Source organism: Halogranum amylolyticum (assembly GCF_900110465.1).
GTDB classification, from domain to species: Archaea; Halobacteriota; Halobacteria; order Halobacteriales; family Haloferacaceae; genus Halogranum; species Halogranum amylolyticum.
Genome location: NZ_FODV01000005.1, coordinates 161,823 through 216,958, shown reverse-complemented (window position 1 = coordinate 216,958; position 55,136 = coordinate 161,823). Strand labels below are relative to the sequence as shown.

Below are 55,136 nucleotides of genomic sequence, written 5' to 3'. Positions count from 1 at the left end.
GCGCACATCCACCACGGCAGTCTCGACGTCGTCGCCAACCAGATCGTCGGCTGCGTGATGGACCACGGCGAAGTGAGCGCCCGCGAGACGTACGACCTGCTCACCGACGCCTACCCGTTCCGCGACCTCTCGGAGGAACAGTTCCGTGAGGTCGTCCGTGAACTCCACGGCAATCGTCTCCTGTGGCTCGACGAGGAGAAAGACCTGCTGGAGAAGTCCGGCGGCACGTGGCAGTACTTCTACGCCAACCTCTCGATGATCCCCGACGAGGAGACCTACGAGGTCTACGACATCTCCTCACGCCAGCAGATCGGCACGCTCGACGAGAAGTTCGTCGTCAACTTCGCGGAACCAGGCGAGGTGTTCATTCAACGTGGCGAGATGTGGCGCATCAACGACATCGACGAGGAGGAGGGGCAGGTGAACGTCGCACCCATCGAGGACCCCGCGGGCGAGGTCCCCTCGTGGGTCGGGTCGGAGATACCCGTCCCGAAAGCGGTCGCTCAGGAGGTCGGCGAGATGCGGGCCGTCGCGGGGCCGCAGTTCGACCGCGGCGCGCCGCGGCAGTCGGTCGCCCGCGAGTTCGTCCGGCGCTATCCGACCGACGAGTACACCGCCAGCGAGGCACTGGAACTGCTCGAACGCCAGGCGGAGACGGGGACGCCGATGCCGACACACGACCGCGTCGTGATCGAGGGGCAGGGTCGGACCGTCGTCGTCAACGCCTGTTTCGGTCACAAAGTCAACGAGACGCTCGGACGACTGCTCTCGGCGCTCGTCGCCCAGCGCACCGGGTCGTCGGTCGGGATGGAGACCGACCCCTACCGAATCGAGTTCGAGGTGCCGCCCAAAGTCGGGCCCAACACGTTCGTCGAGGTGCTCGAGACGACCGACCCCGCACACGTCGAGGGGCTGCTCGAACTCGCCCTGAAGAACGCCGACTCGCTGAAGTTCACCCTCGCGCAGATCGCCGCGAAGTTCGGGTCGCTGAAGCGGTATCAGGGGCGGAAACGGTTCGGCGGCGACCGACTGCTCGCGGCGCTGCAGGACACGCCCGTCTACGACGAAGCGGTCAGAGAGGTGTTTCACACCGACCTCGCGGTCGCGGAGACCGTCGAGGTGCTCGAAGCGATGCGGTCGGGCGAGATCGACCTCGTCGTCGCCCGCGAGCGCACGCCCGTCGGCACCGCCGGCTCCTCCAGCGGACGGGACTTCCTCGTCCCCGAGAACGCCGACGCGAGCGTCATCGAGACGGTTCGCGAGCGTATCCGGAACGACCGCGTCATCCTGGTCTGTCTGCACTGTGGGGAGTGGTCGCGGAAGACGAAGGTGCGGCGCGTCCCCGACCAGCCGAGATGTCCCGAGTGCGAGTCGACGCGTATCGCGGCGCTGAACCCGTGGGACGACGACACCGTCCAGGCGGTGCAGTCGCAGGCCCGCGACGAGGAACAGGCGGAACTCGTCCAGCGAGCCTCGCGGTCGGCGAACCTCGTCCAGAGCCACGGCAAACAGGCGGTCGTCGCGCTGGCCGCTCGCGGTGTCGGCCCGCACAACGCCGCACGCATCATCGCGAAGCTACGGGAGGACGAGGACGACTTCTACCGGGACATCCTCGCACAGGAGCGGCAGTTCGCGCGGACCAAGTCGTTCTGGGACTGACTCGCCCGTCTCGACACGCACACTCTTTTGCACCCCGCCCGAACAGCCGCCGATGCTCAGACGGCTCCGAGAGACCGGGCCGGTCGTGCTCGTTCCACTGGCGTGGACGTTCGCGACCGCGGCCCACCTCCGACTGCTCGAACCGCGCACGGTGCTCGTCGCACATCTCGTGATGGACGTCCTCCTCTTCGCCTTCGCCGCGCTCTCGTGGGGAGATATGCGCGAACATCCCGTCTTGCGGGCGTGGCTAGCCGTCATCGTGGCCGGGCTGGGCATCACGCTCGTCGGGACGTACGCCCTCGTCACGAACGGCAGCGAGACACTGTTGCGGGCGACGGTGTTCGGATGGATGCTCGTCCCTGCCGTCGCGCTCGTCTACACCGGCCGGCTGCTCCCGCCCGACGAGTCGCCGGGCGTCTACACCGGCGGCGGCGTGCTCTCGGCGCTCGGTGCAGTGGTGTTTCTGGACGCGACACTCGCCGGACCGGTCTCGGCGCTCCTCGCCGGCACGGACCCGACGCTCCTCGCGCTCGCGCTCGTCGGCGTCGGTCAGACCGCGGGCATCGTCAACGCGGTCGTCCAGTACTGAAATCGGCGACTCTCAGGTCCGCCACTCGACGCCCGACACCTCGTACCGTACCGTCCCGTCGGCGTCGGTGGTGAGGGTCCAGCCGTGGACCTCGGCGATCCGCGAGGCGACCGCGACGTTCGACTCGACGCAGTCGGCGGTCGAGCGGCCGTCGACCGTGGTCGACACCGCCTGCTCGCGATCGAACTCGACGTGGAGCCCGTCGCCGTTCGTGCCGACAGAGACGTGGACGTCGGTCCCGCCGAGGACGAGCGCGCACTCGAACAGATGTTGGAACAGGCGGCCGAGCAACCCGACGTCGGCGGCGAGGACCCCGGTGGCGTCGACGGTGAGCGTCGCATCGAGCGTGTCGACCTTGCGCCAGGCGGCCTTCGCGCTGGCTTCGAGGTCGACCGAGACGAGGTCGACGTCTTCACCCGTGAGCAGGGCGAGCGCGTCGGTGAGTAGCGCGTTCACGCGGTGTAACGAGCCTTCGAGGTCGATACTCCGTGCAGTGCCGAGTTCGCGGTTGAGCAGCACCGCCCGCCCCAGCGCCGTCGACAGCTCCCGCTGGACGTCCTCCGAGAGGAGCGTCGCGATGCCCTCCAACTGTGTCGTCCGCTCTCTGACGTCCAGTTCGGCGAGTTTCCGTTCCGTGACGTTCAGATGGGAGACGAGGACGTAGCGTCCGCCGTCGACGGTGAACGGGACCGCCCGCATGAGAAACCAGCGTCGCTCGTCGGGGCTGTGACAGGGATACTCGAAGTCGAACCCGTCGCGTCTCCCGGCGAACACCGCACGAAGTCCCGTCGCTGCCACCGCCGCGTCGCCGTCTGCAGCGGCAGCGGCGTCACAGACGTCGAGATAGTTCACGCCGACCATCTCGACGTCGCCGCGGTAGCCGTTCGCCTCTGCGAACGCTCGCCACGCCAGGTTCGTCGAGACGATCTCGCCGTCGACGTCGAGGATCGCGACCTCGGCGGGGAACCGCTGTAGCGCGGCCGCGGCGAGCCGACATTCGTCGCCCGGCTCTCTCGTGCTCATACCATTCTCTAGGCGCGCAAACTACTTGGAAAAGACGTCTCTCGTGACGGACTGTCTCCGTTACTCGGCGACCGCCCACTCGTCGAGCACTTCCTCGACTGCCTTCGACAGCGCCTCGAAGTCCTGCATCGTGATCCCGTCGGTCGTGATGAACACGCCCGAGTCCTCGATGGTGATGCGGACGAGATAGCCGTTCTCGAAGACGCGGATCGTGTAGCGGTAGTCCCCGAGTTCGGATCCACGGTAGGCGTCCTGTGTCATCTTGAAGTCGTGCCACTCGTTGCCGATGAAGGAGTTGAGGTCGGCGTCGCGTTCGAGGTCGCCGCGGAGATACACCTGTTCGTAGTCGAAGCGGTTGATGTAGGTAAGCGACCGCAGACTGTCGCCGACGGCGGTCCGGCAGGTTCGCGTGAGACGATCTTTGGCCTTCTCGGGAAGCAACTGGTTCTCCATTGGCTGGCAAACTGTGACGCATCCTCATATATCCGGCGACGAGTGCAACATCCCGGACGTGAGGGGTGTGATGTGGTGTCGACTAGCGTCGTGACAGATTTATGTGGTGTGAGGAAAGATCTCACACCATGTCGACAGACGTGGATACGGACGCGGACGCGCTCGGAGTGGCGATGCGCGACTACCAGCGCGGCGGTCTCCGAGGTGAGTGTCGCTACGTCGACGGCGCGGAGACGGTCGACGCCCACGTTCGCGAGAACTACTTCGGCGACCCGGAGCAGTGGAGAGGGGCGACGAGACGGCTCCTCGACTCGCTGGCGGGGCCGGTCGTCGACGTCGGCTGTGGCGCGGGCAACCACGCGCTGTACCTGCAGGAGCGCGTCGACGACGTCGTCGCCTTCGACGTGAGTCCCGGAGCCGTCGAGGCCGCCCGCGAGCGCGGCGTCAAGGACGCCGTCGTCGCCGACATGTTCGAGATGGCGTTCCCGCGCGACCGGTTCCGATCCGCGTGGATGTACGGGACGCAACTCGGTCTCGCGGGGTCGCTCGCGGGCGTCTCGTCGCTGCTCTCGAAGCTCGGGTACGTCACCGACGAGGCGGCCGTCGCCGTCGTCGACAGCTACGACCCCCGGCACGTCGACGCCGCCGAGATGATCGGTTACCGGCCGGACCCCCGCGACGGCGTCGCGCGCCGGGCGTTCCACTTCGAGTACGACCGCGACGGCGAACGACTCGTCGGGCGGACGCTCTCGTTCGTGCTGTTCGGTCCGGAGCGACTGCGGGATGCGACCGTCGGGACGCCGTGGTCGGTCGGCGAAGTCCACGAGAGACCGACGGGCGGTCACTACCGAGCGGTGTTAGAGAAGGAGTGAGACGCTCGACGTGAGCGTCGCCCGGTCTCAGACCGCGCCGAGCGACGGCCGTACCGACTCGACGGCGGCGTCGAAGTGGTCCCGTCGAATCAGCACCTCGTCGCGGTGTTCGTTCGCCTCCTCGGGTGTCTCGTAGGCGTCTGCTACCTCCCGGATCGCGGACATCGCCGCTTCTCGACAGATAGCCGTCAGATCAGCCCCCGAATACCCTTCTAACTGCCCGGCGAGCTCGTCGAGGTCGACGTCGTCGGCGAGCGGTTTGTCGCGGGTGTGGACGCCCAGGATAGCCCGCCGCGCGGCGTGGTCCGGGGCGGGAACCTCGACGTGTGACTCCAGCCGGCCGGGTCGGAGGAGTGCGGGGTCGAGTGCGTCGCGGCGGTTGGTGGCCGCGAGCACGACGAGGTTGGGGTTGTCGGTCAGGCGGTCGAGTTCGGTGAGGAGCTGCGAGACGACGCGTTCGCCGACGCCGGAGTCGCTCCCCATGCTGTCGCGGCTGGTGGCGACGGCGTCGATCTCGTCGAAGAAGACGATCGCCGGCGCGGCCTGTCGCGCACGCTCGAACACCTCTCTCACCGCTTTCTCGGACTCGCCGACGTAGCGGTCCAAGAGCTCCGGGCCGGCGACGTGGATGAAGTTGACGCCGCTCTCGCCGGCGATGGCGCGGGCCAGCAGCGTCTTCCCCGTCCCCGGCGGGCCGTAGAGCAGGACGCCGGAGGGGGGTTCGGTGTTGGCAGACTCGAACAGCGGCGCGTAGGTCAGCGGCCACGTGACGGCGCGTTCGAGCGTGTCTTTCGCGTCTTGCAGGCCGCCGACGTTCTCGAACGTCGTCGTCGGCGTCTCGGCGACGTACTCGCGCATCGCGCTCGGTTCGACGGAAGCCATCGCGGCCTCGAAGTCCGAGCGGGTGACCTCGAGTTCGTCGAGCGGGACGCGCTCGCCGTCCCGCCGGACGCGCCGGAGTGCGGTCATCGCGGCCTCCTTCGCCAGTGACTCGAGGTCGGCACCGACGAACCCGTGGGTTCGCGAGGCGATGCGGTCGACGTCGACGTCCTCGGCCAGCGGCATCCGGCGGATGTGGACGTCGAGGATCTCGCGGCGACCCGTCTCGCCGGGGACGCCGATCTCGATCTCGCGGTCGAAGCGGCCGCCGCGGCGGAGTGCGGGGTCCAGCGAGTCGACGCGGTTCGTCGCGCCGATGACGATGAGGTCGCCGCGGGCGTCCAACCCGTCCATGAGGGTGAGCAGTTGGCCGACGACGCGGTTCTCGACGTCGCCGCCGTCGTCGCGCTTGCCCGCGATGGAGTCGATCTCGTCGAAGAAGACGATCGCCGGCGAGTTGGCCTCGGCCTCCTCGAACTTCTCCCGCAACTTTTCCTCGGACTCCCCCTTGTACTTCGACATGATCTCGGGGCCCGAGACGGTGATGAAGGTGGCGTCGACCTCGTTGGCGACGGCCTTCGCGATGAGCGTCTTGCCGGTCCCTGGCGGGCCGTGCAGCAGCACGCCTTTCGGCGGTTCGATGCCGAGGCGAGCGAACACCTCCGGCTCGGAGAGGGGGAGTTCGATCATCTCGCGGACGAGGTCGAGCTCCTCGTCGAGCCCGCCGATGTCCTCGTAGGTGACGCCGGTGCGGTCCTCGGTCTCCGAGGTCGACCCGCCGCCCGTGACGCTGTCGACCGCCTTGCTGACGGTCTCGGAGGCCTTCGACTTACGAGTCACCGTCACGTTCGTGTCGTCGGTGACGCGGACCGTCCCGTCGGGGACGGTCTTCGTGACGACGAACGCGCTTCCGCCCAACCGCTCGATGCGGACGCGTTCGCCCTGGTGGAGCGGCCGGTCCTGCAGGTCGCGCTTGACGCTCTGGCGGACGAGGTCGGCGTCGTCGTAACCGAGGTCGTCGGGGGCCGCGAGGGTGACTGCGACCGCCTCGTCGACGGCCTGTTGTCGGACGCGAACCGTCTCGCTGATCTTCACCCCGGCGTTCGTCCGGGTGTCGGCGTCGATCTGGATGCTCCCCTCTCCCGCACCGCCGCGGGCGGGCCACACCTTCGCGACCGTCTCGCGTTCCCCCTCGATGACGACCGTGTCGCCACTGAGCACGCCGAGTCGCTGACGTGCCCCCTCGGGCAGTCTGGCGATCCCCCTGCCCGCGTCTCGTTTCTCGGCGCCTCGAACGGTGAGTTCGAGCGCCGTCTCGTCGCTCATGTCACCCGGTTGGCGTGGCCGGGACTTTACGCTTCCCCAGCGCGTCTGTCCGGCGTCCGTCACGCCTCCGACCGCACCGGCCGGCCCCTCGCTCTGTCACCCGAACTGGATAACAGCTATACCTCGTGCCAACCCATCTCACACCATGGTCGCCACGACAGAACTCGACCGGATGACGTGGTACCGCTGCGAGAAATGCGGGCTCCTCGTCGACTCCGAGATGGACGCGGAGCAGCACGAGGAGTGCTGTGACGGCGACTCCGGCTCACCGTCGTACTGGTGGTGACGGCGGGTCGCTCGGAGCTACCGGTGTTCGTCGGCGAGTCGCTCGGCGTGCTCGCGCGACGTCGCCTCCGCCCACCGGACCTTCTCCGCACTGCTGTAACCGAGGGCGTCCTTCAGCGCGTCGCGGAGGACGCCGACGCCGCTGTCGACGACGGCGCCGTCCGAGTCGCCGAGTTCGTAGTAACCGAAGCGGTCGGGCGCGCTCCCGACCGTCGAGCGGTCCAGCGCACGCCACCGTTTGCGGAGCGCCACGGTCAGTCCTCGGCGACGAACTCGTAGCTCTGCTCGCCCCAGTCGTCCTCGACGAAGACGAACACGCGGCCGCGGGCGACCTCGGGGTCGGCGGCGACCTCGTTGCGCATCCCGCCCGTCCGGTGGACGGTGACGCCGGGGAACAGCTCCTCCTCCTCGTCGGGGTTCAGGATGACTCGTCCGACGCCGCTCTGTTCGAGGATGTCGTCGTGAGTCTTGAGGTCGTTGACATACATCAACACGCCCTCGGTCTCCGTCGGGTCGGTGACGAGAATGTGCGTCTCCTTGCCGGGGCCGGTTCTCAGCGTGTCGGTGACCTTCTGTGGGACCCCGCGGTAGAGCGTCGTCCGACCGTCGAGATACTCGACGACGACACCCTCCTCGCGGAGTTCGACCCCGAGCGTGCTCGGTGCCACGTCGTTGCGTGCGCTCATGTCCGACGCTACCGGGGGAGTGCGGAAAAGCGTCGCGTCTCGACGGTGTGTACTCGCTGGCGTCCGGTGCGGACTGGCGGACGGGAACCCGACGACCGGGGGCGAATACGGCAGGGACCGCCACACCTATTGCGGTGCTTGGCAGTCTCTGGGTATGAACGGCCGAGCGGCCGCCCTCGGGGCAGCCACCGTGTTGAACGCCCTCGCGACCGGTGTCGGGTCGGCTTTCGCGATCGACGCCGAGACGCGGGCGACCGTCGAACTGGACGGAAGCGGCGAGGTGACCGGCGAGATCGACGGCGCACCCGACGCCGACACGCGACTGATCGAGCGCTGCGTCGAACTCGTCGTCGCCGAGTACGGCGACGGAGAGGGCGGCCACGTCCGCACGGAGAGCGATCTCCCGATGGCCGCCGGACTCAAGAGTTCCAGCGCGGCCGCGAACGCGACGGTGCTGGCGACGCTCTCGGCGCTCGACGCCGAGGACGCACTCGACCGGGCGGACGCCTGTCGACTCGGCGTACAGGCCGCTCGCGACGCCGGCGTCACCGCCACCGGCGCGTTCGACGACGCCTCGGCGAGCATGCTCGGCGGCGTCACGGTGACGGACAACTCCACCGATGATCTGCTCTCCCGCGAGCAGATCGACTGGGACGTCCTCGTCTGGACGCCGCCGGAGCGGGCGTTCTCCGCCGACGCCGACGTCGACCGCTGTAAACAGGTCGCGCCGATGGCCCACCTCGTCGCGGACCTCGCACTCGACGGTCGGTACGGCGAGGCGATGACCGTCAACGGGCTGGCGTTCTCGGCCGCACTCGACTTCCCGACGGACACCGCCGTCGAGGCGATGCCCCACGTCGACGGTGTCTCGTTGTCGGGAACCGGCCCGAGCGTCGTCGCCGTCGGCGAACGAGCGAACCTGGAGGACCTCGAAGACCGGTGGAGTGAACGCGACGGTGCGACCCGACTGACTACGACGCGAAACGACGGAGCACGGATCCTATGACACAGCCACGACCCGAAGATATGAACCTGGACGAACTGCGAGAAGAGATCGAAGACATCGACCGCGAGATCGTCGAACTCATCGCACGGCGCACCTACGTCGCCGATACTGTCGCACAAGTAAAAGAAGAGCAGGACTTGCCGACGACCGACGAGTCACAGGAGGACCGTGTGATGGAACGTGCCGGCGAGAACGCCGAACGGTTCGAGGTCGACGCGAATCTCGTGAAGGCGATCTTCCGGTTGCTCATCGAGTTGAACAAGGTCGAACAAAGAAGCAAGCGGTAGTCGAATTCGGGCGTTTCAGGGACTCTATCGACCACTAGTAGCGAAATATTCTTCGGGTAGCTGCGCTTGCTTTTCTCGCTCGATTAGTAAGGGTGCAAATCGAAAACCCTCCATTTCACTCTTACATGGGAGAGAGCCAAACAATGAAGATGAATTCCAGGACGACGACGCCGACGTTCGCAGCGAGTCCGAGGTGGTGCTGAACGACGAGTTCCCGTACGCCACGTCGCACTGATCCGATATCTGCGTCGCTCGACGTGTTTTTCACTCGGTTTACTGCTCCGACGATATCTCCGAACACGAGGGAGTAGCCTGAAATGCCCCAGTAGTATGAAATAATCACCACCGAGGTCCGATCCCATCCGCGTTCGAATCCCTGATAGAGGAGAGCGAGCGTTCCGAATAGCATCACGAAACCGTACGACGGAGGGAGGATGGGGATGAGGTGCTTCAGTACTCGATGGACGAACCGCACGTCGTCATCCTCGACTGTGTCCGTCTCCTCGTCGAACGCCAACGCCAACACGAACCGCTCGATTCGGGAGAGGATGTAGAAGATCGCGGTCCCGAACGTGAACAGTGAGAGGATTACCCCGGATACGAGTTCGAGCGCCATAGCTACCTCAGATCGACCTCGCGGTCGTCGTCACCCACGTGGAGACGATTGGAAAGATACGCCGTGAGGGAAGCGGCGTGTGGCGGCTGGCTCCGGAATCCCACGTAGTCGTCGGGTCGAACCAGATAGAGGGTCGGAACGTGGGCATCGTACTGCGAGTGGAGCTGGCCATCTTCGTCGACCAGTACGGAGACGACTGGGCTCTCTGAAACATCCCTTTCATCGTCCGAGATGACTACGTACTGGTGAAGTTCGAGACCGCCGAAATCGGTCAGTTCCTCGGCGAGGTGAACCATCGAGTCGACTTCGGCAGTTCCGTCGCCTGCAAACAACAGGAGTACGAAGCCTGTTTGTTCGTGAATCTCGTCGTACAACGATGTCTCGGTCCCGTTCAGATAGCGGCAAGATCCATCGAGAACGCGTTCGCCAGCCTTCGGCGCACGCCACGAATCTTCGAGAAGATCGCGTACCTCTCGTTCTACCGTCGAATTCAGGAGACCCGCGAGCGGTGAGTCGACGTGAACGGCAGCAAGCGAACTCCCTCGGTAAGTGTCGTCGAGTTGGGTCATCGCTCGTAGGATTCGCGCCTGTATCCTACTGGACCGGAGCACACGAGGGAGAGCCGTGTTCCGAATCGTCTTCACGAGCGGGTTCGCGGTGACGAGTACCGAGCCGGACGCACCCGTCTTATCGAGTACTGTCTTCGCAATGGGTTTTCGCTCCTCCTCGTAGGTGTCGAGTAGCGCGTCCGAGGCGTCTCCTCCGCAGACGAGGGCGAGCTTCCACCCAAGATTGTACGCATCTTGGATGCCCAGATTCATCCCCAATCCTCCGAGCGGGTTGTGGATGTGTGCGGAGTCCCCCGCCAGGAACACTCGACCACTGCGGTAGCGTGACACCATGCGCTGATTGGCGACGAAGTTGGATGTCCACGGAGCATCCTGAAGTGTGACGTTCCGGTGGATCGTCCGCTCCCGGAGCAATCGCTGGAGAACGTCGATAGTCGCATCCGGTCGCTCCGCCTGTGGGATGGGTGTCACGTCGATGAACAACCGCCAGAGGTCCTCGCCCGGCATCGGTAGGACGGCCACGACACCCTCTTCGTGGAACCAGATGGACGCTTCGGTGTTAGGGAGCTTCCAATCGGCCTTCGCATCGGCGACTAGGACTTCCTGTTCTGTCGTCACACCCTCAAGTTCGAGACCGAGCGTCTCCCGAACGTGACTGTGCGCACCGTCGCTTCCTATAAGCCAGTTCGCTGTGATCTCCTCGGTCTGCTCTTTGCCGTCCTCGCGGTGTCGGACAGTCGCGGCGACCCTGTCGTCCCATTGACCGAACCCGACGAGTTCGCGATCGAATTCGATTTCACCGCCCAATTCGTTGAGTCGATGACCGAGGATTTGCTCGGTGTGGTTCTGCGGAAGGAACCAGATGAACGGATACGGAGACGGAGGCCGAACATTGTCCATGTCGAGATGGAACAACGATTCGTCGTCATCGTAGGCGGTTGCGTCGGTGACGCGAACTCCCTCCTCCAATACTTCGTCCAAGACACCCATGTCCTCGAACGCTTGAAGCGTTCTGGGCTGAATCGCCAGCGCCCGTGAAGTTTCTACGGAGCTGTCTTCCTTCTCGATGAGTCGGCAGTCGACGCCGTGCCGACGAAGTTCAATGGCCGTGGTCAATCCGGTGGGACCCGAACCCACGATCAGTACCTCCGTCTCGCTCGTGACGGAATCAGTCACGGCGTCCCTCCCGATTCCACTCCTCCTTTACTCGCTCCCAGGCCCGTCCGGTCGCTAGCAATCCTCCGATCAACAACGCGGCTGGCCGAAGAGGATTTGACGACGAGTCGGGTGCACGGACGAGTTCTGTATAAACCGCACCCACCATCGTACCGACGGTAAGTCCGCCGCCCACGACGCCGAATACTGGTCGTCCCCGACCAGCTAACAGTCCAAGACCACCGACCGCTTCGACGGTTCCGGTAACCAGCCGGAACCACTGCGGATACCCCCAGTGTTCGAAACTCTGGACTTGACGGTCCACACCGGCGAGTTTGGAGCCACCGCTGAGTAGCATCACTACTCCTAGTAGCGATGAGACGGTATCCAGGAGTCGTTCACCGAGGCCGAGTGGTTCTAGTCCGGCATCATAACGCTCGTTGTCTTCGGTTCGAGTTCCCTTCTTTGTACTCATAGATGGCCATACGGCGGATACGAATATTCAAATGCTGCCGAGCATTATCGGGAGTTAATATACGGAGCAGCGATCGAAAGTGAGTCTATGCGTTCGGAGAACGACGAACGGGAAAACGGACAACGCATGAGGGCACTCACCTTTACCCTCGGGCAACGAAACGAACCCCACATCGCGTATCGGATGTTTGGTACGGATTCCGAGTTCGAAAGAGAACGTGTCTATCACCTCAACGTGCTGGAAGACGGAACCGTCGTCCTGTTCGGTAAATTACGGGGGGACCTAGAGCGAGCGAGAACATTGTTGGAAGAGGACGCAGACGTGCTCGGCTATAGCATCTCCGGCCAGGGAAGCCGAAGCGGACTCGTATTCGTACATGCTCGACCGCCACCGGAAATAAAACGATTTTTGGAACTGCCGCGCACTCACGGGGTGTTCTTCGATTTCCCCATCAAGGGCGCCGAACATGGAGGTCTCCGAGTGACGATGATCGGTGAGACGAACGGCGCATTACAGAAAGCCCTCGCCGACGTTCCGGCGGAACTCGACGTCACTGTAGAACGCATTGGTGCCTATCCGGAGGTCGGGGGTAACGTCGTGTCGTTGTTGACTGACCGTCAGCGAGAGGTGTTGGACGTCGCTCTCGACCTTGGCTACTACGACGTTCCGCGAAAAGCGACCCACCGCGATATCGCCGACCAGATGGGTCTCTCGGTCGGGACCGTCGGCGAACATCTCCAGAAAATCGAGGCTCGCGTGTTGAAAGGAATCGTCTCCTGAAGCACCAATAACAGTGGGGCTTTCTTCTCCACGAGTCATTTGTTTATATACAGCGATCCATGAGGCGCTGTTTCGACCGTTTTCTTCGGATCTGAGACGGAGCGACCGATTAATTTCGGCTGAAAGTGTTACGGATTTCAGCCACCTGAACAAGGTCGAACAGCGCGAGAGCAGGTAGACGAATTCAGGCGTTCCAGAGGTTCTCTTGCCAGACGGTTGATTGATTATCTTTCCAGCTGTTGCTCTTTCGTTCTACGACCGGGAACGAGAACACGGTTCTATAGTCGTCTGGGGCACTGAATCGAAGAGTGACCTTGCGGCGATTGCCGAACTATTCGCGGGCATCCATTCGCGGACCTGTCTATTGCGTGATTCGCTATCCAATCGATGCGTCACGAGAATTCGTGCCCATTATCCCCCACGACGTCTACTGGTTCGGTTCGCTACCGACGGCACTCGACCACTCGAGGACTCTTTAGATGCTTTTAGTAAATGGAACGAGATGCAGAGATATGGACGCACTACAATCGAACGGCAGTACTTTTCGGAAGCACCGATGGTAAACGTCGTTATCTCGGCGGCACAACTCGTCGCTGCACTGATTCTCGTGGTTCTGAACGGGTTTTTCGTCGCTGCTGAGTTCGCTTTCGTTCGGATACGGGGAACGTCGGTCGAACAGCTCGTCGAGGAGGGGCGACCTGGCGCGGGGACGCTCCAGGAAGTGATGGCAAACCTCGACGACTATCTCGCGACGACGCAGCTCGGCATCACCATCGCTTCTCTGGGACTGGGATGGGTCGGCGAACCCGCCGTGGCGTCGCTCATCGAACCCGTTTTGGAACCGATTCTCCCGGCGAATCTCATCCATCTCGTCGCCTTCGCGGTCGGCTTCAGTCTCATCACGTTCCTCCACGTCGTCTTCGGTGAGCTCGCGCCGAAGACGCTTGCAATCGCCAAGACCGAGCGACTCTCGCTGTTCCTGGCCCCGCCGATGAAGATCTTCTATTACATCCTCTATCCCGGGATCGTCGTCTTCAACGGGACGGCCAACGCGTTCACGCGGTCGATCGGCGTGCCGCCCGCCTCCGAAACGGACGAGACGCTCGGCGAACGGGAGCTCCTTCGAGTGCTTTCCCGATCCGGCGAGGAAGGAGACATCGACGTGGCAGAAGTGACGATGATCGAGCGGGTCTTCGATCTCGACGACACCGTGGTGCGAGAGGTCATGGTCCCCCGACCGGACGTGGTGAGCGTTCCGGCGGATGCCACGCTATCCGAACTTCAGTCGACCGTCTTCGAGGCCGGTCACACGCGCTATCCGGTTCTCGATGCCAACGACGGCGACCAAGTGGTCGGATTCGTGGACGTCAAGGACGTGCTGCGAGCAGAGATAGACGACGGGGATGCAGAGAGAGTCGGTGACATCGCCCGCGAGATCCTCATCGTTCCGGAGACGATGACGATCAGCGATCTCCTGATACAGTTCAGAGAGGATCGCCAGCAGATAGCCGGCGTCATCGACGAGTGGGGAGCGTTCGAGGGGATTGCAACGGTCGAAGACATCGTCGAGGCCCTCGTCGGAGACCTTCGAGACGGGTTCGACCTCGACGAGCGCGAACCCTCGATACGCCGGCGCGACGACGGAATGTACGACATCGACGGGGGAGTCTCGTTGTCGAACGTTAACGACACCCTCGATGTGGACTTCGAAAGCGAAGAGGTCGAAACGATCGGCGGATTAGTGCTCGGACAGCTCAACCGCGCGCCAGAACTCGGCGACCGCGTCGAGATCGACGATCACGTGGTTGAGGTAACGAGCGTCGAGGGGACCCGTATTTCGACGGTACGAGTCCACCAAAGAGATATCGATGACGCAGCGGTGGACTGATAGGGATTATCGTCGCCAACCGTGGCTCTTCGTCTGGATTAGCAATCCACGAGAAACGGTTGCCGGATGAGTAAGCGATGAACTCCTCCGATAATCTCTATGAGTAAGAGCGGCAGACGTCTATTCTCGTGGCGTATCCGAGGAGATGCTCGGAACCGTGCTTAGGACCACCGACCGCCACCCGCTGTCGCCTGTATTCGGCGTCGTCTTCTCACCCTCGCCCTGCGTTTTTCGGCGTTTCAAGCGCAAAAACGGCTTCGTTTCTCTCGTTTACGTTGCGGATTTCAGCCGCCTGAGCAAAGTCGAGTGGCGCGAGAGCAGGTAGCGTCTAACAGATCTGGATCTCCATACTGATGCAGGGCGATACATTTACAGAGACGACTTCAGCTCGAATCCGAGTCGATGACCGCACTTGCGAGGTCGTTTCGGGCGTCGGGTCGAGCTGCCTTATCGTCGTGTCGGAGGAGCCAGATGCCCATCGCGCCGACCAGCACCGTAAGTCCGAGGAGGCTAGCGACGTACGCCGTCGGCATACTGGCGGCGTGTAGGGACGTACTATCGACAGCGAAGTGCCACACGACGAGCGGCCACAGGCTCTCCAGCCGGAACGTGACTGCCGCGAGACCGATTCCCGTCGGAATTATCAGGAACATGGTGACGAGCCACTCCATGACGGGTGCGCCAAGGACAATCTGCGAAACGTGGGTCAGACCGAACACTGTTGCCGTCACAACGCCGGCATACAGGCGACCACGGGGTTCGAGGGCACGAAGTAGCACACCACGGTAGAGCAGTTCCTCGGAGATGGCGGCCCCCAGCGCAACACCAACGACGATGAGGACGATGGTTGCCCAAGCGGGAAGCGTCTCTCCCTCGATTAGCGCGACCTCGGGAACGGCCATCCCGAAGACGATCGGTAGGAACACTATCGCTGCGAACGGAAGCAGATAGACGAGCGCACGGCGGTTGGCGGGTGCGGTGAGCCGAACCTTGTCCCACCACCCGAGCCACGAGACGAGGCCGATACTGAACGCGACAAAAATCCAATTCAGCAAAAGGCCGATACCTTCACGCGTAAGCTGAGGAAGCAACGGTGCAAGCACGAGGCGACTGACGACTGCCAGCGCGATGATTCCTACTCCGATTCCGAGGGTGAATATCAATGGGCGACGCTCGACGATTGTATCCATGAGCAGGCTACGCTCGCCAAGTATTTATAAAACTATTAACACTATGTCGCACTGGCTGGAGAGTACGGATCGGAGATTCGAGTCGCAAACTAGTCCCATCTGTCCGAACCAACGAAACTCCGCATGGTCGTCTGTACCCTACTCGGTCATCGAACCGGGGTACACGGAACTCTCACTCGCGGCTCACTGGGTCGGGAGACCAGACGAGAACGACGAACACGAACGAGTGACTCACGACACTACAGCGGCGCGGTCGGGTCGGCTGTCGCTCCGACCGGCAATCGAGGTCTCGATAAGACAACGTCTTTGCGAGTCGGTCATCAGTTTGATGTATGAAATACAACATCTCGAGAGGGGAGTTCGTTCGGCTGTCGAGTCTCGGGGTCACAGCGGGGTTGGCGGGTTGTGGGGAACAGCGATCAGACGACTCGGCGACCACGCCGTCGGGAACCGAGACGGCGACGTCGTCCCGACTGGGACCGTCGGTCGTGGAGGGACGCGTGTTGCGGACGACCGGCGACCCGCTCGACGGAGCGACCGTGAGTGCGACCGTTCGCGGTTCGGAGACGATCGCACAGACCACGACGAACGAGCGAGGAGCGTTCACGCTCGAGACGGGCGGGGAGCGCGTCTGGGTACAGGTGAGCGAGTCGGCCCACGTCGGTCGGACCGTCGCTGCCGCACCCGATACGCCGCTTCGCGTCGAACTGACGCCTCGCGAGGGAACCGTCTCGATGAGCTTCGGCGGCGACGTGATGTTCGGACGGCGCTTCTACGAGGAGAACGACGACTCGCTCAGCCAGCGGTTCAGAATCGACTCCTTGGAGCGCCGCGCCGATCACAAGGAGATACTGAGCTACGTCCGGCCGCTCCTGCAACAGGCCGACGTCACCTCGGTGAACCTCGAGACCGCACTCACGACGACCGAGTGGCGACATCCGAACAAGAAGTACTCGTTCGTCTCGGATCCGGCCGCCGCACCCGCGCTCGTGGACGCGGGCGTCGACTACGTCGCACTCGGCAACAACCACGTCTTCGACGCGCTGACGCCCGGGTTCACGGAGACGGAACAGACACTGGACTCGGCTGACCTCGCCTACTCCGGGGCTGGTCAGAGTAGCGAACAGGCATGGAAACCGGCCTATCTGGAACGTGAGGGGTTGACGGTCGGCATGCTCTCGTGTACGACGGTGACCGGAAGTCAGTACACCGTCGACTGGTCGGCCGACAGCGATCGGTCGATCGAACACTCGCTCTCTCGGTCGACCGACGACGGAGCGACGGAGACACTGCAGTTCTCGGGTGACGTCGGCGCGGCCGAGGCGACCGCCGACCGTCTCGAAACGGCCGTCCGGGAGACCGCACGGAACGCCGACGTCACCGTCGTCCAGATACACGGCGGGAGCGAGTACCAGCGGACGCCGACCGAGACGGTCCGAGATCTGACCGAGACGGCGAGTGCGGCGGGGGCGGATCTTGTCGTCAACCATCACCCACACGTCACGGGCGGTCTCGAGTTCTACGACTCGACACTCGTCGCGTGGTCGCTCGGCAACCTCGTGTTCGATCAGAACTTGTGGGAGACGTTTCAGTCGTACCTGCTGACGGTCCACGTCACGGAGAGCGGCGTCCGGAGAGCGTACCTCGACCCGCTGCTCGTCGAGGGCTACGTCCCGAAGGGTGTCGTCGCGGAACCCGGACTAGCCCAGCTCCGTCGGACGGCCGCCCTCTCCTCCGATGAGTTCGATCTCGGCCGCTCGACGTTCCAGTATCGACGAGACGCCGAGCACGACCGGCGAACCGACCAGAGGACGGTCGAGGGCGACGGGACGATACTCGCCCGGGAGTCGGGGTGGGCTCGGTCGGTCGTCGACGGTGCCGACGAGATCGAACTCGGCGTCGACCTGTTGCCGACCGGTGACTTCGACGACCCCGACGTGGACGAGCGCCGGTACGAGGGGCCGCTGTGGCGGTTCGGACGCGGCGACGACGCGAGTGGTCGCGGAGTCGGACGAGACGGCTCCGGGGGAGTCCGACTGACACGCGAGGCGGGTGACGAACAGCGCGCGATCCTTTCGCCGATCGACCGGATTCCCATAGACGGCCCGCTCACGCTGACCGGACAGTACCAGTATGGATCCTCGGAGGGGCTGGAACTGCTGTGGCGGTGGTACGAGTCGACGGCGGCGACGCACTGCGTGAACGGAGCTTCGACCTCGACGGGACGGGCGACGAGTGGGGACGTCTCCACCGGGAGTTCGAACCTCCGGTCGACGCCGAGTACGTCGACTTCTACCTTCGACTGTCCCCGCCGGAGGACGGCGACAGCACCGTGCGGTTCGACGAGTTGCGACTCGTCGAGTGGAGCGACAGCGACGGCGGGCAACGGTACGACCACCTCCGAGTGGACGGCGAGGCGACCGTCGAACTCGTGGCGCCCGCCGGGGAAGAACAGAGTGCGATCGAGTGGATTCGTCTGGAGTAGGCGACGCTTCACGAGCAACTGCGACCGCGACTGCGACGACGCTCAGTACTCCCAGAGGCGCTCGATCCGCGAGTCGACCTCGGGGTTGTCGTCCCGCAGCGTCTCGACGTCCGTCTCGCCGTCGACGTTGATCACGTGAACTTCGCCGCGACGGCCCGAGTACACGTCCTGGAAGTCGTAAACGACGCCGACGACCTCGACGTCGTCGGGGACGTCGTCGCTCTCGCGGAGGAACTCGACCTGCCGGTCGACGTTGTACTCGACGAGGCGGTTGATCGACCCCGCCCGGTCGACGTCGTCGGGGAGCAGTTCGAGACCCGGTTCGAGCTGCGGTTTCAGCAGGTCGAGACAGTGTTCGATGCCCGCCAGTTCGGAGACGCCGTCGGTGAGTGCGTCGTACGTCGCCGTCACCGCGCCACATCCCGTGTGGCCGACGACGACGGCGACGTTCGTCCCGGTGTGTTCGATCGGGTAGAGCACGTCGCCGGAGACGACCGTGCCGGACTCGGTCTGCTGGACGACACGGTTACCGATGTTCCCACAGGTGAAGATCCGTCCCGGTTCGTCGTTCTCCCACATCCGGTCTTGGAGGACCCGCGAGTCCGAACAGCAGACGGTGACGACCTCGGGACGCTGGCTGTCCTGTACGTCGTCGAACTTCGACTGGAACTCGTCGGCGTGTCGTGCGTTGGCCTGTAGCAACTCGACGAATGGCTGCTGCATAGTTGTGGAAACACGTTCGCCCGGATATATTCCTTGGTACTGGCGTAATTAGTGGACCGTCCGCTTACCGGTTCGACGTGCGTTCCCCGAGTTCCGTCTACGTCCGGTACGTCTCCGCCAGCGCGTCCAGCGACTCGTGGTGTTCGGTGGTGTGGGGTGCGGTCAGCGGCGAAACGCTAACCTTCCCGTCGACGATGGCGCGACGGTCAGTCCCCTCGGGGTCCGGAAGGTCGTCGTCGCGCATCCGGTCCCAGATGCGGTCGACCAGCCGGACGGTCGCGTTCTCGTGTTCGGCCGTCATGTCGTACAGCGTCGACGGTGCGGTGATCGCCATCTCCGCCGGGTCGTCGCCCGGCATCGGCGCGTTGACGTTCAGATAGTCCGCCTGCTCGAAGACGCCCGCGTCGACGGCGTGTTCTGCGAGGAAGACCGCGGCGTCGGTCGCCTCCCGGTAGTCTCCGGGGTCGGTCGCCTTCTCGTGCCACTCGCCGGTCCCGCCCGGAACGTAGAGCGAGACCGCCATCGCGGGGACGTCGAAGAAGGCCGCCTCGACGGCGGCGCTGACCGTCCCCGACCGCCCGAGCACGTACGCACCGAGGTTCGCACCCTTGTTGCAGCCGGCGACGACCAGATCGGTGTCGGGACAGAGCGCCTCGAGTCCCGCGACGGTGCAGTCGGCGGGCGTCCCGTGGATGGCGTACCCGAGTTCGTGTTCTTCGACGGCGGCCTCGTGGGACATCGCCCGGCCGACGGCGCTCTTGTCGTCTGCGGGCGCGACGGCCGTCACGTCGGCGACCTCGTCGAGGACGTCGTAGAGTGCGCGGAAGCCAACGCTCTCGATACCGTCGTCGTTGGTCAGCAAGATGCGGGTTCTGCCCATGGCGAAACGTGCGATGGGGAGCGCAAAAGCGCACCGGTGATGCGCTCTTTCGCCGCTACCGCGTGTTCACACAGCGGTTCGGCCCCGGTACAGCGTTCGAGCGTCGTCTCGTCCGCGTCGGCGCCGGTAGACTCGCGGGCCCGGAAGTCGCCGTAGAACACCCTGCGGAAGCCCGCTCTGAACTCACGTTCGAGAGCGGTCACCAACTCGCCCAGCCTTCTGACAGATGTTGTACGTGTCGAAGTGAGCGACAATCAACGATTCAGATGTCTCAGTCGATATCTCCGGAGACGGCGCAGTTGGGCCACGGACGAGTGAGCGGCGGCTCTGTTCACCGAGGTGACGTTTATTCCCCTCCGGGCCGTATCACGTACCTATGGAGTCCCCTACGAACGAGAGTCGTCGTCGTGCATCCGCCACCGCCTCCGGAACGACCCGCCGTGCGTTCCTCCGAGGCGTGACAGGAGGGGCCGCTGCCGCGGCGACGGTGGCCGGCAGCGCAGGATCCGCCGCCGCACAGGAGGACGGCGGGGGAACGACTCACACCGTCGATATGACCGACGGCCTCGTGTTCGACCCCGACGAGTTGACCATCGCCCCCGGAGACACGGTCCGGTGGGTGAACGTCGGCACGGTCGGTCACAGCGTCACCGCGTACGAGGACGAGATCCCAGAGGACGCCGAGTTCTTCGCCAGCGGTGACTTCGACGGCGAGTCGGCCGCTCGGGGCGGCTACCCCCAGCGGGGGGACGTCGCCGGCGGCGAGGAGTACAGCCACACCTTCGAGGTCGAGGGCGACTACGGCTACTTCTGTATCCCCCACGAGTCGGTCGGGATGATCGCCGAACTCTCGGTCGTCGCGGGTGGCGCACAGCCGGAACCCGCCGTCGACCTCCCGTCGGTGCCCGACTCCGCGAGGTCGCTCGCCGTCGCGACGACGACGGCGTTCGTCTCGGTGGTCGCGCTCGCTTACTTTTTCCTGAAGTACGGCGGCGACTACGGCGAACAGGAGACTGGCGAGGAGTCGCAGTCACGTCGCTGACGTGGTCGGCCGGAAAGCCGGAACGCACACAAGGGAGCACGTGTACGTTCGCCTATGGGACTCGGAAGCACGGCGAAGAAGGTCCAGCGAATCGCGGACATGGCGGAGGAACTCTACAAGCGACTCAACGAGCTCCGCGATCAGATCAAAGAGATGCAGGAGACGGTCAGTGGGACCAGAGACCGCGTCGAGGCGCTCGAAGCCGAGAGCGCCGAGCAGCGCGCGATCCTGGAGGCGCTCGCCAAAGAGCAGGGTATCGACCTCGACTCCGTGACGGCAGAAGCCCACATCGCCGAGGCCGAAGACGACTCGCTGGCTGGCGACAGCGCCGACGCCGCTACTGCTGCCGAAGACGGCAGCGAGACCGACCAGTCGGCCGATTCGACGGAGACGCCGTCCACGTCGGACGGTCAGTAGTCCGCCCCATCGACCCGCGACGCTCTCCCGTGAGCGACGCGAGACGAGGATAACAACGTTAAGGGGACGGGGCAACATTTGCCACCGTAATGACGACCCATCGGGAACCGCTCGCGTCCGTCTTAGAGACTATCGGTGAGACGCCGCTCGTCTCCCTCCACGCCGCCCCCGACGACGTTCCGGTCTACGCGAAACTGGAGTCGTTCAACCCCGGTGCCAGCATCAAAGACCGGATCGGGAAGTACATGCTCGAACAGATGCTCGCCGAGGGGACGCTCTCGCCCGGTGGGACGGTGATCGAACCGACGGCGGGCAACACCGGCATCGGCATCGCCGTCGCCGCCGGTCGACTCGACCTCGAGGCGGTGTTCGTCGTCCCCGAACGCTTCAGCGTCGAGAAACAGCAACTGATGCGCGCGCTCGGTGCGACCGTCGTCAACACGCCCTCCGAGGACGGGATGGGTGGTGCCATCGACCGCGCACACGAACTCGCCGAGGAACTCGACGACGCCGTCGTCCCCCAGCAGTTCAAGAACCCGCTCAACGTCGAGGCGCACTACGAGACGACCGCACCCGAGATCTACGACGCACTCGACGGCGAGGTCGGTGCGCTCGTCGCCGGCTGTGGCACCGCGGGGACGCTGATGGGGATGGCGCGCTACGGTCGCGAACTCCACGCGGACACCTACGTCGTCGCCGTCGAACCCGAAGGCTCGCTCTACTCGACGCTGCAGGGCCGCGACGTCGAAGAAGGCGAGTACAAGACGGAGGGGATCGGTACCCACGATCCGGCGACCAACGAACTGTTCGACGCCGACCTCGTCGACGACGTCGTGCAGGTGGCCGACCGGGACACGCACGCGGAGATGCAGCGGCTCGCCCGCGAGGAGGGACAGCTGGTCGCGTCGAGCGCCGCGGCCAACAGCGTCGTCGCCCAGCAGGTCGCTTGGGAGATCCGCGACGACGAGATCGACGCCCCGTTCGACACGGTCGCGACGGTCTTCCCCGACTCCAGCGAGCGATATCTCTCGAAGGGCGTCTACGACGACTACGAGCAGTGGGAGGGGTAGGTCGCCGGCCGTCGCCCTCGCCGTCGGCATCTCGGACGCTCGACGACGACCGTCTCAGTCGGGGGTCTCTCGCGACCGGCCGGACGCGGGTCGCTCCTGCTCTGTCAACGTCGGCCGTTCGATCCGTCCGTCGGTCTGCGGGTCGAGACCGACGTAGCGAGCGTAGCGACGAGCGGATGTTCGCCAGCGTAGCTGTCGACGACGTCGCCGGGTCCGACCGCCGTGAGTCGGCGGTTCGTCCGCAGGAAGTACGCGACGGTGGCGAGCGTGTACTCCTGATCCGGAGCGACGGGGTCGCCGCCGACGGAGAGTTCGCAGAGCGTCGAACGGTCGTCGTCCCACACGACGTGCATCCCGCTGACGTGTCCGAAACAGGCCTCGGGGGCGTCCGCACAGACGTCGGCGAGCGAGAGGTCGTGGACGGCAGCACGGAGGTCCGCGCCCGTGCAGCTGACGACGCGGAACTCGTCGTCGAACGGCGCCACTCGTCGGAGATCGAACGCCGTCACCTCCCCGAACAGGGCGGGTCCGGTGCGGAACCCGCCGGCGGGGACGACGGCGGCGTCGGCGTCGGCGCCCAACGGATCGCGTCGGCGACGGCGTTACCGAGGGGGCTCTCCGCGCAGTTGACCGTGACGTCGGTCCGCTCGATAGGGTCGTCGAGGCGGGTGACCACCTCGTCGAGTCCGGTGACCGCGATGCGAGTCGCGAGCGCCTGTTCGAGACTCTCGTCGGGCGTGACGGACGCCTCGCCGACGATGTGTGGCTCGACGATCGGCGCTTCGTCGGCCGTGAGTTGCACCTCGGTCAGCCGCTCCCCGCCGGCCCCGGTCCGAACGTAACAGGTGTCGCCGTGTCGAGAGACGACCGGGTCGTGACGGTGACCGTCGAGGACGACGTCGGCGTCGACGGCGTCTGCGAGTCGTTCGTCGCCGACGTGAGCGAGGACGACGACGAACGCCACCGCCGGCTCCGACGCCCGGAGGTCGGCGATCGCCTCGGTCGCGGCGTCGACGGGGTCGGTGATGGTGAGCGACGTCGCTCTGGGGTCCGACAGCGGCGTCTCCGCGGTCGTCACGCCGACGAGGCCGACGCGAGTGCCTTCGACGTCGGCGACGGTCCACGGGGCGGTGTGGGGGTGGCCGAACCGCCGTCCGTCGTCCTCGAAGATGTTTGCCGTGAGCCACTCGTTGGGTGCGCCGCGGACCAACGCGCGCGCGGCGTCGAGTCCGTGGTCGAACTCGTGGTTGCCGAACGTCTCGAAGTCGGTGCCGACCGCGTTGAAGAAGTCCAGCGCCTGCCGTCCGTCGCTCTCGACGCCGAGGACGCTCGGGGCGGTGTTGTCGCCCGTTCCGAGGACGAGCGTTCCCGGACAGCGTCGCTCGCCGACGACGGCGGCGACGCGTGCGGCGTGTTTCGGGTCGTCGAACGCGCGTTCGAGATCCGAGTAGTGGAGGAGTCGGACGGCCACGTGTGAAACTCTCCGACCACAGTGAGAAAACGCTGACGTTCACTCCAGCAGCCGCTGGTGTTCCACCTTCATACATCTGTCCTGCACGACGCGGAGCCCCGCTTCCTCGGCGCGAGCGACCGCCTCGTCGTGTGTGATGCCGAGTTGGAGCCAGAGCGCCTGTACGTCGGCGTGTTCCTCGTGACGTGCGAGGACGTCGTCGACGACGCCGGGCACCGCCTCGCTCGGTCGAAACACGTTCACCAGGTCGACCGAGCGTTCGACCTCGTCCAGCGAGTCGTACGCCCGCTTGCCGAGGACCTCGTCGGCGAAGGGGTTGACGGGGACGATCTCGTATCCGTGACGTTGGAGGTACGCCGGGATCTCGTGTGCGGCCTTGCCGGGCGTCGTCGAACAGCCGACGACGGCGATCGTCTCGAGATCGAACAGCGAGCGGAGTTCCTCGTCACTCGTGAGCGGCATACCGTCGCAAAGGGCGAGTGGAGACAAAAAGGGTTCGCGCGCTCACGAGACAGCGTCGACTATCGCTGCCATTCGACGTCGTCATCGCTGCCATTCGACGTCGTCATCGCCGCCACTCGACTTCAGTCGCTGGCGAGTCGGATCGACGGCGGTTCGTCTTCGGCCGTCGTGACGATGCCGTCGAACAGCTGTTTGAGCGTGTTCATCGTCTGTTCGTCGTGAGCGCTCGCGTCGATACAGAACAGTCCGAGCCCGTTCACGCTCTGGACCCGACCCGTGAACACGTGGAGGAAGCGGAACACCGTCTGGAGGTTCGAGTACATCAGGAGCGTCGACAGCGAGTGGACCAGGATGCGGTTGCGTTCGATCCGCTGTTCCTGATAGAACGCCTGGAGGAACTCCGAGAGTTTGATCCCGATTCCGGTCATGTCGACCGGCGACGAGGCGTACTTGATCCGGTCGTCGTCGCGGAGGTCGCCGACGCCCTGCTGGCGGGAGACGCAGTCGACGACGGCCACCGGCTTCCCCTCGTGGGGAGTCCGTTTCGCGTAGTCGCCGAGGAGACGCTCGCCGCTGTCTTTCGTCGTGACGACGATCGCCCCCTCGTCCGCGCGCGTCCCCGCCGCGAGGACGTCGAGTGCGAGCGACCGCTTTCCCGTCAACGGCGGGCCAGTGACGAGGACGTTCGTTCCCGGCTCGACCTCGGCGTCGAACGTCGGACGGAGGTCATACATCGGCAGTCACCGCCGAACCACCCGCTCGTCGCGGACCGACTACACACCGCTCCGCATCGGCGGGAGTCATCAACTGATAAGAAAATACGGTGAGTCGGTAATATTCTTTTTGATAGAGCTATCGGTACACACTACTGGCTCCCGACGTCGGACCGGAGTGTCTCGCCGCCGGAGGACGTCCCGGAGGCGACTCGGTGTCGACGACGCCGTCGGAACGGTCAAATCTCGGGCCCTTTACTCGCTCGTCGGTAGCGCTGCCAACCGGTCGAGCGACTGCTGTCGGATGAACTCGATCGCCATGCTGGTCAGATGGTCGGGCGAACAGGCTTCGGCCCGGTCGAGATACTCGACGACGACGTCGCGGAGGTTCGCGACGCCCGTCTCCTGGTCGGCCGCGAGGTTCAACTCCGCCGTCACCGGCGTCAGCTGCGTCCGACGGTCCTCCGGGTAGTCGTCCGTGTCGTCGAGGCCGACCTGTGCCGCGATGACCATGAGGACGATCGCCCGCTTGAACTCGTGTCCGAGGTCGACGTCGAGGTCGGCCTCGTACATGTTCAGCATGTCCTCGTAGAGGATGCCGACGCGGAGATACTGGGTGAGGAAGTACGGCAGCGACTGGTCGTCGTCGAACAGCTCGAGCGTGTCCGCCGACTCGGCGAACTTGTAGGAGTCGCGAATCTCGTCGGCGATGGTCGACCGATCTTCTCCCTCGGCGGCGTGATACCGCTCGAGCAGGTCGCGGAACCGTTCGTCGTCGTCCTGGTGTCCCTCCGAGAGACCGACGGCGTGTTCGTAGTGTTCGCGGACGGCTGCAGGCGTGTCGGGGCTCTCGAACCAGCAGCTGACGTTCTCCGACAGGCGTTCCTGTGCGCGTGCGGCGACGCGGGACTTCGGCCGTGCGTTCGTCTCGAAGTCCTCGTACTCCTCGTCGTTGATGGCGTCGCGCATGTCGCCGTCGACGAGCGCCTGGACGATGTTGTAGGTCGTCGTCCTGCTCTCGCGGGCGAGCTCCTCGTCGACGTCGCGGACGTGACGGAGGAGCGGAACGTCGTTGGCGAGCAGACAGAGGCGACCGAGCGTCAGAAGCGCCGGCAGGACGAGTCGAGTGTCGTAGTCGAACCGAACCGCCGTGCCCACGTCGACCGTCTCGATCTCGCCCGCCGCGAGCGCACGCTCGAGTTCGACCTCGACGTCGCTGAACATCCGTTCGGTCATCGCGTCGATGTCGGCGTCGACCTCGGAGCGAAGCAAGAGGACGGGTACCACTCCGGGGTCGGGAGACCGACCGACGTAGCGGAGAAACGCCCGAGCGATGGGCGGCACTCGTGACCGTGCCGTGACGGCTACATCCTGCATTGGTTGTGTGGTACACGACCAGCCACTAATAGGGGTTGTGAACGCGCCGGCGACCATACGAGGTGAGCCGAGAAGGGGCGAGCCGAGATAGGCCGCCGTCGTCCCGGAACTCACGACCGATTCGCGAGCTATTTACTCGCTGCTCCGTGCAGTTGAACTGATGGTTTCCTTCGACGAGTTCGCGCGCGGCGTCGGTCGACTGGTCGACACGGTCGGCATCGTCGGCCGGACGGTCGGCCCGTTCGACACCAATCCGGTTCCGAGAGAGTGGACCCACGTCACCAAACTCGACCCCGAGAACGCGAAGAAACTCCCGCTGCTCTACCCACTCTTCCTTCGACACACGAGCGCCGTCTCCGTCGGCGGGTCGAGCGACGTCACCGCGCGGAACACCGAAGAGACGTTCGCGCTCCTCGAACCGCTCTCGGTCCCCGCCTTCCACGAACCCAGCGAGGCGCGACACGTCACCGAACGCACCCGCGAGGCCGCCGCGTTCATCGCCATCCCCGAAGTGCTCAACGGCGACTCCGAGTCGCTCGTCGGCACGCTCGGAAAAGGAACCGAGTACATCCGCGAGGAACTCACGCCGTCGATGCTCGCGGAGAAACTCCCGTGGTGGACGCCGGACCGCGTGCTCGACGCGCTCGCGAACGTCGCCACCTCGCTGCTGCTCTCGGAGGCGGTGTTCGAGGCCTACGTCATCCAGAACCCCGACAGCGCAGCCGCTCGCGAAGCGAACGTCGAGGAAGACGACCTGCTCGCGGCGGACGCGGCGAAACAGCACGCGATGGCCGCCGAGCGACACCTCGAGAGCGAACTCGTCTACCTGGAGTACTCCGGCACCTACGGCGGCGACGAAGCAGCCGACATCCTATCGGCCGTCGCAGACAGCCTCGACTGGTCGCGACTCTGGTACGGCGGCGGACTCGACTCTCGGGAGCACGCACAGGCGATGCTCGATGCCGGTGCAGACACCGTCGTCGTCGGCGACGTCTTCCACGACGTCGCCGCCGAGGAAGCGACGCTCTGTGCGGACGCCCGAGACGACCTCTCGACCGACGCCGACGCCGAGACGATCCGCGAGTGGGTGACGGATCACGTCGACGTCGACGACTCGGCCGCCGCGCGCTACCTCTCGACGGTCCCCTCGGTAACAGACCCCGTCGAAACCGCCGAGCGGTATCTGGCCGCGACAGTGGAGACACACCTCGAACTGACGCGACTCGGCGAGCTAGCGGCCGAGGCGGAACCGACGACGCGAGGGGAGCTTCGGCGGTTCGTCGACGAGCAGACGGACGGGACGATTCCCGGCGAGCGACATCTCCAGGGAACGACTCGCGGGGAGAGTACGTCGATGGCGCGGACGATAACCGTCGACGTACTGGCGCGACGCCTCCGTCTCGACGAGTCTGAACTTCCGGTGTCGCATCTCAGTACGGCTGTCTGACTGTCGCGTGTGTCCGATCCCCATCGCCGAACGAAATCCGGGGGTTTAAAATCAGACCTCCCCGTACGAAGGAGTGAGGGCGCTTAGCTCAGTCTGGACAGAGTGCTTGGCTTCGGACCAAGTTGTCACGGGTTCAAATCCTGTAGCGCCCATCCGTTTTCCGAACGATCGACATCCATAAGACATGTTCAGCGCGACAGTCTCACGGAGCTAGACTGCCAATCCGATACTCTCACTTCTCCGACTGCGACGGTTGACGGAGGACGACGAGCAACAACACACCGACCACCGCCGCCACGCCCACGACGACCCCGAACCCGGGACTCGTCGTCTCGGTGGTCGGTGCGGATGTCGGTGACGGCGTCGGTTCGGGCGTGGGTGTCGCCGTCGGAGTCACAGTCGGCGTCGACTCGGGCGTCGCCGTCGGAGTCGCGTCGACCGTCACCGAAATCGGCGTGAGTCCGTCGACGGCGACGGCGTAGCTCCCCGGTTCTTCGAAGCTCAGTTCGAAAGAGACGGAACGCTCTTCACCGGGTGGAACGACGACAGGCTTCGTCTCTCGAGAGTCCCCGTCGACGCGGAGCGTCGTCTGGTGACTCCGGCGCTGGTCGCCGCGGTTCACGATCGTCGCCGAAACTTGTATCGTCTCTCCCGAGTCGACCGTCGTCGCCGACGTGGCGAGGTCGCGAGCGTGGATGGACGGGTCGACGGCGACAGCGTAGACGTCGTCACGGCCCGCACCGGTCGAACTGGTCCAGCCAACCAAGAGGTGACCCGTCTCGGTCGATTCGACGGCCGCGAACACGTCGTTGCCGTCGCCGCCGTACGTCTGTCGCCACCGTTCCCGGCCGCGGTCGTCGAGCGCGAGGACGAGCGCGTCGGTCGTGGCGCTCCGCCCCTCGCGGTAGCTCCCCACGAGTAACACGCCGCCCTCGTCGACGACGACGTCTTCGACCGTCACCTCGTCGTAGCTTCGACGCCACTGGAGTGTCCCAGTCGTCCCGTCGAGCCGTGCCGCCCATCCGGCGGCGACCCGGTTTCGTGTCTGCGTTCCGACGAGGAGGTAATCCCCGTCGGGGAGCTCGACCACGCTCGTGGTCCGGGCCTCGACGCTCGGGCTCCCGATCAGTTCGCGCCACAGCGGCTCGCCCTCCGGCGTAAGTTCGACCGCCCACGCTCTGACGTCGCCCTCACTGCGGTCGCTTTCGCCGACGACGAGCACCGTCCCGTTCGTCGTCTCGATCACGTCGGTGAAACGCTCTTTCGCCGCCGGTCGGCCGGTGTAGTTCCGAATTTCCGTAAAGCGACCAACGTCGTCGACGGCGACGACGGCCGCCGGCTGCGAACCGTTACCCGTGATGCGCTGACCGACGAGCAGATAGCCGTCGTCGCGTAGAACCGCATCTCCGACACCGGTACCGACGCCGTAGAGCCGGGACCACTCGATCGCTCCGTCGGCGTCGAGACCGTAGAGTTCGACTCCCTCGACCGTGCCGATCTCGCCAGCGAGGAAGTACCCCCGCTCGGTCACGAGCAACGCACGGGGTGATTCGTCGCTCCCGGTGCCGTACGGTCGCGCCCACTGCTCTCGTCCCTCCTCGTCGAGTCGAACCAGCCACAGATCTCCGCGACTCCCGGTGGCCTGCCCGAACGAGCGGGTCGACGCCGCGAGGAGATAACCGTCGTCGAGGCGAACGACGAGGGCTCCACGGTCGTCTCTCGGTCCGCCGTAGGTCCGTATCCAGGCCTCGACGGGTGGATCGTCGGGTCCGCTCTCCTGGTTCTCCTGGCTCTCTTGGCTCGTCTGATTCGCCTGACTCTCCTGACTCTCGACCGTCTCCCGTGCGAGGACATCGCCGACGACCGGCCCGAACAGCGGCGTTCCTACGGAGGCGACGAGGAGAACGACCACGACGGCGGCGAGGGGGAAGGACTCGGAGTACACCCATACTAGTCGGACGGAACTCGCATCAAGCTATGTGCTAACGTGTCCGTTCGAGAGACTGTAACGGCTCGTTCGAGGGACTGTGAACGGGAGCCACGGCCACGAACCACGACAACAAATAGCACGACTGCGGACGTTGCGCGGAGTCCGATGGCTCCGACGAGTGCGGACGCGGGGCTTAGTCGCCCGATAATATTGACCCCTCGGTGGGAAGAGAGGACGATGAGACGACGGACGTTCCTCGAACGGGCGACAGCGACACTCGGCGGCGTCGCCGCCGCGGTCGGTGTGACGGGCACTGTGTCGGCAACACAGAACGAACCGCGAGTAGCCGAGCGGACGACGTCGACGCTACTCGCGGGGACGCCTTACGAGACGGAGACCGTCACCGTCGACGCCCCCGAAGACGGGCCGACGGCGTTCGTGGTCGGCGGGATGCACGGCGACGAGCCGAGCGGCTACCGGGCGGCCACCGACGTCGCCTCGTGGGACATCCGGGCTGGCCGCATCGTCGCCGTCCCGAAGGCGAACCGACCGGCCATCCAGCGCAACACCCGGAAGAACGACAACGGCGACTTCAACCGTCAGTTCCCGCCGGGGTCGGAACCGAACACGGAACTCGCCCGGGCGCTGTGGGGACTCGTCGCCGACACCGACCCGGACGTCGTACTCGATCTTCACTCCTCGAAGGGGATCTACCGCACCCACGAGAGCTTCGTCGGACAGGTGGTCTTCCCGAGCAGCGTCGACCCCGCACCTGGCCACGCTCGGGAGGCGGTCGACACCGTCAACGGCCGGGTCGTCCCGTGGTACATGCCGTACCACCGGTACAAACACGGCAACCTCGTCGACGGCGACGCCCCCCTCCTGATGCACAAGGTGACGGCCGACCTCGGCAAACCGGGCTACCTGATCGAGTCGACGAAGTTCCTCCTCGACCCTCGGACCGCCGCTCACTGGACGGCCAGTCTCGCCGAGCAACTGTTGGCGAGTCACGGCATCGAACGCCGCGAGGGAGGTGACGCACGGTGACCGAGGTGGGCGACTCGACCGACTCGATCGACGTCGGCGTGCTTCGGCGACTGTTCGCCGGCCCGGCCGTCCTCGCGACGTTCGCGTTCCTCGTGCTCCCTCTCGCCGCCGGCAGCGTCGACGGACGGCTGATGACGCCGTTGGCGTATCCGGGCTATCTCATCATGATGATCGGTAGTTCGTTCGGCAGCTATCTCTTCCCGAACTTCGCGCTGTGGGTGTTCTGGGCGCCGTTCGTCGCCGGTTGTTACGCGGTCTCGGTCGTCGTCGGGGCGCTCTATCGAGCCGTTCGGTGACCGTCCGTCTCCGTGCGGTGGTCCGATGCCGTCCCGTCATCTCAACCGAGTGATTCGATGAACGACTACGTGACGCCTGCCCCACGTGGCTCGTACTCGGCGTACGCCTCCGTCTCGACGATCTCGCGGAGGATCTCCACGGCGTCCCAGACGTCGGCGTGACTGGTGTAGAGCGGGGCCGGACAGACGCGGACGACGTTCGGCTGGCGGAAGTCGACGACGACGCCGCGGTCCTTCAGCGCGAGGCTCACCCGGTAGGCCTCGGGATGTTCGATGGCGACGTGACCGCCACGACGAGCGGCGTCGCGCGGCGTGCCGACCGCGCAGTCGGGCAGTCGCTCGTCGACGAGCCGGATCAGCGCGTCGGTGAGCGCGACGGATTTCTCGCGGACCGCCTCGATAGTCGTCTCCGCGAAGACGTCGAGCGACCCGTCGAGCGGCGCGGCCGAGAGCACGTGGACCGTTCCGATCTGCCACGCGCCGGCGTTCCGAGCGGGCGTGTAGGTGAGCTCCATGTCGAACTGCGTCTCCTTGTCGTTGCCCCACCAGCCGGCGAGCGCGGGCGTCGTCCCGAAGTGACGCTCGTTCACGTAGAGGCCGCCGACCGACCCCGGACCGGCGTTGAGATACTTGTAGGTGCACCACACCGCGAAGTCGACGCCGTGAGCCGAGAGGTCGTGGTCGACCGCACCGATCGAGTGTGCGAGGTCGAAGCCGGCGTACGCGCCGTGTTCGTGGGCCGCCTCCGTGATGCGTTCGACGTCGAGCAGTTGGCCGCTACGGTAGAGCACCGACGGCATGAACACGATGCCGACGTCCTCTGCTTCCAGCGCCGCGACGACGTCGTCCTCTTCGACCGTTCGGCCGTCGCGGCTCTCGACGAGGTGGAGATGGTCGTCGGGGTCGAGGCCGCGCTGACGCAGCTGGGCGCGGATGGCGTAGTGGTCCGTCGGGAAGTCCAGATCGTTCGCGAGCACCGTCGTCGGCCCGCCCTCCTCCCGTAGTCGGTCGAGGAACGTCCCGACGAGCGTGTGGATGTTGACCGTCGTCGAGTTGGTGACGACCACCTCGTCGTCGTCGGCACCGAGCAACGGGGCGAGTCGCGCGCCGAGGCGTTCACCGTAGTCGAACCACTCGGGGTCGGCGTCGGTCCACCCGCGGATGCCCAACTCGCGCCACTCGTCGACGACGCGCGCGAGACTCTCCTCGGCGTCCGTCGAGAGCGGTCCCAGCGAGTTGCCGTCCATGTAGAACTCGTCGTCGGGCAGCGAGAAGCGGTCGCGGAGCGCCGCCAGCGGATCCTCGCGGTCCCGCGCGACGGCGGCCTCGCGACTCGGGTCGAACTCGTCTCCGTCCATGTGCTCTCCTCGGTGGGAGGTGTGTTGTCAGTTACGGAGCGTACATCCCTCCCCGAACGGTCGAACCTCCGGAGTCTCAGTCTGCCGTCGTCGCCGCCGGCGACGGCGTCGGGAGGTCGTACCGGTGGACGACGGCGACGCTCAGGGCGCCGACGACGACGCCGGCGACGACGACGCCGAAGACACCCCACCGGATCGCCCCCGTTCCGCCGAGCGACGGTTCGGCGACGGCGATCACCGCACCGGTCAGAACCGGTGCGACGGTGCTTCCGAGTCGACCGGCGGACTCGCCGAGGCTGACGAGCCCGCCGCGGAGGTCCGTCGGCGCGCTGCCGGTGAGCGCGCTCCGATAGAGCGTGAGCCCGACGCCGAACCCCGCGCCCGTGAAGACGACGCCGACGCCCGCGACGAGCACGGAGGGGGCGAACGCCAGCGCTGCGACGCCGCCGCCGACGGCCGTCGTCGCGACGAGCATCGGGACGACCCGGGTGTCGAAGGCGGCGGTGATGCGACCCGACTGGGTGGAGCTCACCGACGACGCGACGCTGGCGACGGCGACGAGCAGCCCCGCGACGCCGGGGTTCGCGTCCAACAGACGGACTACGACCACCGAGTTGTACGTCAGGAAGACGAACCAGAGGAACGAGGGGACCGCCCGTCCGACGAGCGTCGCCGCCACCCGTGGGTGGGCGGCCAGCGCGAGCAGCGCCCTGACGGAGTCGTCGCCGTCGTTCCCTGCCTCGGCCGTCGGTTCTTCGAAGAGGAGGAACACCACGAGCGCCGTCGGGACGGCCAGCCCGTAGAGGAGAAACGGGTACTGCCACGCGAGGACGACGAGCGCCCCCGAGAGCACCGGAAAGACGGTCAGGGAGACGCCGACGGCCGTGAACCGCAGCCCCTGTGCGGCGGCCTCGGCCTCGTCGTCGTCGGCGAAGATGTCGCCGACGCTGGTGATGAGGACGGGCGCGATGCCGGTGTAGCCGACCCCTTGCAGGAACCGAAGCCCGAGGACGACCCGGAAGTCGGTCGTCAGCGGGACGGCGAGTCCGGCGAGTCCGAACAGCAAGAGTCCGGCGGTGAGGACGGGTTTGCGTCCCACACGGTCGGAGAGCACGCCGACGACGGGGATGAGCACCACGGCGGGCGCGGTGAAGACAGCCATCAGGAGGCCGACTCGCGTGCTGGAGACGCCGAGCGGTCCAGTCAGCCCTTCTAGAATCGGCGAGACGACCGACGCCCCGAGCGGCGAGCTGAGACTCGCGAGCAGCAGCAGTTGGAAGTTCCGCTCGTAGAGGACCCGGGCGTCGTCGCCGAACAGCGTCTGCAGAACACCCACAGTCGAAGAAGGGGGTCGAGCGGTTTCAACGACCGGGTGGCGTCCGAGATTGCCGGTATGGGCCGTGTGCGCTGTCGACAGGGAGACGAGGGCTATAACTGCTCCCCGCCGAAGGGAGAGTCATGACCGGTCACGAGACGACCGAGATGGACTCGCAGCTGGCGACCGTCGTCGACGAGATCGACGCCGAGGGCGTCCCCGAGTGGCACGCGATGAGCGTCGACTGTGCCCGCCGCGTCGAGGACGAGGTGTTCACGAGCGACAGTCAGCAGGCGATGGGGTTCGTCCGCGACTACGCCTTCGACGGTCCGGACGGCGACGTCCCGGTGCGCGTCTACCGACCCGAGGTCACGACGCCCGCGCCGACGGTCGTCTTCTACCACGGCGGCGGGTGGACGCTCGGCACGCTCGACTCGGCCGACGACCTATGTCGCAACCTCGCCCGTCGCGTCGGCGCAGTCGTCGTCTCCGTCGACTACCGACTCGCGCCCGAACACCCCTTCCCCGCCGGTCTCGACGACGCCGCTGCCGCGCTGGCGTGGGTGGCCGAGCACGCGGCGACGTTCGGCGGCGACCCAGAGCGACTCGCCGTCGCCGGCACTTCGGCCGGCGGGAACCTCGCCGCCGCCGTCGCGCTCAGAGCGCGGGAGTTCGACGGTCCCGACGTCGCCCACCAGGCACTGCTCTACCCCATCACCGACCGCGCGTTCGACACTGACTCCTACAGCCAGAACGCCGACGGACCGCTGCTCACGCGCGCCGACATGGAGTGGTTCTGGGCACAGTACCTCCGGAGTCCGGTCGACGGCGCGAACCCCTACGCGTCGGTCCTCCGTGCTCCCGATCTCTCGGAACTCCCGCCGGCGACCGTCGTCACGGCCGGGTTCGACCCGCTCTGCGACGACGGGGCGGCCTACGCCGACCGCCTCGCCGACGCCGGCGTCGACGTCGCCCACCAGCACCACCCGACGATGGCTCACGGCTTCTTGAGCCTGAGCGACGCCGTCGACGTCGCCGACACGGCGTTCGACGCGCTCGCAGAGCGGGTGCGGTCGTCGCTCTCCGAGTGACCCACTAGATCAGTCTGCGGTGTCGTTCGCGGCGGCGTCGTTCGCGGCCAACCGTTCGTACGCTTCCCACGAGGGGTCGACACCGGGATGCTCCAGCAGGTCGCCGTCGACGTAGACGCCCTCGCCCTCGCTCACCTCGCCGACGACGGCGACGGGCGTCTCTCGGGCGTCCAACTCCGCGAGCACGTCGTCGACGCCGTCGGCACCGACGGTGAGCACGAGCGTCCCGGAACTGGTCGAGAGCCACGGGTCGATGCCGAGGAACTCGCAGGTCTCGCGGACGCCGGGTCGGATCGGAACCGCGTCGGTGTCGACGTCGAGGCGGACGCCCGCCCCCTCCGCCACCTCGTCGAGCGCGCCGAACAGCCCACCCTCGGTAGCGTCGTGCATCGCCGTCACCGGACCTGCCGCGGCGGCGGTGACCGCGTCGCGGACGGTCCGGGTCTCGTCGAGTCGCGACTGCGCCGCCGCGAGCGTCTCGTCGTCGAGGTCGAACTGGTCGGGGAAGAGCGTCGTCAAGAGGCCCGTCGCCTCGACGGCCGGCCCCTTCGTCACGAGCACCACGTCGCCAGGTCGCGCACCGTCAGGGCGCACCACGTCGTCTGGGTCGCCGACGGCCATCGCCGTCGCGCCGCCGACCCACGAGTAGTCGACGCCGCCGTAGCGGGCGGTGTGGCCCGTGACGATGCCGATTCCCAACTCGCGACACTCCTCGTCGATGGCGCTCCAGAGTTCCGCGAACTGCTCGTCGGTGATCTCCGGTGGGAGGGTGAAAGAGACGGCGAGGTGCGTCGGGAGCAACCCCGAGACGGCGACGTCCGAGAGGACGACGTGGAGGGCGAACCGCCCGGCGCGGTCGAAGCCGAGTCGCGGGAGCACCGACAGCGGGTCCGTCGCCATCACGAGTGCCGTTCCGTCGAGATCGAGCATGCCGAAGTCGACGCCGTGCTTCGGGCCGACGGCGACGTCGTCGCGGTCGGCACCCAATTTCGGGTAGATGTGTTCGTCGAAGAACGCGCGGTCGACTTTCCCGAGGTCGGTCATAGTCGGAGTGACGCCGCCAGCGGAATAGACCTGCCGAAGGTGGGTTCTGCCTCGCTCAGGCGGGTCGTGGGTCGCCGCCTCCGTACCGGTCGGCGACGAGACGAGCGGCGAACCCGAGGAGGAACGCGGTCGTCCCGAGCAGGAGGCCGCCGACGGCCCCGAACTGCACGCCCATCACGAACCACTCGCCGACCGTGGGATACGCGCCGGTGATGCCGGCGAACCCGTTGAAGATCGCGCCGTAGAGCGGCGTGAAGGCGAGCAGCCAGCAGACCGCGAGTCCCTGACTCCGGTAGGCTGCGCCGACGCCGACGAGGGAAAGGAGGGGGACGAGTACCAGCGACCCGTAGCCGCCGACTGCGCGAGCGAGCGGTTCGACGAGATGCCCGACGAGTCCGGTGAGAGTGGCGAGTAGCAAGACCCCGCCCGCGACGGCGACGAGGCGTCTCGACAGCGTTCGGTCCGTCCCGAGGAGGAGCGTTCCGGCGTCGACGGTGACCATGCCCTCTACGTGACCACCGGCCGACAAAAGAGTTCGGCGCGACGAACCCAAAACGCGAAACCTGTCGGTCACCAACGTCGACTTATGACACGAGACGGCGTCTTTCTCGCCGACGACGAGGAGAAGCGCGACGACGCGTTCGCGGTCCGGCGGGCGGTGTTCGTCGACGAACAGGGCGTTCCGGAGGAGCTGGAGTGGGACGAGTACGAGGAGACGGCGACGCACTTCGTCGCCTACGACGCGGGACGACCGGTCGGCGCGGCCCGCTTCCGCGAGTACGAACTCGACGGCGACCGCGTCTGCAAGGTCGAACGCGTCGCCGTCCTCGAAGACTCGCGCGGCGAGGACTGGGGCCGGCGACTGATGGAGTCGCTCGAAGCCGAAGCCGCCGACGCCGAGTTCGACCGGTTCTATCTCCACGCACAGACGAGCGCCCGAGAGTTCTACGACCGACTCGGCTACGAGCAGGTCGGCGACGAGTTCCTCGAGGCCGACATTCCGCACGTGAAGATGGTCAAACGGCTGTAGCGCCGTCGATCTCCCGGGTCGCCGCAGCTGTCGTCTCCTTCGTGTTCCCGTCCCAACCGTGGCTGTGAAGACGGAGGCCATCGACCACGACAACCTCCACATCTCCAAGGACGGGCTACAGTAGCTCGTGCAACTGGTCACTCGCCCGACCGCATGCCGTCGTGCAGTCGGGCAAGTGATGACTCGCACTCGGTCGAGCTCAAAACGACCGGCTGACAGGAACGTCCGTTCCGACAGAATCACCGGACGTCACGGCGACCCGGACGCTTTTCATCCCCACAGGAGAACCGACAGGTATGAACATCGACGTGTTCGGCGTCGACCGACCCGTCGTCGGGATGGTCCATCTGGCACCGCTCCCCGGGTCGCCCCGGTTCGCCGGCAACCGCGATCTGATTCACAACCGCGCCGTCCACGACGCGGAGGCACTCGAAGCGGGCGGCGTCGACGGCGTCGTCGTCGAGAACTTCGGGGACGCACCGTTCTACCCCGACGACGTCCCGAAGCACGTCGTCGCGGAGATGACCACTGCCGTCTCCGCCGTCGCCGACGCCGTCGACCTGCCGGTCGGCGTCAACGTCCTCCGCAACGACGCCGAGGCGGCCCTCTCGGTCGCCGCCGCGACGGGTGCGGCGTTCGTCCGCGTGAACGTCCACACCGGCGCGCGCGTGACCGACCAGGGGGTCGTCGAGGGGCGGGCACAGGAGACGATGCGCCTGCGCGAGCGACTCGACGCCGACGTCCGCGTCCTCGCCGACGTCGACGTCAAACACTCCGCGCCGCTCGGCGGCGAGGGGTTCGACCCGGAGGTCGTCGCCGAGACGGTCGAACGCGGCCTCGCGGACGGCGTCGTCGTCTCCGGAACGGGGACGGGTCACGCCGTCGACACCGACCGACTGGCCGCGGTCGCTCGGCGCAGTGCCGACCTCGACGTCGAGACGCCGGTGTTCGTCGGCAGCGGGGTAACGACGGAGACGGTCGCCGACCTGCTCGACGTCGCGGACGGTGCCATCGTCGGCACGGCGCTCAAACGCGGCGGGCGGACGACGTACCCGGTGGACGAAGACCGGGTCGCCGACCTCGTCGCGGCGGCACGCAGGGACGACTGACGGGAGTCGACGCAACACGCCCTGCCCGGTCCTACCTCCTGCCCGGTTTCAGTCGTCGCAGTGACCGTCGCCGAGTTCCTCGTAGACGAGTTCGGTCGCCTGTCTGATCGCCTTCACCGACCCGAGATAGCCCGCACCGACGCTGGTCTTCATCGCCTTCGCCGCCGCGCCGCGGACGACGGTCGGGCCGACCTGCGCGACCGCGCCGTCGCCGACGGAGACGATCCACCCCGGAACGTCGAAGCGGTACGGCTCCATCCGCGGAGTGAAGTCGTCCGATCCCGTGAGGTCGTGCTCGACGAGTCGCTCGACGTTGCCGGCGACCGTCCCGGCCTCGCGGATGGCCGCGGAGGCGCTGGCGGGCACCGCCTCCCCGTCGGCGTCGACGACGCGGGCGGCGTCGCCGACGACGAACGTCGAGCCGTTCAGCCGGAGGTCGTTGCGGACGATCGGCCGGTCGCCGTGCATCGCGTCGGAGCCGGTGATACCGCCGGTCCAGACGAACTGGTCGTAGCCGAGCGTCCCCGACTCGAGTTCGATCTCGTCGTCGGTCGCGCGACTGACCTCCGCGCCGGTTCGGATCTCGACGTCGCGGGCGATCAGCTCGTCGCGGACCGCCTCCTGGAAGTTCTCGGGGAAGTTCGGCGCGACGCTATCCATCTGTTCGAGGAGCACCACGTCGACCACGTCGGCGACGTCCTGCTCCGCTGCGAAGGCGGTGAGCTCCCCGGCGACCTGGACACCCGAGAGGCCCGCACCGCCGACGACGACCGTCCCGCCCGACGCACAGACGTCGAGGAAGTTCTCGCGGATCGTCTCGGCGTGGGCGACGCGCTTCAGCGGCGTACTGTGCTCTTCGACGCCGGGGAGGTCGTAGTAGGCCGTCTCGGCCCCGAGACAGACCGCGGCGTAGTCGTAGTCGACGGTCCGACCGGTGTCGAGTTCGACCGTCCGCGCGTCGGCGTCGACGTTGTCGACGCGGGCGGTGACGACCTCCGCGCGGTCGAGCACGTCGGTCAGCGGGACGGTGATGGCCTCGACGATGGAGGGGTGGCGGACGACGCGGTGGACCTCGTGTTGAACGAGGTGGGTGGGAGACTCGTCGACGACGACGATGTCGACCTCCGTCGGCAGTCGGTCTTCGAGTCGGCGCGCGAGAGTCAGCCCGGCGTAGCCCGCGCCGAGGACGGCTATCTGCATGGGAGGGGGGTAGGACCGTAGGACAAAGAGCGTGTGGGCAGGGGAAGGGTGTGACCGAACGTGCCGCGTGGCGCGTGGCCTCGTCGCCTCCGTGTCTCCGCGAGGAACGAGAGCCACAGGCTCTGGCGTTGCGACGAGAGTACGGGACTTTCGAGAGCTGCTTCTCACGAAGAGTCCCGACTCGACTACGAGCGATAGCGAAAAGAACCCGAGAATCTCCTCAGAACAGCGCGTCGTCTTCGTCCAGCACCTGCGCCGGACCACCGACTTCCCAGACCATCGTCTCGACGTCGCAGTCGGCGATCGCCGCCTCTACCTCGTCGACGTGCTCTGCGGTCGTGTTCACGTACACCGACGCGCCCGTGTCCGTCGAGAAGTAGACTGGGACGCCCTCGTCGCGCAGTTCGCGAACCGCGTTGAAGATGGCGATCGTCTCTGGTTGCCAGTAGACCCACCCCGCGGGGCCCGTCATCGTCGTCGCCGCCAAGGAGAGAGAGTCGTGTTCGGCCGTCTCGAAGACGCGGTGGAACTCGCCCGAGCGCAGTGCGTCGCGCATCTCCGCGATCTGCCCGTGGATGTGCGCCATCCGCGCCTCGAACATGTGGCTCTCGGCGGCCTCCTTGTGGGCCTGTTCGGTCTCCTTGTACGCCGGGACGAGTCCGGCGACGATGCGGACGTCCTCCTCGAGGTCGCCGCCCGTATCGATCCGCTTCGAGCGACAGTCGTCGTCGTTGAGACCGGTGTAGAGCTGCGAGTAAGCACCCGTAACTGCGCGTGCGGCCGACGAGGAGCCACGGCGGGCGACCGTCGAGATCTCCGGGCGCGTCATGTCCAGACCGGCGGCTTCGACGGCGGCCATCGCCAGCGCCGCGAACCCCGAGGACGACGACCCGAAGCCGACGTTCGAGGGGAAGGAGTTCTCGCTCTCCATCCTGACACTGTGGTCGAACCCCGCCAGTTCGCGGACGTGGTTGAGCACCATCTCGATGCGTTCCGCGCCGCGGCCGTCGACCGCCTCGCCGTCGATGACGTAGACGTCCTCGTCTCCGTCCGGCAACCACTCGACGGTGGTCGTCGTGTTCGACGGCGCGGTACAGACGCTGATGCTGTCGTGGTACGGGAGTCTGAGCTCCTCGTCTCGCATCCCGTGGTACTTCACGAGCCCCTGAATGGGGTGAGCACGTGCGGTCGCTTTCATACTGTCGTTGCTGTCTGGCGGTGGGTTAAGCGTGCTGGATGCGGGTAGCCGTTCGGACTCCCCGCCCCGAGTCGTTCGGACCTCCGCACGAGTCTAGTGGAACGTTTCCTCTCGTTGAACTGAGATTATCGACCGGGTAATAATGGTAGCTCACTGGCTGGCATCTGTATGGAGTCTGTACTGAGCACCGGGCGAACACGGCGACGTCGGCCGAGACCGTGGTCGCTGCTCTCCGGGAGCTCACAGGATCATCTGCAACTCGCACTCACTCTCGCCGGGGCGCTGTTCTTCTTGGCAGCGGTCGTCATCGCCGTCGGCCCCGTCGACCCGATCTCGCCGCAGCCGGTCGCCGAACCGGACGACGATCAAGCAGCCAGCAGCGAGATGGCCTCCGACCCGGCCACCGCCGAGGCAGCGTCGGAGTCGACCGCGACCGCCTCCGAGTCGAACGCGGAGGACGGCAGTGAGAGCGGGGACGGCGGCGACGACGGAACCGCCGCGCCGGACACCGCCGACGCAGACGGCACGTCCACGGCGACGCCGGCGACCGACTCCGTCGAGAACGACTCCGTCGGAAACGCGTCGAGCGGTTCCGGCAACGAGTCCGGCGGCTTCGCCGGCGACTCGAGCGACGGAGACCGCGACGCCGAATTCGAGCGTCTCCAGGAGGAACGCCAGTCGCTCGACGAGGAGCACAGACGGCTCGAATCGGAGCACGACCGCCTCGAGCGCACCGACGCCACCGAGGAGGAGTGGGAGCGTCACGAGGAGGCGTACGACGAACACCGCGAACAGTTCCGCGAGCACCGCGAATCGTTCCGGGAGTTCGTCGACGAGTACGGCTCGAACGCCGAGACGATCGAACACCGTCAGTGGCTCGAGAAGCGCGGTGCAGAACACACCATCCACGACATTCAGAAACGCGATTGAGCTCCGGACGACCCTCCCTGAATCGAGTCGTCGGCACGTCCCCGTCTCTGTCTCCCTGCCGGTCGGCACCGACTGTTTCGAACCGTTGGAGCGGTCGTGCGATCGCCGCGTGATCGCGGTTCAGTACTCGTAGAACCCTCTCCCCGTCTTCTTTCCGAGGTCGCCGGCATCGACCTTCCGTTTTAGGAGGTACGCCGGCTTGTAGCGGTCGCCGAGTTCCTCGAACAGCGTCTCCGAGGCGTCCAGACAGATGTCGAGCCCGATATGATCGGCCAGCGTGAGCGGCCCCATCGGGACGTTGGTGCCGAGCGTCATCCCGCGGTCGATGTCCTCCTTCGAGGCGACGCCCTCGTCGTAGGCGCGGATCCCCTCGTTGATCCACGGCATCAGGATGCGGTTGGTGACGAAGCCGGGTTTGTCGTCGGACTCCCAGGTCTCCTTGTCCAGGTTTTCGGCGAGGTCGTGGCCGAGTTGGACCGCCTCGGGGGCGGTCTTCTCGCCGACGACGAGTTCGACCCCCTTCATCAGGGGCACCGGGTTCATGAAGTGGAGCCCCACGACCTGCGCGGGACGCTCCGTCGCACTCGCGATGGTCGTGATCGAGAGCGTCGAGGTGTTCGTCGCGAGCACGACGTCCTCGGGCAGGAGCTCGTCGAGGTCGGCGAAGATGTCCTGCTTGATCTCCATGTTCTCGACGGCGGCCTCGACGACGAAGTCGCAGTCGGCGAGATCGTCGAGCTGGGTCGTCCCGGTGATCCGCTCTTGGATCGCGTCGGCCTCGTCCGTGCTCAGCTCCTCCTTGGAGACGAACCGCGAGAGGCTGTCTTCGATGCTCGACAGTCCGTCGTCGACGAACTCCTGTTCGATGTCACGCATCACGACGTCGTAACCGGCCGTCGACGCGACCTGAGCGATCCCGTTGCCCATCGTTCCCGCGCCGACGACGCCGATCCGCTGAATCTCGTCCATACCACGCATGGCTGGCTCTGCTCGCGCTGACACCGTAAGACTAGCGACGTCTTTCGTGAACGTCTCGCCGGACGCCCTCCGATCGAGCCGACACCGAGCGAACGGGTGGGGATTATTTACTATCTGAGTAGTAATTGAACGCTAGCGGAGTAACGGTTTCAGAACGGGTTTCGAATTCTCTTACGAGTTCTCCAAGGTTCTCACTCAGATTGGTAACGGTCAAATGATTTTTATACTCTGTTACCGGATTTTGTACCAGATGATTCCGTTTGCCGACGACGCTATCACGCGCGACGAGAAGGCATTGATCCTCGCCTACGATCACGGTCTCGAGCACGGCCCAGTCGACTTCGAAGACGTCCCGGCGTCGGCGGATCCCGAGACGGTGTTCGACGTGGCGACGCACGACGCCGTCACCGCCTTCGCCGTCGGGAAGGGCCTCGCGGAGGCGTACTACCCCTCCTACGAGGACGACGTGAGCCTCCTCGCCAAACTGAACGGGACGTCCAACATGTGGATGGGCGAACCCGACTCCGCCGTCAACTGGTCGGTCGAGAACGCCGCCGACCTCGGCGCGGAGGCCATCGGCTTCACGTTGTACGGCGGGTCGAACAACGAGGTCGAGATGGCCGAGGAGTTCCGCGACGCACAGGAGGCGGCCCGCGACCACGACATGGGCGTCGTGATGTGGTCGTACCCGCGCGGACAGGGGCTGAAGAACGATACCAGCGGGAGCACCATCGCCTACGCCTCCCGTCTCGGTCTTGAACTCGGGGCGGACATCACGAAGATCAAGTATCCCGGTTCCGCCGACGCGATGCAGTGGGCCTGTGACGTCGCCGGCGACACGAAGATCGTCATGTCCGGCGGGTCGAAGACGAGCGACCGGGAGTTCCTCGAGACCGTCGAGACGGCGATGAACGCCGGAGCGTCGGGACTGGCCGTCGGACGCAACGTCTTCCAGCGGGAGAACCCGACGGAGCTGCTCGACGCGCTCGAACAGGTCATCTTCGAGGAAAAGACCACTGACGAGGCGCTCTCCGCAGCGTCCGGGGCGGAGGACCGCGTCGACGCCACCACAGACTGATGGCGATACAGGTGGACTCCTACCCGGAGGAGATCGGAGAGATCTTCGACACGGTCGCCGCCCTCGCTCCCGCCATCCGCGAGGCGCTGCCCGGCCGCCGCGTGCAGAACGACGAGACGAACCCGAGCGGCGAGACGCAGCTCGCGGCCGACGCCTACGCCGACGAGCTGTTCCTCGAGGAACTCGGGTCGCTCGACTCGGTCGTCGAGTACGCAAGCGAGGAGCGGACGAAGGTCGTCCCGACGGACGGCAAGCGAGAGACGGGGCTGTCGGTCGCGATCGACCCGCTGGACGGATCGTCGAACCTCAAATCCAACAACACGATGGGGACCATCGTCGCCGTCTACGACGCGCCGTTGCCTGCGGAAGGAGCGGACCTCGTCGCTGCCGCGTACGTGCTGTTCGGTCCCATCACGACGATGATGACTGCAGACGCCGACGGGGTCACCGAGTATCTCGTCGACGACGGGCAGCGAGAACTGCTCGAGGAGGACGTCCGACTCCCCGACGACCCCTCGGTGTACGGCTTCGGCGGACGCGTCCCCGACTGGACGTCCGACTTCGCTACCTACGCCGAACTCGTCGAGGCCGACGAGAGCATGAAACTGCGCTACGGCGGGGCGATGATCGGCGACATCAACCAGGTGCTCACCTACGGCGGGATCTTCGCGTATCCGGCGCTCGAGTCCGCACCCGTGGGGAAACTCCGACTCCAGTTCGAGGGCAACCCCATCGCCTTCATCATCGAGTCTGCCGGTGGGCGCTCCTCGGACGGCTCCCAGTCGCTGCTCGAGGTCGAGCCGACCGACCTCCACCAGCGCGTCCCGGTCCACGTCGGCAACGACGAGCTCGTCGAGCAGTTGGAGACGGTACTCGGCTGACTGCTCGGTCGACACGATCGTCTCGTTCGACGTTACCGTTCTGCGGTCACGAACCACCGGCGACCCGGCCGCTGACGACGACGCGGCCGACGCCCGCTTCTGGTCACGCGACGAGACACGTCCGGAGCCGACGGAGATCCGTCTGCGGACGGCGGGCGTCGACGGCGTGTTCGCGGCGATCGACGAGATCGGTGGCTGAGCCGACCTACTTCGGCGGCATATCCCAGTTGTCGGCGCTGTCCTGCGGTTCGTAACCGAGGCGTTCCCGAGCGTGGTCGATGTCGAACCAACTGCGCTCGTTGGCGCTGACGCCGTAGAAGATGCCGAAGCGGACGTCGTCGTTCTGCAGACAGCAGTCGACCAACTGTGCGCAGTCCCGACGGGACTGCCACATGCACTTCATCCGGGCGGCCTGTCGCAGATACTCGTCGCTCCCGCGTTCCCACCGCCCGTCGTCGATGCCTCGTTCGGCGTCGCCGAAGGGGTGGTCGTACTCGGGGTCGCGGACGCTACAGATACGGAGCGCGTAGACGTTCATCCCGTAGTTCTCGGCGTACTGGCGGCCGAACGCCTCGCCGGCGGCCTTCGAGGAACCGTACTCCGAGTCCGGGCGAATCGGGGCGGTGTGGTCGAGTTCGACGTCGGTGCCGAAGTAGATGTCCGGCTGGTTCGCGACCTCGGTCATCCCGACGACGTGGTTCGAGGAGGCGAAGACGACGTGCGTGATGCCGGCGTCGCGGGCCGCCTCCAACACGTTGTGCGTGCCGACGACGTTGGCGTCGAGTACCTCGTCGAACGTTCCGTCCGTCCGCGGGTAGCCCGCGAGGTGGACGACGGCGTCCTGGCCCTCGAACGCGGGCCGAATCGCCTCGTAGTCGGCGACGTCGGCGAGAACAGTGTCGTAGTCGGCGTGGGGGTGGTCTCCCGCGACCGTCCGCTCGTCGAGCAAGGTAAACTCGTGTTCGTCTGGGAGATGCTCTGTGAGGGCCGTCCCGACCGTTCCGTGAGAACCAGTAATCAGGATGTCCATACCAGCAAACTGAGGGTATCCCCCTTAGATCTCTAGGTCGAGTTACTGACTTGTCATATATCTCGGATACAGTCTCACATGGAAAACAATTTTGAATAGCCAGTCGCACACCGTGGTATGAAAGTTCACGTCGGAGAGGGTGCGACCGAGGAGGAAGCCAGCGCGATCGCGAGTGCGCTCGCCGAACATCTCGGTGCCGACATCGCGGTCCACGTCGGCGACGCCCCCGAACCCGCTGCCACCGCCGAGCCTCCAGAGATCGACTACCCGCTCGACGACGACCTCGGACCGACCGAGCGCGAGACCGCTCTCCGCGAGGAGATCGACGACATCCTCTCGGGCGGCCCCGAGAAGTACAAACAGCGTCTCCCGGAGCAGGGGAAACTGTTCGTCCGCGACCGACTCGACCTCTGGTTCGGCGACGAGGAGGGAGACGGACTGCTGTTCGAAGACGGGAAGTTCGCCCACTTCGACGGCTGGCATCCGAACTCACCCGACGTCGAGGAGAGCGACCCCGGGAACCGACTGCCGGCGGACGGCCTCATCACCGGCGCCGCCGAGTTCGAGGGTCGCGAACTCCACTTCATGGCCAACGACTTCACCGTCAAAGCGGGGAGCATGGCCGAACGCGGCGTCGAGAAGTTCCTCCGGATGCAACAGCGCGCGTTGAAGAACGGGAAACCGGTGCTCTACCTGATGGACTCGTCTGGAGGACGGATCGACGAACAGACCGGCTTCTTCGCCAACCGGGAGGGGATCGGGAAGTACTACTACAACCACTCGATGCTCTCGGGGCGCGTCCCCCAGATCTGCGTGCTCTACGGGCCGTGCATCGCGGGTGCCGCCTACACGCCCGTCTTCGCGGACTTCACGGTCATGGTCGAGGGGATGAGCGCGATGGCGATTGCGTCGCCGCGGATGGTGAAGATGGTCACCGGCGAGGACATCGACATGCAGGAGCTCGGCGGACCGTCGGTCCACGCGAAGTACTCCGGGAGTGCGGACCTCGTCGCGAGCGACGAGGCGCACGCCCGCCAGCTGGTCGCGCAACTCGTCTCCTACCTGCCGGACAAGGCGGGCGAGAAGCCGCCGAAGGCGGAGCCGAAGCCACCGAAATACTCTCCCGACGGTATCGACGAGCTCATCCCGGAGGCGCCGAACCGCCCCTACGACGTCTTCGAGTTGCTCGACCGCATCGCCGACGCCGAGTCCGTGTTCGAGCTGAAACCGGACTACGGGCCGGAGATCGTCACCGCCTTCTGTCGTATCGACGGTCGTCCGGTCGGCGTCGTCGCCAACCAACCGACCCAGCGTTCGGGTGCCATCTTCCCCGACGCGGCCGAGAAGGCCGCCGAGTTCATCTGGACCTGCGACGCCTACGAGATCCCGCTGCTCTACCTGTGTGACACGCCGGGGTTCATGGCCGGTTCACAGGTCGAGAAAGACGCGATCCTCGAGAAGGGCAAGAAGTTCATCTACGCCACGTCGTCGGCGACCGTGCCGAAACAGACAGTCGTCGTCCGGAAAGCGTACGGCGCGGGTATCTACGCGATGGGCGGCCCCGCCTACGACCCCGAGAGCGTCATCGGGCTCCCCTCGGGGGAGATCGGCATCATGGGTCCCGAGGCGGCCATCAACGCCGTCTACGCGAACAAACTGGACGCCATCGACGACCCCGAAGAGCGGGCGGAGCGCGAACAGGAACTCCGCGAGGAGTACCGCCGCGACATCGACGTCCACCGGATGGCGAGCGAGGTCGTCATCGACGAGGTCGTCCCGCCGAGTACGCTCCGTCAGGAACTGACCAACCGCTTCGCGTTCTACGAGACCGTCGAGAAGTCACTCCCGGACAAGAAACACGGGACGATCCTGTGACTCGCTCGACTCCATCCGAGAACGCCGTGTAAGGGGTCGTTACAGAACTGGTGCGGTCGGTTAGGTGGAATCTACTAACGGGGGTTCCCGTCGAAGGGGGAGGTACGTGGGCGCGCTCGCCCTCGGAGGTGACCGATTTGGCAACACCCTCTCGCTCCGGCGTCGACCCGACCTCGACCGGGACGGTCGAGACGTGTATCGCACGCGGTGCAAGACGAGCGACTCGCTACGAGGCCGCGCTCTGGACGCTGGCGCTGCTCACGCTCGCCCTCGACGTCGTGACCACGACGTACGGACTGCGACTGGGACTCGCCGAGATGAACCCGCTCGTGAACGCCCTCCTGCCGACGTTCGGTCTGTTCGGGACGTTCTCGGTGCTGAAGGGGTCGGCGCTCCTCGTCGGCGTGACCGCCTGGTGGCTGATGCCGTCGGCGTTCCGCGGCGTCGTCCCGCTGGGACTCAGCCTCCCCTGGGCGGTCGCCGGGGTGAGCAACACGGCGTTGCTCGTCACTCTCCACCTCTGAGCGCGCTCACGCCTCTGTTTCTCGCTTCAGCGAGAGCACCGTCCGGTCGAACTCGCAGACGAGCGTGTCGTCCTGGTTGAACACCTCGACGTGCATCGTCACGACCCCGCGCTCGCCGTCGGAGGTCTCGCGTTTCTCCGTTACCGTCGACTGCGCTCTGATAGTGTCGCCGTGGAACACAGGGTGCGGATGTGAGACGTCGTCGTACGAGAGGTTGGCGACGATGGTTCCGTCCGTCGTCTCGGGGATCGAGACGCCGACCGCGAGCGCGAGCGTGTAGATCCCGTTGACCACCCGTTCGCCGAACTGCGTGTCGGCGGCGAACTCGGCGTCAAGGTGGAGCGGCTGTTGGTTCATGGTCATGTCGCAGAACCGTTGGTTGTCGCTCTCGCTCACGGTGCGGCGTCGGTCGTGCTCGATCGTCTCGCCGACCTCGAACTCCTCGTAGTACCGTCCGGGCATACTCCTCGTGGACTCGTATCACAGAAAACCGTGACGGTTGGCAATACCTGGCATTACCAAAACCGATTAATAACGATTATACACCACGACGAGGAACTGTCCCACAACTGCCCGCCGGAGACCGGAGACGGTACAACCGGTTTGCCGGCGGGTAGTCTCACGGCGCGATACAGCCGTGAGGCACGGTCAACACACCAACCCATGTCCCAGGAAACGAGTCCGTCAGAACCGGAAGCACAGGAGACTGCCGTCGAAACCGCCCGTCGACAGCTCGAACGCGCCGCAGCCCACCTCGACGTCGACCCAGGTGTCGTCGAGCGTCTCAAACACCCCACGAAGGTCCACCAGGTATCGATTCCGCTGAAACGCGACAACGGCGAGACGGAGATCTACACCGGTTACCGCGCACAGCACGACAGCGTCCGCGGTCCGTTCAAAGGTGGTCTCCGCTACCACCCCGAGGTCAGCGCCGACGAGTGTATCGGCCTCTCGATGTGGATGACGTGGAAGTGCGCCGTCATGGACCTCCCGTTCGGTGGCGGGAAAGGTGGCATCGTCGTCAACCCGAAAGAACTCAGCTCCGACGAGAAGGAACGGCTCACCCGCCGGTTCGCCCAGGAGCTCCGCGACTTCGTCGGCCCGATGAAGGACATCCCCGCCCCCGACATGGGGACCGATCCCCAGACGATGGCGTGGTTCATGGACGCCTACTCGATGCAACAGGGCGAGACGATCCCGGGCGTCGTCACCGGCAAACCGCCGGTCATCGGCGGCTCCTACGGGCGCGAGGAGGCCCCTGGCCACTCGGTCGCCATCGTCGCCCGCGAGGCGATCGACTACTACGACTGGGAGATCGAGGACACCACCGTCGCGGTCCAGGGGTTCGGGAGCGTCGGTGCCAACGCCGCCCGGTCGCTCGACGAGTGGGGCGCGAAGGTGGTCGCCGTCTCCGACGTCAACGGCGCGATCTACGACCCGACGGGTCTCGACACGAGGGACGTCGAGGGTCACGACGAGCGCCCCGGAATGGTCTCGGGCTACGACGCACCACAGAAACTCGGCAACGAAGAGCTGCTCGAACTCGACGTCGACATCCTCATCCCGGCGGCCGTCGGTAACGTCCTGACGGCGGAGAACGCCAACGACGTGCAGGCGCGGATGGTCGTCGAGGGAGCGAACGGGCCGACGACGACCGCCGCCGACGTCATCTTCGAAGGGAACGACGTCCCGGTGATCCCCGACATCCTCGCCAACGCCGGCGGCGTCACCGTCTCGTACTTCGAGTGGTTGCAGGACATCAACCGCCGCCAGTGGTCGCTCGACCGCGTCAACAAAGAGCTTGAGACGCAGATGTTGAAGGCGTGGAATGCCGTCCGCCGCGAGTACGAGGCGCGCGACGTGACGTGGCGAGACGCCGCCTACCTGGTAGCGCTCTCGCGCGTCGCCGAAGCACACGACGCGCGCGGGCTGTGGCCCTGACGCCCCGGCGGACGTCTCACTGCGCGACCCCCTCTCCGCTGCGGACCACCTCCCTCTGACGAAGCGAGCAGGTGCCACGGACGCCGGTCTCGGTCTCACGGCGTAGTCGTTTCACGGAGCGGCGTGGCACACACCCCCGGCCCGCTCCGTGGTCGCTCTCAGACCACGGTGCGTCTGGTCGCGTTCCCCATCTTGAACGTTCGGCTGCCGTCTGGAGGGGATAGTTGATGCTGATACGGCACGATACTGTAGAGGAGCATCGACCACGTCCGGACTCTCTCCCCCACGAACGGGAGACCTCTCTACGGACGTGCCGACTGCGAGAGGCATGACTCACACTACGCTATCCATCGCTCTCGTCGGACTCGTCGTCGTCGGACTCGTCGCGCTGGCGTTTCCCGGTGCGACCCTCGCACAGCAAGCGACGACCGCGACCGTCGAGGCCGAGTCGACCGACCCCGGCGTGTCGACGACGCACGTCGTCGTCGTCCCCATCGACGAGAACACTACCGGCGACGTCCAGGGACTCCGAATCGACTACGGCGACGCCGACGTCGACACCCGCGAGATCGACGACAACCGCATCGAGGAGTTCGGTATCGACCGCGACGGCGACGAACCCGGCGACGCTGTCGACGTCAGACTGGACGACGACATCACCGACATCGAGTCGGAAGACGACGGACGGGTGCTCTCGGTCGAGGTACAGGGAGGGCGGTCGGCCCGCGTCGGCGACGAGGTCGTCCTCTCGTACCGAATCGAAAACCCGCCCGTGGCCGGGACGTACGACGTGAACGTGACGTACAACCCGCGAACGGTCGCAGCGCAGGCCGTCGCGGAGCTGCGTGTCGGTGACGCCCCTGCGACTTCGGAACCGACGCCGACGTTCACGCCGTCCCCGACACCGACCGCGACTCCGACGCAGACGCCGACCGCGACTCCGACGCCGGAGCCGACACCCACGCCCGAACCCACCGTCTCGCCGACGACCGTGCCGACGGGCGACGCCACGACCGCGGAGACGGCGGATCCGGCGACGGCGGCGACGACCGAGACGGAGAGTCCCGGGTTCGGCGTCGTCGGTGCGCTCGTCGCGCTGACAGTGCTCTCAGGAGTACTCTGGCGACGCGGCCGACGCGGCGAGCGTCGCTGACCCTCTCTGCGGCCACCTGCTTTCAAATCGGTGGCGGACGATGGGGACGGTATGTCCCGACGTAGCGTGATGTTCTCGCCGGGCGACCGCCCGGACCTGATGCGCAAAGCCCCCAGTACGGGCGCAGACACCGTCGTCTTCGACCTCGAGGACGCGGTCGCCCCGGCCCGCAAGAACGAGGCTCGAGAGGCGGTCGCCGAGGTGCTCGCAGACCCCGCGTTCGACCCCGACGCCGAGGTGTGCGTCCGCGTGAACCCGGGCGACGCTGCCGCCGCTGACTTCGACGCCGTCCTCGACGACGACCTCCGACTCGACGCGGTGATGGTACCGAAGGTGAGCGGGCTCGACGACGTCGTCCGGATCGAAGAGCGGATGACGCGGGTGGGGTTCGACCTCCCCGTCCTCGCGCTCGTCGAGAGCGCGGCCGGAGTCCTGAACGCCGACTCGATCGCGACGACGAGCGCGACGGACGCGCTCGTCTTCGGGGCGGAGGATCTGGCGGCCGACATCGGTGCGACGCGTACCGACGAGGGGACGGAGGTACTCTACGCCCGGGAACACGTCGTCCTCGCGGCGAGCGCCGCCGACGTCGACGCGATAGACACCGTCTACACCGACTTCGAAGACACGGACGGACTCCGCGAGGCGACCGAGTTCGCGCTCACGCTCGGCTACGACGGGAAGATGGCGATCCACCCCGCGCAGGTCGACGTCATCAACGAGGCGTTCACGCCGGACGCAGAGCGCATCGAGTGGGCGCGGACGGTGTTGACCGCCCGCGAGGAGGCCGACGCCGAGGGTCGCGGCGTGTTCCGCGTCGACGACGAGATGATCGACGCACCGCTGATCGCTCAGGCCGAACGGGTTCGAGAGCGGGCGCGTGCGGCCGACGAGTGGTGACGGGAAAACGGAGGGTAACCGAGGGAGCGAAACCGCGACGCTGACGGCCGCTCCGGTCTTTCACGGTCGTTCGTGTGGCATGTTATTCCGGCACACTTAACCAACGCCCAAGAAGTGTATCGGTTATGTCGGACGAGGCCAATCCGTTCGAATCCCTGCAGGAGCAGATCGACGACGCCGCCGCGTCACTCGACCTCGAACCGGACGTCGTCAACCGTCTGAAACACCCCGAACGCGTCTTGGAGACGAACCTCTCCGTCGAGATGGACGACGGCACCGTCGAAGTGTTCGAGGCGTTCCGCTCGCAGTTCAACGGCGACCGTGGACCGTACAAAGGCGGCATCCGCTATCACTCGAACGTCTCACGCGACGAGGTGAAGGCGCTGTCGGGGTGGATGGTGTACAAGTGCGCCATCGTCGACATCCCCTACGGCGGCGGCAAGGGCGGGATCGTCATCGACCCGGCCGACTACAGCGAGTCGGAACTCGAACGCATCACGCGGTCCTTCGCGAAGGAGCTCCGCCCGCTCATCGGCGAGGACCGCGACATCCCGGCGCCCGACGTCAACACGGGCCAGCGGGAGATGAACTGGATCAAAGACACCTACGAGACGCTGGAGAACACGACCGCACCGGGCGTCATCACGGGGAAGGCGCTCGACTCCGGCGGCAGCGAAGGTCGCGTCGAGGCGACCGGTCGGTCGACGATGCTCACCGCCCGCGAGGCGTTCGACTACCTCGACGAGGAGATCGAGGATGCGACCGTCGCCGTCCAGGGGTACGGGAACGCCGGCTGGATCGCCGCGCGTCTCATCGACAATCTCGGCGCGGACGTCGTCGCCGTCTCCGACTCTAGCGGCGGAATCTACAAGGAAGGCGGCTTCGACCCGAAAGCCGTCAAGGACGCGAAAAACGAGTCCGGCAGCGTCACCAGCTACGACGACTACGACGAGGAGCTGACGAACGAGGAGCTGCTGACGCTCGACGTCGATCTGCTCGTCCCCGCTGCGCTGGAGAACGCCATCGACGGCGACCTCGCACGGGACGTGAAGGCGGACGTCGTCGTCGAGGCCGCCAACGGCCCGCTGACGCCCGAGGCCGACGACGCGCTGACCGAACGCGACGTCCACGTCTTCCCGGACATCCTCGCCAACGCCGGCGGCGTCACCGTCTCGTACTTCGAGTGGGTGCAGAACCGCCAGCGCTTCTACTGGACCGAAGAGCGCGTCAACGAGGAGCTCGAACGGATCATCGTCGACGCCTTCGAGAACATGGTCGACGCCTACGAGACGAACGACCTCGCGAACTTCCGCACCGCCGCCTACGTCGTCGCCATCGAACGCGTCGCCAAGGCCTACCAGCAGGGCGGTAACTGGCCGTAAACTACCCTGCCCCACTCCCTCGGCGCTAACCCGCCTCGGCTCTGAGGGCGTCGCCAGCGACCGTCGGTTTCTGGCTGTTAACCAGAACTCTTCGACTGCTGGTGATGGGCTACCCGATGGAGCCTCGCTCCATCGAGTTCGCTCGTCGAGGAGGAGCCACCTCAAACTGTGCTGACACGACTGCTTTTACCGTTTGCCACCGTCTACCGACGGATGGACAGCCGCAAACTTGGGTCGATAGGGATCGCCGCACTCCTCCTCCTGAGCGGGTGTACGGCGTTCCAAGGAGGCGACACGGCGTCGCCGACTGCAACGGCGGAGTCGACGGCGACCGAGTCGGAGATCGCTGGCACGACAACGACGGCCGGAGAGACGACGGCACACGTCGGCTGTCAACCCGGCGAGATCGAGAAAGACGGGACCTGTCAGGCCGTCGTCTCGGGCGGAAACGCCGCAATCTTCGCCGTCGAGAACCTCACCCCCATCACCGCCGAACGGACGACCGTCGACGGGACGCCGGGCTACCTCGCCCGGCCCGCGGACGACGGCACCTACCCCACCGTCGTCCTCATCCACGAGTGGTGGGGACTCAACGAGAACATCGAACACATGGCCGACGTCCTCGCGGGCCACGGCTACGTCGTGTTCGCCGTCGACCTCTACGACGGGGAGGTGGCGACTGACTCCGCGCGCGCCGGCGAACTCGCGGGCGACGTCCGGAACGACCCCGAGGAGGCCCTCGCGAAGATGGATCGCGCCGTCACGGCGCTCCGCGCAGCGCCGTACACCACCGACCGGGTCGCCAGCCTCGGATGGTGTTTCGGCGGCGGGCAGAGCCTCCAGTTGAGCCTCAGCGACACCGAGTTGAACGCGACGATGATCTACTACGGGTCGCTGACGACCGACGAGTCGGAGTTACGGAACGTCGACGGGCCCGTTCTCGGTATCTTCGGCGCGGAGGACGACTCGATTCCGGTCGAGACCGTCCGCGAGTTCGACCGGACGCTCGGCGAACTCGGCGTCGAACGGGAGATCCACGTCTACGAGGGCGCTCCGCACGCCTTCGCCAACCCGAGCGGCGAGCGGTTCCACCCCGAGGCCACCCGGGACGCCTGGAACGAGACGCTCGTCTTCCTCGACGAGAACCTGAAGGAGTGAGTCTGGGGGCTACTCCCACAGCGCGTCGACGCGTCGAACTACACTCCACCCGACCGTACCGGCGGCGAGCGTGAGACCGGCGAGCGCCGTCTCCGTCCGGTAGTCGAACCACCACGGCGAGGTCGTGTGATCGAGGCTGTACTGGTACACGCGTTCGTCGCGGACGACGGAGAACCGGACGTCGCCGCCGTCGCCGTCACTCTCGCCGTCACCGTCGAGGAACCACGGCCGTTCGGCGAGGGTGGCGGTCCCCGCCCGGCGGGCCGACGTCAGCGTCGCCCGCTCCTCGTCGCCGAGTGTGGACCAGAAGTACGCCTCGTCGTGGATGGCGTTCGCCTCGTAGTCGACACCGACGTACGACAGCGTGTACGTCTCCTCGGCGGAGACGACCGCGGGCGCGGCGAGCGCACCGAGCGTCACGGCGAGGGTGACGACCAGAAGCGCACGGCGGGCGGATGGTCGGTCTGTGGAGGGCATCCTACCCGTCGACAGCGGTGGGTGGCGGATAACTGTTCTGTCCGGTGTCGATAGACACAGATACGCATAACCCCAGACAGAGAGCGACCCGATTGATTCAAGCCCCTGCACGATACCACACCAAACGATGCGCCACGACCACCTCATCTCCGCGAACCAACTCACGCGGGAGGACATCGAGGCGGTGCTCGACCGGGCGGCCGACATCGCCGAGAACCCCGCGGCGTTCCGGGAGCGACGCGCCGGGTCGGTGCTCGCACTCTGTTTCTTCGAACCGAGCACCCGAACCAAGATGAGTTTCGACACGGCCATGAAACGGCTCGGCGGCGACACAACCGACATGGGGTCGGTCGAGTCGTCGTCGGTGAAGAAAGGCGAGAGCCTCG

Annotated in this window: 57 protein-coding genes and 1 tRNA gene (2 of these 58 cut by a window edge); 30 read left to right on the top strand and 28 right to left on the bottom strand. The window is 66.0% G+C overall.

Going from position 1 to position 55,136, the window contains the following annotated elements; all coding sequences use genetic code 11:
- A protein-coding gene (locus BSG17_RS12070; RefSeq protein ID WP_089824379.1) for a DEAD/DEAH box helicase crosses the window boundary here: on the top strand, positions 1-1,659 show its 3' portion. It extends 1,182 nt beyond the left edge of the window; only the last 1,659 of its 2,841 coding nucleotides appear in the window; its start codon lies beyond the left edge, outside the window; it ends in the stop codon at positions 1,657-1,659.
- Positions 1,660-1,711: 52 nt separating this feature from the next.
- Positions 1,712-2,248, top strand: a complete 537-nt coding sequence (locus tag BSG17_RS12065; protein ID WP_089824377.1) for a hypothetical protein — start codon at positions 1,712-1,714, stop codon at positions 2,246-2,248.
- A gap of 12 nt (positions 2,249-2,260) precedes the next feature.
- Here the strand turns inward: BSG17_RS12065 and BSG17_RS12060 are convergent, their stop codons facing one another.
- Together BSG17_RS12060 and BSG17_RS12055 are read right to left on the bottom strand one after the other, a co-directional pair.
- On the bottom strand, positions 2,261-3,271 hold the full coding sequence (locus BSG17_RS12060) for a PAS domain-containing protein (RefSeq protein WP_089824375.1): 1,011 nt from the start codon (positions 3,269-3,271) through the stop codon (positions 2,261-2,263).
- A 60-nt stretch (positions 3,272-3,331) separates the two neighbouring features.
- Positions 3,332-3,724 carry a DUF7522 family protein gene (locus tag BSG17_RS12055; RefSeq protein ID WP_089824373.1) on the bottom strand — a complete coding sequence of 131 codons (393 nt, stop codon included), beginning with the start codon at positions 3,722-3,724 and terminating at the stop codon, positions 3,332-3,334.
- A 128-nt stretch (positions 3,725-3,852) separates the two neighbouring features.
- Between BSG17_RS12055 and BSG17_RS12050 the strand changes: the two genes are divergently transcribed.
- Positions 3,853-4,596: a class I SAM-dependent methyltransferase gene (locus tag BSG17_RS12050; protein ID WP_089824371.1), complete on the top strand. Its 744-nt coding sequence runs from the start codon at positions 3,853-3,855 to the stop codon at positions 4,594-4,596.
- Between the two features lie 27 nt (positions 4,597-4,623).
- On the opposite strand, the gene BSG17_RS12045 is transcribed toward BSG17_RS12050, so the two are convergent.
- Positions 4,624-6,801, bottom strand: coding sequence for a CDC48 family AAA ATPase (locus BSG17_RS12045; RefSeq protein WP_089824369.1), 2,178 nt, complete (start codon positions 6,799-6,801; stop codon positions 4,624-4,626).
- Between the two features lie 145 nt (positions 6,802-6,946).
- Between BSG17_RS12045 and BSG17_RS27010 the strand changes: the two genes are divergently transcribed.
- A complete protein-coding gene (locus tag BSG17_RS27010) occupies positions 6,947-7,087 on the top strand; it encodes a DUF7128 family protein (RefSeq protein ID WP_170864790.1) in 141 nt (46 codons plus the stop codon).
- 17 nt (positions 7,088-7,104) lie between these two features.
- Here BSG17_RS27010 and BSG17_RS12040 read toward each other — a convergent pair whose 3' ends face one another.
- Both BSG17_RS12040 and BSG17_RS12035 read right to left on the bottom strand, forming a co-directional pair.
- Complete coding sequence (locus tag BSG17_RS12040) at positions 7,105-7,338, bottom strand: DUF7508 domain-containing protein (RefSeq protein WP_089824367.1); 234 nt, start codon at positions 7,336-7,338, stop codon at positions 7,105-7,107.
- 2 nt (positions 7,339-7,340) lie between these two features.
- Positions 7,341-7,772: a DUF5796 family protein gene (locus BSG17_RS12035; RefSeq protein ID WP_089824365.1), complete on the bottom strand. Its 432-nt coding sequence runs from the start codon at positions 7,770-7,772 to the stop codon at positions 7,341-7,343.
- A gap of 154 nt (positions 7,773-7,926) precedes the next feature.
- On the opposite strand from BSG17_RS12035, the gene BSG17_RS12030 reads away from it, so the two are divergent.
- Together BSG17_RS12030 and BSG17_RS12025 are read left to right on the top strand one after the other, a co-directional pair.
- The gene (locus tag BSG17_RS12030; protein ID WP_089824363.1) at positions 7,927-8,778 is read left to right on the top strand and encodes a shikimate kinase; all 852 of its coding nucleotides are present in this window, start codon (positions 7,927-7,929) and stop codon (positions 8,776-8,778) included.
- Positions 8,775-9,065, top strand: coding sequence for a chorismate mutase (locus tag BSG17_RS12025; RefSeq protein WP_089824361.1), 291 nt, complete (start codon positions 8,775-8,777; stop codon positions 9,063-9,065). The genes BSG17_RS12030 and BSG17_RS12025 overlap by 4 nt, the downstream gene beginning before the upstream one ends.
- Positions 9,066-9,186: 121 nt before the next feature.
- On the opposite strand, the gene BSG17_RS12020 is transcribed toward BSG17_RS12025, so the two are convergent.
- The 3 genes from BSG17_RS12020 to BSG17_RS12010 are packed head-to-tail and all read right to left on the bottom strand — an operon-like array spanning position 9,187 to position 11,880.
- Positions 9,187-9,681: a hypothetical protein gene (locus BSG17_RS12020; protein WP_089824359.1), complete on the bottom strand. Its 495-nt coding sequence runs from the start codon at positions 9,679-9,681 to the stop codon at positions 9,187-9,189.
- 2 nt (positions 9,682-9,683) lie between these two features.
- Positions 9,684-11,426 carry an FAD-dependent monooxygenase gene (locus BSG17_RS12015; protein ID WP_170864789.1) on the bottom strand — a complete coding sequence of 581 codons (1,743 nt, stop codon included), beginning with the start codon at positions 11,424-11,426 and terminating at the stop codon, positions 9,684-9,686.
- Positions 11,419-11,880 carry a DoxX family protein gene (locus BSG17_RS12010; RefSeq protein ID WP_089824356.1) on the bottom strand — a complete coding sequence of 154 codons (462 nt, stop codon included), beginning with the start codon at positions 11,878-11,880 and terminating at the stop codon, positions 11,419-11,421. Before BSG17_RS12010 ends, BSG17_RS12015 begins: the two co-directional genes overlap by 8 nt.
- An 87-nt stretch (positions 11,881-11,967) precedes the next feature.
- Here BSG17_RS12010 and BSG17_RS28935 point away from each other — a divergent pair, with 87 nt between their 5' ends.
- Both BSG17_RS28935 and BSG17_RS12000 read left to right on the top strand, forming a co-directional pair.
- Positions 11,968-12,660: a helix-turn-helix domain-containing protein gene (locus tag BSG17_RS28935; RefSeq protein ID WP_449271717.1), complete on the top strand. Its 693-nt coding sequence runs from the start codon at positions 11,968-11,970 to the stop codon at positions 12,658-12,660.
- A 556-nt stretch (positions 12,661-13,216) separates the two neighbouring features.
- Positions 13,217-14,548 (top strand): hemolysin family protein, encoded by a 1,332-nt coding sequence (locus BSG17_RS12000; protein ID WP_089824354.1) that lies wholly within the window; start codon positions 13,217-13,219, stop codon positions 14,546-14,548.
- A 383-nt stretch (positions 14,549-14,931) separates the two neighbouring features.
- Here the strand turns inward: BSG17_RS12000 and BSG17_RS11995 are convergent, their stop codons facing one another.
- Positions 14,932-15,738 (bottom strand): CPBP family intramembrane glutamic endopeptidase, encoded by an 807-nt coding sequence (locus tag BSG17_RS11995; protein ID WP_089824352.1) that lies wholly within the window; start codon positions 15,736-15,738, stop codon positions 14,932-14,934.
- A gap of 332 nt (positions 15,739-16,070) precedes the next feature.
- Here BSG17_RS11995 and BSG17_RS11990 point away from each other — a divergent pair, with 332 nt between their 5' ends.
- The gene (locus BSG17_RS11990) at positions 16,071-18,362 is read left to right on the top strand and encodes a CapA family protein (protein ID WP_211609121.1); all 2,292 of its coding nucleotides are present in this window, start codon (positions 16,071-16,073) and stop codon (positions 18,360-18,362) included.
- On the opposite strand, the gene BSG17_RS11985 is transcribed toward BSG17_RS11990, so the two are convergent.
- The 3 genes from BSG17_RS11985 to BSG17_RS27005 form a co-directional block, all read right to left on the bottom strand.
- Positions 18,266-18,946, bottom strand: a complete 681-nt coding sequence (locus BSG17_RS11985; protein ID WP_089824350.1) for a carbonic anhydrase — start codon at positions 18,944-18,946, stop codon at positions 18,266-18,268. The genes BSG17_RS11990 and BSG17_RS11985 overlap by 97 nt on opposite strands.
- Positions 18,947-19,043: 97 nt before the next feature.
- Positions 19,044-19,826, bottom strand: a complete 783-nt coding sequence (gene surE, locus BSG17_RS11980) for a 5'/3'-nucleotidase SurE (protein WP_089824348.1) — start codon at positions 19,824-19,826, stop codon at positions 19,044-19,046.
- Entirely contained in the window at positions 19,802-20,029 is a 228-nt protein-coding gene (locus BSG17_RS27005) for a hypothetical protein (protein WP_170864788.1), read from the bottom strand. Before BSG17_RS27005 ends, surE begins: the two co-directional genes overlap by 25 nt.
- A gap of 173 nt (positions 20,030-20,202) precedes the next feature.
- Between BSG17_RS27005 and BSG17_RS11975 the strand changes: the two genes are divergently transcribed.
- The 3 genes from BSG17_RS11975 to BSG17_RS11965 all read left to right on the top strand — a co-directional run bounded on the left by BSG17_RS11975 (position 20,203) and on the right by BSG17_RS11965 (position 22,355).
- Positions 20,203-20,868, top strand: a complete 666-nt coding sequence (locus tag BSG17_RS11975) for a plastocyanin/azurin family copper-binding protein (protein WP_089824345.1) — start codon at positions 20,203-20,205, stop codon at positions 20,866-20,868.
- Between the two features lie 54 nt (positions 20,869-20,922).
- Positions 20,923-21,285: a DUF5798 family protein gene (locus BSG17_RS11970; protein ID WP_089824343.1), complete on the top strand. Its 363-nt coding sequence runs from the start codon at positions 20,923-20,925 to the stop codon at positions 21,283-21,285.
- Positions 21,286-21,374: 89 nt separating this feature from the next.
- On the top strand, positions 21,375-22,355 hold the full coding sequence (locus BSG17_RS11965; protein WP_089824341.1) for a PLP-dependent cysteine synthase family protein: 981 nt from the start codon (positions 21,375-21,377) through the stop codon (positions 22,353-22,355).
- 104 nt (positions 22,356-22,459) lie between these two features.
- Here BSG17_RS11965 and BSG17_RS11960 read toward each other — a convergent pair whose 3' ends face one another.
- From BSG17_RS11960 to BSG17_RS11940, 5 genes are all read right to left on the bottom strand, one after another.
- Positions 22,460-22,936: a 5'-nucleotidase C-terminal domain-containing protein gene (locus BSG17_RS11960; RefSeq protein WP_089824338.1), complete on the bottom strand. Its 477-nt coding sequence runs from the start codon at positions 22,934-22,936 to the stop codon at positions 22,460-22,462.
- Positions 22,861-23,826 carry a bifunctional metallophosphatase/5'-nucleotidase gene (locus BSG17_RS11955; RefSeq protein WP_089824336.1) on the bottom strand — a complete coding sequence of 322 codons (966 nt, stop codon included), beginning with the start codon at positions 23,824-23,826 and terminating at the stop codon, positions 22,861-22,863. The genes BSG17_RS11960 and BSG17_RS11955 overlap by 76 nt, the downstream gene beginning before the upstream one ends.
- A 39-nt stretch (positions 23,827-23,865) precedes the next feature.
- Positions 23,866-24,288: a CoA-binding protein gene (locus BSG17_RS11950; RefSeq protein ID WP_089824334.1), complete on the bottom strand. Its 423-nt coding sequence runs from the start codon at positions 24,286-24,288 to the stop codon at positions 23,866-23,868.
- A 122-nt stretch (positions 24,289-24,410) separates the two neighbouring features.
- Positions 24,411-25,022: an RAD55 family ATPase gene (locus BSG17_RS11945; protein ID WP_089824332.1), complete on the bottom strand. Its 612-nt coding sequence runs from the start codon at positions 25,020-25,022 to the stop codon at positions 24,411-24,413.
- 234 nt (positions 25,023-25,256) lie between these two features.
- The gene (locus tag BSG17_RS11940; RefSeq protein ID WP_139246597.1) at positions 25,257-26,378 is read right to left on the bottom strand and encodes a hypothetical protein; all 1,122 of its coding nucleotides are present in this window, start codon (positions 26,376-26,378) and stop codon (positions 25,257-25,259) included.
- Positions 26,379-26,538: 160 nt separating this feature from the next.
- Here BSG17_RS11940 and BSG17_RS11935 point away from each other — a divergent pair, with 160 nt between their 5' ends.
- Positions 26,539-27,825 carry a geranylgeranylglyceryl/heptaprenylglyceryl phosphate synthase gene (locus BSG17_RS11935; protein WP_089824329.1) on the top strand — a complete coding sequence of 429 codons (1,287 nt, stop codon included), beginning with the start codon at positions 26,539-26,541 and terminating at the stop codon, positions 27,823-27,825.
- Positions 27,826-27,902: 77 nt separating this feature from the next.
- Positions 27,903-27,977 (top strand) — tRNA-Arg (locus tag BSG17_RS11930).
- Between the two features lie 80 nt (positions 27,978-28,057).
- On the opposite strand, the gene BSG17_RS11925 is transcribed toward BSG17_RS11930, so the two are convergent.
- Entirely contained in the window at positions 28,058-29,770 is a 1,713-nt protein-coding gene (locus tag BSG17_RS11925) for a PGF-CTERM sorting domain-containing protein (RefSeq protein ID WP_089824327.1), read from the bottom strand.
- Positions 29,771-29,992: 222 nt separating this feature from the next.
- Here BSG17_RS11925 and BSG17_RS11920 point away from each other — a divergent pair, with 222 nt between their 5' ends.
- The gene (locus BSG17_RS11920) at positions 29,993-30,802 is read left to right on the top strand and encodes a succinylglutamate desuccinylase/aspartoacylase family protein (protein WP_089824325.1); all 810 of its coding nucleotides are present in this window, start codon (positions 29,993-29,995) and stop codon (positions 30,800-30,802) included.
- Positions 30,799-31,098 (top strand): hypothetical protein, encoded by a 300-nt coding sequence (locus BSG17_RS11915; RefSeq protein ID WP_244531521.1) that lies wholly within the window; start codon positions 30,799-30,801, stop codon positions 31,096-31,098. The genes BSG17_RS11920 and BSG17_RS11915 overlap by 4 nt, the downstream gene beginning before the upstream one ends.
- A gap of 65 nt (positions 31,099-31,163) precedes the next feature.
- On the opposite strand, the gene kynU is transcribed toward BSG17_RS11915, so the two are convergent.
- Complete coding sequence (gene kynU, locus BSG17_RS11910) at positions 31,164-32,456, bottom strand: kynureninase (protein WP_089824322.1); 1,293 nt, start codon at positions 32,454-32,456, stop codon at positions 31,164-31,166.
- Positions 32,457-32,532: 76 nt separating this feature from the next.
- On the bottom strand, positions 32,533-33,792 hold the full coding sequence (locus BSG17_RS11905; RefSeq protein WP_089824319.1) for an MFS transporter: 1,260 nt from the start codon (positions 33,790-33,792) through the stop codon (positions 32,533-32,535).
- Positions 33,793-33,914: 122 nt separating this feature from the next.
- Here BSG17_RS11905 and BSG17_RS11900 point away from each other — a divergent pair, with 122 nt between their 5' ends.
- The gene (locus BSG17_RS11900; protein ID WP_089824317.1) at positions 33,915-34,862 is read left to right on the top strand and encodes an alpha/beta hydrolase; all 948 of its coding nucleotides are present in this window, start codon (positions 33,915-33,917) and stop codon (positions 34,860-34,862) included.
- A gap of 9 nt (positions 34,863-34,871) precedes the next feature.
- On the opposite strand, the gene BSG17_RS11895 is transcribed toward BSG17_RS11900, so the two are convergent.
- Both BSG17_RS11895 and BSG17_RS11890 read right to left on the bottom strand, forming a co-directional pair.
- Positions 34,872-35,906 (bottom strand): AIR synthase family protein, encoded by a 1,035-nt coding sequence (locus BSG17_RS11895; RefSeq protein WP_089824315.1) that lies wholly within the window; start codon positions 35,904-35,906, stop codon positions 34,872-34,874.
- Between the two features lie 55 nt (positions 35,907-35,961).
- Complete coding sequence (locus tag BSG17_RS11890; RefSeq protein WP_089824313.1) at positions 35,962-36,408, bottom strand: hypothetical protein; 447 nt, start codon at positions 36,406-36,408, stop codon at positions 35,962-35,964.
- Between the two features lie 84 nt (positions 36,409-36,492).
- Here BSG17_RS11890 and BSG17_RS11885 point away from each other — a divergent pair, with 84 nt between their 5' ends.
- Positions 36,493-36,936, top strand: coding sequence for a GNAT family N-acetyltransferase (locus BSG17_RS11885; RefSeq protein ID WP_089824311.1), 444 nt, complete (start codon positions 36,493-36,495; stop codon positions 36,934-36,936).
- Between the two features lie 296 nt (positions 36,937-37,232).
- Entirely contained in the window at positions 37,233-38,045 is an 813-nt protein-coding gene (locus tag BSG17_RS11880) for a BtpA family protein (RefSeq protein ID WP_089824309.1), read from the top strand.
- Positions 38,046-38,093: 48 nt separating this feature from the next.
- On the opposite strand, the gene BSG17_RS11875 is transcribed toward BSG17_RS11880, so the two are convergent.
- The gene (locus BSG17_RS11875) at positions 38,094-39,245 is read right to left on the bottom strand and encodes an NAD(P)/FAD-dependent oxidoreductase (protein ID WP_089824307.1); all 1,152 of its coding nucleotides are present in this window, start codon (positions 39,243-39,245) and stop codon (positions 38,094-38,096) included.
- A gap of 220 nt (positions 39,246-39,465) precedes the next feature.
- Positions 39,466-40,443: a phosphomevalonate decarboxylase MvaD gene (mvaD, locus tag BSG17_RS11870; RefSeq protein WP_089824305.1), complete on the bottom strand. Its 978-nt coding sequence runs from the start codon at positions 40,441-40,443 to the stop codon at positions 39,466-39,468.
- 168 nt (positions 40,444-40,611) lie between these two features.
- Between mvaD and BSG17_RS11865 the strand changes: the two genes are divergently transcribed.
- Positions 40,612-41,373 carry a hypothetical protein gene (locus tag BSG17_RS11865; RefSeq protein WP_089824302.1) on the top strand — a complete coding sequence of 254 codons (762 nt, stop codon included), beginning with the start codon at positions 40,612-40,614 and terminating at the stop codon, positions 41,371-41,373.
- A 120-nt stretch (positions 41,374-41,493) separates the two neighbouring features.
- On the opposite strand, the gene BSG17_RS11860 is transcribed toward BSG17_RS11865, so the two are convergent.
- Positions 41,494-42,351 (bottom strand): 3-hydroxyacyl-CoA dehydrogenase family protein, encoded by an 858-nt coding sequence (locus BSG17_RS11860; protein ID WP_089824300.1) that lies wholly within the window; start codon positions 42,349-42,351, stop codon positions 41,494-41,496.
- A gap of 250 nt (positions 42,352-42,601) precedes the next feature.
- Here BSG17_RS11860 and BSG17_RS11855 point away from each other — a divergent pair, with 250 nt between their 5' ends.
- Together BSG17_RS11855 and BSG17_RS11850 are read left to right on the top strand one after the other, a co-directional pair.
- Positions 42,602-43,429 (top strand): class I fructose-bisphosphate aldolase, encoded by an 828-nt coding sequence (locus BSG17_RS11855; RefSeq protein WP_089824298.1) that lies wholly within the window; start codon positions 42,602-42,604, stop codon positions 43,427-43,429.
- The gene (locus BSG17_RS11850; protein WP_089824296.1) at positions 43,429-44,310 is read left to right on the top strand and encodes a class 1 fructose-bisphosphatase; all 882 of its coding nucleotides are present in this window, start codon (positions 43,429-43,431) and stop codon (positions 44,308-44,310) included. The genes BSG17_RS11855 and BSG17_RS11850 overlap by 1 nt, the downstream gene beginning before the upstream one ends.
- A 205-nt stretch (positions 44,311-44,515) precedes the next feature.
- Here BSG17_RS11850 and BSG17_RS11845 read toward each other — a convergent pair whose 3' ends face one another.
- On the bottom strand, positions 44,516-45,340 hold the full coding sequence (locus BSG17_RS11845; RefSeq protein ID WP_089824294.1) for an NAD-dependent epimerase/dehydratase family protein: 825 nt from the start codon (positions 45,338-45,340) through the stop codon (positions 44,516-44,518).
- Positions 45,341-45,457: 117 nt separating this feature from the next.
- Here BSG17_RS11845 and BSG17_RS11840 point away from each other — a divergent pair, with 117 nt between their 5' ends.
- Both BSG17_RS11840 and BSG17_RS11835 read left to right on the top strand, forming a co-directional pair.
- Positions 45,458-47,215, top strand: coding sequence for an acyl-CoA carboxylase subunit beta (locus BSG17_RS11840; RefSeq protein WP_089824292.1), 1,758 nt, complete (start codon positions 45,458-45,460; stop codon positions 47,213-47,215).
- 137 nt (positions 47,216-47,352) lie between these two features.
- Positions 47,353-47,739 carry a DUF5658 family protein gene (locus tag BSG17_RS11835; protein ID WP_244531520.1) on the top strand — a complete coding sequence of 129 codons (387 nt, stop codon included), beginning with the start codon at positions 47,353-47,355 and terminating at the stop codon, positions 47,737-47,739.
- Between the two features lie 6 nt (positions 47,740-47,745).
- Here the strand turns inward: BSG17_RS11835 and BSG17_RS11830 are convergent, their stop codons facing one another.
- Positions 47,746-48,201 (bottom strand): MaoC family dehydratase, encoded by a 456-nt coding sequence (locus BSG17_RS11830; RefSeq protein WP_089824290.1) that lies wholly within the window; start codon positions 48,199-48,201, stop codon positions 47,746-47,748.
- Positions 48,202-48,402: 201 nt separating this feature from the next.
- On the opposite strand from BSG17_RS11830, the gene gdhB reads away from it, so the two are divergent.
- The 5 genes from gdhB to BSG17_RS11805 all read left to right on the top strand — a co-directional run bounded on the left by gdhB (position 48,403) and on the right by BSG17_RS11805 (position 54,273).
- Positions 48,403-49,680 carry a glutamate dehydrogenase GdhB gene (gene gdhB / locus BSG17_RS11825; protein WP_089824288.1) on the top strand — a complete coding sequence of 426 codons (1,278 nt, stop codon included), beginning with the start codon at positions 48,403-48,405 and terminating at the stop codon, positions 49,678-49,680.
- Between the two features lie 328 nt (positions 49,681-50,008).
- Entirely contained in the window at positions 50,009-50,833 is an 825-nt protein-coding gene (locus BSG17_RS11820; RefSeq protein WP_089824286.1) for a PGF-CTERM sorting domain-containing protein, read from the top strand.
- Positions 50,834-50,884: 51 nt separating this feature from the next.
- Complete coding sequence (locus BSG17_RS11815) at positions 50,885-51,733, top strand: HpcH/HpaI aldolase/citrate lyase family protein (protein WP_089824285.1); 849 nt, start codon at positions 50,885-50,887, stop codon at positions 51,731-51,733.
- Positions 51,734-51,858: 125 nt separating this feature from the next.
- Positions 51,859-53,115, top strand: a complete 1,257-nt coding sequence (locus BSG17_RS11810) for a Glu/Leu/Phe/Val family dehydrogenase (RefSeq protein ID WP_089824283.1) — start codon at positions 51,859-51,861, stop codon at positions 53,113-53,115.
- Between the two features lie 213 nt (positions 53,116-53,328).
- Positions 53,329-54,273 (top strand): dienelactone hydrolase family protein, encoded by a 945-nt coding sequence (locus BSG17_RS11805; protein WP_089824281.1) that lies wholly within the window; start codon positions 53,329-53,331, stop codon positions 54,271-54,273.
- A 9-nt stretch (positions 54,274-54,282) separates the two neighbouring features.
- Here the strand turns inward: BSG17_RS11805 and BSG17_RS11800 are convergent, their stop codons facing one another.
- Positions 54,283-54,750 carry a hypothetical protein gene (locus BSG17_RS11800; RefSeq protein ID WP_089824279.1) on the bottom strand — a complete coding sequence of 156 codons (468 nt, stop codon included), beginning with the start codon at positions 54,748-54,750 and terminating at the stop codon, positions 54,283-54,285.
- A 127-nt stretch (positions 54,751-54,877) separates the two neighbouring features.
- On the opposite strand from BSG17_RS11800, the gene pyrB reads away from it, so the two are divergent.
- Positions 54,878-55,136, top strand: the beginning of a protein-coding gene (gene pyrB / locus BSG17_RS11795; protein ID WP_089824277.1) for an aspartate carbamoyltransferase. Its footprint extends 656 nt past the window's final position; the window shows 259 of its 915 coding nt (coding positions 1-259); its start codon is at positions 54,878-54,880; the stop codon falls past the right edge of the window.

Coding starts and splice junctions, on each gene's coding strand:
- BSG17_RS12065 (WP_089824377.1), top strand. CDS start 1,712: ATGCTCAGACGGCTCCGAGAGACCGGGCCGGTCGTGCTCGTTCCACTG.
- BSG17_RS12060 (WP_089824375.1), bottom strand. CDS start 3,271: ATGAGCACGAGAGAGCCGGGCGACGAATGTCGGCTCGCCGCGGCCGCG.
- BSG17_RS12055 (WP_089824373.1), bottom strand. CDS start 3,724: ATGGAGAACCAGTTGCTTCCCGAGAAGGCCAAAGATCGTCTCACGCGA.
- BSG17_RS12050 (WP_089824371.1), top strand. CDS start 3,853: ATGTCGACAGACGTGGATACGGACGCGGACGCGCTCGGAGTGGCGATG.
- BSG17_RS12045 (WP_089824369.1), bottom strand. CDS start 6,801: ATGAGCGACGAGACGGCGCTCGAACTCACCGTTCGAGGCGCCGAGAAA.
- BSG17_RS27010 (WP_170864790.1), top strand. CDS start 6,947: ATGGTCGCCACGACAGAACTCGACCGGATGACGTGGTACCGCTGCGAG.
- BSG17_RS12035 (WP_089824365.1), bottom strand. CDS start 7,772: ATGAGCGCACGCAACGACGTGGCACCGAGCACGCTCGGGGTCGAACTC.
- BSG17_RS12030 (WP_089824363.1), top strand. CDS start 7,927: ATGAACGGCCGAGCGGCCGCCCTCGGGGCAGCCACCGTGTTGAACGCC.
- BSG17_RS12025 (WP_089824361.1), top strand. CDS start 8,775: ATGACACAGCCACGACCCGAAGATATGAACCTGGACGAACTGCGAGAA.
- BSG17_RS12020 (WP_089824359.1), bottom strand. CDS start 9,681: ATGGCGCTCGAACTCGTATCCGGGGTAATCCTCTCACTGTTCACGTTC.
- BSG17_RS12010 (WP_089824356.1), bottom strand. CDS start 11,880: ATGAGTACAAAGAAGGGAACTCGAACCGAAGACAACGAGCGTTATGAT.
- BSG17_RS28935 (WP_449271717.1), top strand. CDS start 11,968: ATGCGTTCGGAGAACGACGAACGGGAAAACGGACAACGCATGAGGGCA.
- BSG17_RS12000 (WP_089824354.1), top strand. CDS start 13,217: ATGGTAAACGTCGTTATCTCGGCGGCACAACTCGTCGCTGCACTGATT.
- BSG17_RS11995 (WP_089824352.1), bottom strand. CDS start 15,738: ATGGATACAATCGTCGAGCGTCGCCCATTGATATTCACCCTCGGAATC.
- BSG17_RS11990 (WP_211609121.1), top strand. CDS start 16,071: ATGAAATACAACATCTCGAGAGGGGAGTTCGTTCGGCTGTCGAGTCTC.
- BSG17_RS11985 (WP_089824350.1), bottom strand. CDS start 18,946: ATGCAGCAGCCATTCGTCGAGTTGCTACAGGCCAACGCACGACACGCC.
- surE (WP_089824348.1), bottom strand. CDS start 19,826: ATGGGCAGAACCCGCATCTTGCTGACCAACGACGACGGTATCGAGAGC.
- BSG17_RS11975 (WP_089824345.1), top strand. CDS start 20,203: ATGGAGTCCCCTACGAACGAGAGTCGTCGTCGTGCATCCGCCACCGCC.
- BSG17_RS11970 (WP_089824343.1), top strand. CDS start 20,923: ATGGGACTCGGAAGCACGGCGAAGAAGGTCCAGCGAATCGCGGACATG.
- BSG17_RS11965 (WP_089824341.1), top strand. CDS start 21,375: ATGACGACCCATCGGGAACCGCTCGCGTCCGTCTTAGAGACTATCGGT.
- BSG17_RS11950 (WP_089824334.1), bottom strand. CDS start 24,288: ATGCCGCTCACGAGTGACGAGGAACTCCGCTCGCTGTTCGATCTCGAG.
- BSG17_RS11945 (WP_089824332.1), bottom strand. CDS start 25,022: ATGTATGACCTCCGTCCGACGTTCGACGCCGAGGTCGAGCCGGGAACG.
- BSG17_RS11940 (WP_139246597.1), bottom strand. CDS start 26,378: ATGCAGGATGTAGCCGTCACGGCACGGTCACGAGTGCCGCCCATCGCT.
- BSG17_RS11935 (WP_089824329.1), top strand. CDS start 26,539: ATGGTTTCCTTCGACGAGTTCGCGCGCGGCGTCGGTCGACTGGTCGAC.
- BSG17_RS11920 (WP_089824325.1), top strand. CDS start 29,993: ATGAGACGACGGACGTTCCTCGAACGGGCGACAGCGACACTCGGCGGC.
- kynU (WP_089824322.1), bottom strand. CDS start 32,456: ATGGACGGAGACGAGTTCGACCCGAGTCGCGAGGCCGCCGTCGCGCGG.
- BSG17_RS11900 (WP_089824317.1), top strand. CDS start 33,915: ATGACCGGTCACGAGACGACCGAGATGGACTCGCAGCTGGCGACCGTC.
- BSG17_RS11895 (WP_089824315.1), bottom strand. CDS start 35,906: ATGACCGACCTCGGGAAAGTCGACCGCGCGTTCTTCGACGAACACATC.
- BSG17_RS11890 (WP_089824313.1), bottom strand. CDS start 36,408: ATGGTCACCGTCGACGCCGGAACGCTCCTCCTCGGGACGGACCGAACG.
- BSG17_RS11885 (WP_089824311.1), top strand. CDS start 36,493: ATGACACGAGACGGCGTCTTTCTCGCCGACGACGAGGAGAAGCGCGAC.
- BSG17_RS11880 (WP_089824309.1), top strand. CDS start 37,233: ATGAACATCGACGTGTTCGGCGTCGACCGACCCGTCGTCGGGATGGTC.
- BSG17_RS11875 (WP_089824307.1), bottom strand. CDS start 39,245: ATGCAGATAGCCGTCCTCGGCGCGGGCTACGCCGGGCTGACTCTCGCG.
- mvaD (WP_089824305.1), bottom strand. CDS start 40,443: ATGAAAGCGACCGCACGTGCTCACCCCATTCAGGGGCTCGTGAAGTAC.
- BSG17_RS11865 (WP_089824302.1), top strand. CDS start 40,612: ATGGAGTCTGTACTGAGCACCGGGCGAACACGGCGACGTCGGCCGAGA.
- BSG17_RS11860 (WP_089824300.1), bottom strand. CDS start 42,351: ATGCGTGGTATGGACGAGATTCAGCGGATCGGCGTCGTCGGCGCGGGA.
- BSG17_RS11855 (WP_089824298.1), top strand. CDS start 42,602: ATGATTCCGTTTGCCGACGACGCTATCACGCGCGACGAGAAGGCATTG.
- BSG17_RS11850 (WP_089824296.1), top strand. CDS start 43,429: ATGGCGATACAGGTGGACTCCTACCCGGAGGAGATCGGAGAGATCTTC.
- BSG17_RS11845 (WP_089824294.1), bottom strand. CDS start 45,340: ATGGACATCCTGATTACTGGTTCTCACGGAACGGTCGGGACGGCCCTC.
- BSG17_RS11840 (WP_089824292.1), top strand. CDS start 45,458: ATGAAAGTTCACGTCGGAGAGGGTGCGACCGAGGAGGAAGCCAGCGCG.
- BSG17_RS11830 (WP_089824290.1), bottom strand. CDS start 48,201: ATGCCCGGACGGTACTACGAGGAGTTCGAGGTCGGCGAGACGATCGAG.
- gdhB (WP_089824288.1), top strand. CDS start 48,403: ATGTCCCAGGAAACGAGTCCGTCAGAACCGGAAGCACAGGAGACTGCC.
- BSG17_RS11820 (WP_089824286.1), top strand. CDS start 50,009: ATGACTCACACTACGCTATCCATCGCTCTCGTCGGACTCGTCGTCGTC.
- BSG17_RS11815 (WP_089824285.1), top strand. CDS start 50,885: ATGTCCCGACGTAGCGTGATGTTCTCGCCGGGCGACCGCCCGGACCTG.
- BSG17_RS11810 (WP_089824283.1), top strand. CDS start 51,859: ATGTCGGACGAGGCCAATCCGTTCGAATCCCTGCAGGAGCAGATCGAC.
- BSG17_RS11805 (WP_089824281.1), top strand. CDS start 53,329: ATGGACAGCCGCAAACTTGGGTCGATAGGGATCGCCGCACTCCTCCTC.
- BSG17_RS11800 (WP_089824279.1), bottom strand. CDS start 54,750: ATGCCCTCCACAGACCGACCATCCGCCCGCCGTGCGCTTCTGGTCGTC.